General features: G+C 57.8%; 59 protein-coding genes (2 of these 59 only partly in view). 34 read left to right on the top strand and 25 right to left on the bottom strand.

Translation table 11 applies throughout. From position 1 onward, the window contains the following. The 6 genes from CU100_RS01390 to CU100_RS01365 form a co-directional block, all read right to left on the bottom strand. Positions 1–50, bottom strand: the 5' portion of a protein-coding gene (locus CU100_RS01390; protein ID WP_106714773.1) for a hypothetical protein. Its footprint begins 379 nt before the window's first position; 50 of the gene's 429 nt are visible here — the first part of the coding sequence; the start codon lies at positions 48–50; its stop codon lies off the left edge, out of view. After that, a complete protein-coding gene (gene rlmN / locus CU100_RS01385) occupies positions 47–1285 on the bottom strand; it encodes a 23S rRNA (adenine(2503)-C(2))-methyltransferase RlmN (protein WP_106714772.1) in 1239 nt (412 codons plus the stop codon). The genes CU100_RS01390 and rlmN overlap by 4 nt, the downstream gene beginning before the upstream one ends. Before the next feature lie 121 nt (positions 1286–1406). Next, the gene (locus CU100_RS01380; RefSeq protein ID WP_106714771.1) at positions 1407–1910 is read right to left on the bottom strand and encodes an invasion associated locus B family protein; all 504 of its coding nucleotides are present in this window, start codon (positions 1908–1910) and stop codon (positions 1407–1409) included. A gap of 255 nt (positions 1911–2165) precedes the next feature. Beyond that, a complete protein-coding gene (locus tag CU100_RS01375) occupies positions 2166–2558 on the bottom strand; it encodes a YkvA family protein (RefSeq protein ID WP_106714770.1) in 393 nt (130 codons plus the stop codon). Positions 2559–2764: 206 nt separating this feature from the next. Further along, positions 2765–3361 (bottom strand): RNA 2',3'-cyclic phosphodiesterase, encoded by a 597-nt coding sequence (thpR, locus tag CU100_RS01370; RefSeq protein ID WP_106714769.1) that lies wholly within the window; start codon positions 3359–3361, stop codon positions 2765–2767. 162 nt (positions 3362–3523) lie between these two features. Next, complete coding sequence (locus tag CU100_RS01365) at positions 3524–4183, bottom strand: arylesterase (RefSeq protein WP_106714768.1); 660 nt, start codon at positions 4181–4183, stop codon at positions 3524–3526. 66 nt (positions 4184–4249) lie between these two features. On the opposite strand from CU100_RS01365, the gene CU100_RS01360 reads away from it, so the two are divergent. From CU100_RS01360 to CU100_RS01345, 4 genes are all read left to right on the top strand, one after another. Continuing rightward, the gene (locus CU100_RS01360; protein WP_106714767.1) at positions 4250–4954 is read left to right on the top strand and encodes an ABC transporter ATP-binding protein; all 705 of its coding nucleotides are present in this window, start codon (positions 4250–4252) and stop codon (positions 4952–4954) included. After that, a complete protein-coding gene (locus CU100_RS01355; RefSeq protein ID WP_106714766.1) occupies positions 4951–7518 on the top strand; it encodes an ABC transporter permease in 2568 nt (855 codons plus the stop codon). The genes CU100_RS01360 and CU100_RS01355 overlap by 4 nt, the downstream gene beginning before the upstream one ends. Positions 7519–7709: 191 nt before the next feature. Then, the gene (locus CU100_RS01350) at positions 7710–8486 is read left to right on the top strand and encodes a Bax inhibitor-1/YccA family protein (protein ID WP_106714765.1); all 777 of its coding nucleotides are present in this window, start codon (positions 7710–7712) and stop codon (positions 8484–8486) included. Between the two features lie 160 nt (positions 8487–8646). Then, positions 8647–9195: a GNAT family N-acetyltransferase gene (locus CU100_RS01345; protein WP_106714764.1), complete on the top strand. Its 549-nt coding sequence runs from the start codon at positions 8647–8649 to the stop codon at positions 9193–9195. 6 nt (positions 9196–9201) lie between these two features. On the opposite strand, the gene CU100_RS01340 is transcribed toward CU100_RS01345, so the two are convergent. The 3 genes from CU100_RS01340 to acnA form a co-directional block, all read right to left on the bottom strand. Further along, positions 9202–9573 carry a DUF2794 domain-containing protein gene (locus CU100_RS01340; RefSeq protein WP_106714763.1) on the bottom strand — a complete coding sequence of 124 codons (372 nt, stop codon included), beginning with the start codon at positions 9571–9573 and terminating at the stop codon, positions 9202–9204. A gap of 379 nt (positions 9574–9952) precedes the next feature. Further along, the gene (locus CU100_RS01335; RefSeq protein ID WP_245418897.1) at positions 9953–10726 is read right to left on the bottom strand and encodes a DUF1223 domain-containing protein; all 774 of its coding nucleotides are present in this window, start codon (positions 10724–10726) and stop codon (positions 9953–9955) included. 172 nt (positions 10727–10898) lie between these two features. After that, positions 10899–13586, bottom strand: a complete 2688-nt coding sequence (gene acnA, locus CU100_RS01330; RefSeq protein WP_106714762.1) for an aconitate hydratase AcnA — start codon at positions 13584–13586, stop codon at positions 10899–10901. A 293-nt stretch (positions 13587–13879) separates the two neighbouring features. Here acnA and ccmA point away from each other — a divergent pair, with 293 nt between their 5' ends. The 5 genes from ccmA to CU100_RS01305 are packed head-to-tail and all read left to right on the top strand — an operon-like array spanning position 13880 to position 16749. Beyond that, on the top strand, positions 13880–14488 hold the full coding sequence (ccmA, locus tag CU100_RS01325) for a heme ABC exporter ATP-binding protein CcmA (protein WP_106714761.1): 609 nt from the start codon (positions 13880–13882) through the stop codon (positions 14486–14488). Beyond that, a complete protein-coding gene (gene ccmB, locus CU100_RS01320; protein ID WP_106714760.1) occupies positions 14488–15153 on the top strand; it encodes a heme exporter protein CcmB in 666 nt (221 codons plus the stop codon). Before ccmA ends, ccmB begins: the two co-directional genes overlap by 1 nt. Positions 15154–15200: 47 nt before the next feature. Then, on the top strand, positions 15201–15983 hold the full coding sequence (locus tag CU100_RS01315; RefSeq protein WP_106714759.1) for a heme ABC transporter permease: 783 nt from the start codon (positions 15201–15203) through the stop codon (positions 15981–15983). Further along, positions 15980–16153 carry a heme exporter protein CcmD gene (gene ccmD, locus CU100_RS01310; RefSeq protein WP_106714758.1) on the top strand — a complete coding sequence of 58 codons (174 nt, stop codon included), beginning with the start codon at positions 15980–15982 and terminating at the stop codon, positions 16151–16153. Before CU100_RS01315 ends, ccmD begins: the two co-directional genes overlap by 4 nt. Beyond that, entirely contained in the window at positions 16150–16749 is a 600-nt protein-coding gene (locus CU100_RS01305) for a DsbE family thiol:disulfide interchange protein (protein ID WP_106714757.1), read from the top strand. The genes ccmD and CU100_RS01305 overlap by 4 nt, the downstream gene beginning before the upstream one ends. Positions 16750–16756: 7 nt before the next feature. Here the strand turns inward: CU100_RS01305 and CU100_RS01300 are convergent, their stop codons facing one another. From CU100_RS01300 to CU100_RS01275, 6 genes are all read right to left on the bottom strand, one after another. Next, entirely contained in the window at positions 16757–17182 is a 426-nt protein-coding gene (locus CU100_RS01300) for a hypothetical protein (protein ID WP_146141785.1), read from the bottom strand. Between the two features lie 116 nt (positions 17183–17298). Then, entirely contained in the window at positions 17299–17961 is a 663-nt protein-coding gene (locus tag CU100_RS01295; RefSeq protein WP_106714755.1) for a septation protein A, read from the bottom strand. Further along, on the bottom strand, positions 17961–19373 hold the full coding sequence (gene ftsY, locus CU100_RS01290) for a signal recognition particle-docking protein FtsY (RefSeq protein ID WP_106714754.1): 1413 nt from the start codon (positions 19371–19373) through the stop codon (positions 17961–17963). The genes CU100_RS01295 and ftsY overlap by 1 nt, the downstream gene beginning before the upstream one ends. Positions 19374–19396: 23 nt before the next feature. After that, the gene (gene mtaB, locus CU100_RS01285; RefSeq protein WP_106714753.1) at positions 19397–20680 is read right to left on the bottom strand and encodes a tRNA (N(6)-L-threonylcarbamoyladenosine(37)-C(2))-methylthiotransferase MtaB; all 1284 of its coding nucleotides are present in this window, start codon (positions 20678–20680) and stop codon (positions 19397–19399) included. Continuing rightward, complete coding sequence (gene dapF / locus CU100_RS01280; RefSeq protein ID WP_106714752.1) at positions 20680–21573, bottom strand: diaminopimelate epimerase; 894 nt, start codon at positions 21571–21573, stop codon at positions 20680–20682. Before dapF ends, mtaB begins: the two co-directional genes overlap by 1 nt. A gap of 132 nt (positions 21574–21705) precedes the next feature. Beyond that, entirely contained in the window at positions 21706–22503 is a 798-nt protein-coding gene (locus CU100_RS01275) for a siderophore-interacting protein (protein ID WP_245418896.1), read from the bottom strand. A gap of 345 nt (positions 22504–22848) precedes the next feature. On the opposite strand from CU100_RS01275, the gene CU100_RS01270 reads away from it, so the two are divergent. The 9 genes from CU100_RS01270 to lpdA all read left to right on the top strand — a co-directional run bounded on the left by CU100_RS01270 (position 22849) and on the right by lpdA (position 34816). Beyond that, complete coding sequence (locus CU100_RS01270) at positions 22849–23385, top strand: protease inhibitor Inh/omp19 family protein (RefSeq protein ID WP_106714750.1); 537 nt, start codon at positions 22849–22851, stop codon at positions 23383–23385. Positions 23386–23430: 45 nt separating this feature from the next. Next, positions 23431–24618 (top strand): cell division protein ZapE, encoded by a 1188-nt coding sequence (gene zapE, locus CU100_RS01265; RefSeq protein ID WP_106714749.1) that lies wholly within the window; start codon positions 23431–23433, stop codon positions 24616–24618. 357 nt (positions 24619–24975) lie between these two features. Then, positions 24976–25938, top strand: coding sequence for a malate dehydrogenase (gene mdh / locus CU100_RS01260; protein ID WP_106714748.1), 963 nt, complete (start codon positions 24976–24978; stop codon positions 25936–25938). 70 nt (positions 25939–26008) lie between these two features. Continuing rightward, positions 26009–27205 carry an ADP-forming succinate--CoA ligase subunit beta gene (sucC, locus tag CU100_RS01255; protein WP_106714747.1) on the top strand — a complete coding sequence of 399 codons (1197 nt, stop codon included), beginning with the start codon at positions 26009–26011 and terminating at the stop codon, positions 27203–27205. Between the two features lie 3 nt (positions 27206–27208). Continuing rightward, on the top strand, positions 27209–28123 hold the full coding sequence (sucD, locus tag CU100_RS01250; RefSeq protein WP_106714746.1) for a succinate--CoA ligase subunit alpha: 915 nt from the start codon (positions 27209–27211) through the stop codon (positions 28121–28123). 181 nt (positions 28124–28304) lie between these two features. Continuing rightward, complete coding sequence (locus CU100_RS01245; protein WP_106714745.1) at positions 28305–31325, top strand: 2-oxoglutarate dehydrogenase E1 component; 3021 nt, start codon at positions 28305–28307, stop codon at positions 31323–31325. A gap of 106 nt (positions 31326–31431) precedes the next feature. After that, the gene (gene odhB / locus CU100_RS01240; RefSeq protein WP_106714744.1) at positions 31432–32721 is read left to right on the top strand and encodes a 2-oxoglutarate dehydrogenase complex dihydrolipoyllysine-residue succinyltransferase; all 1290 of its coding nucleotides are present in this window, start codon (positions 31432–31434) and stop codon (positions 32719–32721) included. A 73-nt stretch (positions 32722–32794) separates the two neighbouring features. Continuing rightward, positions 32795–33376 (top strand): hypothetical protein, encoded by a 582-nt coding sequence (locus CU100_RS01235; protein ID WP_245418895.1) that lies wholly within the window; start codon positions 32795–32797, stop codon positions 33374–33376. Positions 33377–33406: 30 nt separating this feature from the next. Further along, positions 33407–34816: a dihydrolipoyl dehydrogenase gene (gene lpdA, locus CU100_RS01230; RefSeq protein WP_280951589.1), complete on the top strand. Its 1410-nt coding sequence runs from the start codon at positions 33407–33409 to the stop codon at positions 34814–34816. Positions 34817–34875: 59 nt separating this feature from the next. Here the strand turns inward: lpdA and CU100_RS01225 are convergent, their stop codons facing one another. The 3 genes from CU100_RS01225 to CU100_RS01215 form a co-directional block, all read right to left on the bottom strand. Then, positions 34876–35238: a hypothetical protein gene (locus CU100_RS01225; protein ID WP_183635494.1), complete on the bottom strand. Its 363-nt coding sequence runs from the start codon at positions 35236–35238 to the stop codon at positions 34876–34878. A 147-nt stretch (positions 35239–35385) separates the two neighbouring features. Beyond that, positions 35386–36444, bottom strand: coding sequence for a TraB/GumN family protein (locus CU100_RS01220; protein ID WP_106714742.1), 1059 nt, complete (start codon positions 36442–36444; stop codon positions 35386–35388). A gap of 62 nt (positions 36445–36506) precedes the next feature. Beyond that, complete coding sequence (locus CU100_RS01215) at positions 36507–37463, bottom strand: tyrosine recombinase XerC (protein ID WP_106714741.1); 957 nt, start codon at positions 37461–37463, stop codon at positions 36507–36509. A 136-nt stretch (positions 37464–37599) separates the two neighbouring features. Between CU100_RS01215 and rimM the strand changes: the two genes are divergently transcribed. From rimM to leuC, 6 genes are all read left to right on the top strand, one after another. After that, on the top strand, positions 37600–38181 hold the full coding sequence (rimM, locus tag CU100_RS01210) for a ribosome maturation factor RimM (protein ID WP_106714740.1): 582 nt from the start codon (positions 37600–37602) through the stop codon (positions 38179–38181). Further along, positions 38178–38906 carry a tRNA (guanosine(37)-N1)-methyltransferase TrmD gene (trmD, locus tag CU100_RS01205; protein ID WP_106714739.1) on the top strand — a complete coding sequence of 243 codons (729 nt, stop codon included), beginning with the start codon at positions 38178–38180 and terminating at the stop codon, positions 38904–38906. Before rimM ends, trmD begins: the two co-directional genes overlap by 4 nt. A gap of 213 nt (positions 38907–39119) precedes the next feature. Beyond that, positions 39120–39572: a 50S ribosomal protein L19 gene (rplS, locus tag CU100_RS01200; RefSeq protein ID WP_106715922.1), complete on the top strand. Its 453-nt coding sequence runs from the start codon at positions 39120–39122 to the stop codon at positions 39570–39572. A gap of 313 nt (positions 39573–39885) precedes the next feature. Next, entirely contained in the window at positions 39886–40680 is a 795-nt protein-coding gene (locus tag CU100_RS01195; RefSeq protein WP_106714738.1) for a basic amino acid ABC transporter substrate-binding protein, read from the top strand. An 8-nt stretch (positions 40681–40688) separates the two neighbouring features. Beyond that, complete coding sequence (locus CU100_RS01190; RefSeq protein ID WP_245418894.1) at positions 40689–41501, top strand: amino acid ABC transporter permease; 813 nt, start codon at positions 40689–40691, stop codon at positions 41499–41501. Positions 41502–41620: 119 nt separating this feature from the next. Continuing rightward, positions 41621–43030 (top strand): 3-isopropylmalate dehydratase large subunit, encoded by a 1410-nt coding sequence (gene leuC / locus CU100_RS01185; RefSeq protein WP_106714736.1) that lies wholly within the window; start codon positions 41621–41623, stop codon positions 43028–43030. A gap of 58 nt (positions 43031–43088) precedes the next feature. On the opposite strand, the gene queF is transcribed toward leuC, so the two are convergent. From queF to CU100_RS01160, 5 genes are all read right to left on the bottom strand, one after another. Further along, complete coding sequence (queF, locus tag CU100_RS01180; RefSeq protein ID WP_407070303.1) at positions 43089–43520, bottom strand: preQ(1) synthase; 432 nt, start codon at positions 43518–43520, stop codon at positions 43089–43091. A 23-nt stretch (positions 43521–43543) separates the two neighbouring features. Further along, complete coding sequence (locus CU100_RS01175) at positions 43544–43930, bottom strand: 6-pyruvoyl trahydropterin synthase family protein (protein WP_106714734.1); 387 nt, start codon at positions 43928–43930, stop codon at positions 43544–43546. 107 nt (positions 43931–44037) lie between these two features. Continuing rightward, positions 44038–44691 carry a 7-carboxy-7-deazaguanine synthase gene (gene queE / locus CU100_RS01170; protein ID WP_106714733.1) on the bottom strand — a complete coding sequence of 218 codons (654 nt, stop codon included), beginning with the start codon at positions 44689–44691 and terminating at the stop codon, positions 44038–44040. After that, entirely contained in the window at positions 44688–45398 is a 711-nt protein-coding gene (queC, locus tag CU100_RS01165) for a 7-cyano-7-deazaguanine synthase QueC (RefSeq protein ID WP_106714732.1), read from the bottom strand. The genes queE and queC overlap by 4 nt, the downstream gene beginning before the upstream one ends. An 80-nt stretch (positions 45399–45478) precedes the next feature. Further along, positions 45479–45892: a hypothetical protein gene (locus CU100_RS01160; protein ID WP_106714731.1), complete on the bottom strand. Its 414-nt coding sequence runs from the start codon at positions 45890–45892 to the stop codon at positions 45479–45481. A 193-nt stretch (positions 45893–46085) separates the two neighbouring features. On the opposite strand from CU100_RS01160, the gene CU100_RS01155 reads away from it, so the two are divergent. The 5 genes from CU100_RS01155 to CU100_RS01135 all read left to right on the top strand — a co-directional run bounded on the left by CU100_RS01155 (position 46086) and on the right by CU100_RS01135 (position 50348). Further along, on the top strand, positions 46086–46559 hold the full coding sequence (locus tag CU100_RS01155; RefSeq protein ID WP_106714730.1) for a GNAT family N-acetyltransferase: 474 nt from the start codon (positions 46086–46088) through the stop codon (positions 46557–46559). Positions 46560–46921: 362 nt separating this feature from the next. Continuing rightward, positions 46922–47320, top strand: a complete 399-nt coding sequence (gene sdhC / locus CU100_RS01150; protein ID WP_106714729.1) for a succinate dehydrogenase, cytochrome b556 subunit — start codon at positions 46922–46924, stop codon at positions 47318–47320. Between the two features lie 17 nt (positions 47321–47337). After that, complete coding sequence (gene sdhD, locus CU100_RS01145; protein ID WP_106714728.1) at positions 47338–47721, top strand: succinate dehydrogenase, hydrophobic membrane anchor protein; 384 nt, start codon at positions 47338–47340, stop codon at positions 47719–47721. An 8-nt stretch (positions 47722–47729) separates the two neighbouring features. Continuing rightward, positions 47730–49550 (top strand): succinate dehydrogenase flavoprotein subunit, encoded by a 1821-nt coding sequence (gene sdhA, locus CU100_RS01140; RefSeq protein ID WP_106714727.1) that lies wholly within the window; start codon positions 47730–47732, stop codon positions 49548–49550. Between the two features lie 18 nt (positions 49551–49568). Continuing rightward, the gene (locus CU100_RS01135) at positions 49569–50348 is read left to right on the top strand and encodes a succinate dehydrogenase iron-sulfur subunit (protein WP_106714726.1); all 780 of its coding nucleotides are present in this window, start codon (positions 49569–49571) and stop codon (positions 50346–50348) included. Between the two features lie 78 nt (positions 50349–50426). On the opposite strand, the gene CU100_RS01130 is transcribed toward CU100_RS01135, so the two are convergent. Beyond that, entirely contained in the window at positions 50427–50855 is a 429-nt protein-coding gene (locus CU100_RS01130) for an OsmC family protein (RefSeq protein ID WP_106714725.1), read from the bottom strand. 174 nt (positions 50856–51029) lie between these two features. Here CU100_RS01130 and CU100_RS01125 point away from each other — a divergent pair, with 174 nt between their 5' ends. The 4 genes from CU100_RS01125 (at position 51030) to CU100_RS01110 (ending at position 53837) form a co-directional block, all read left to right on the top strand. Then, positions 51030–51554: a hypothetical protein gene (locus CU100_RS01125; RefSeq protein WP_106714724.1), complete on the top strand. Its 525-nt coding sequence runs from the start codon at positions 51030–51032 to the stop codon at positions 51552–51554. Between the two features lie 27 nt (positions 51555–51581). Further along, positions 51582–52622 (top strand): aldo/keto reductase, encoded by a 1041-nt coding sequence (locus CU100_RS01120; protein WP_183635495.1) that lies wholly within the window; start codon positions 51582–51584, stop codon positions 52620–52622. A 106-nt stretch (positions 52623–52728) separates the two neighbouring features. Beyond that, a complete protein-coding gene (locus CU100_RS01115; RefSeq protein WP_245418893.1) occupies positions 52729–53421 on the top strand; it encodes a hypothetical protein in 693 nt (230 codons plus the stop codon). Continuing rightward, the gene (locus CU100_RS01110) at positions 53418–53837 is read left to right on the top strand and encodes a PIN-like domain-containing protein (RefSeq protein WP_106714722.1); all 420 of its coding nucleotides are present in this window, start codon (positions 53418–53420) and stop codon (positions 53835–53837) included. Before CU100_RS01115 ends, CU100_RS01110 begins: the two co-directional genes overlap by 4 nt. A gap of 21 nt (positions 53838–53858) precedes the next feature. On the opposite strand, the gene CU100_RS01105 is transcribed toward CU100_RS01110, so the two are convergent. Next, complete coding sequence (locus tag CU100_RS01105; RefSeq protein ID WP_210280631.1) at positions 53859–55100, bottom strand: ubiquinone biosynthesis hydroxylase; 1242 nt, start codon at positions 55098–55100, stop codon at positions 53859–53861. Positions 55101–55191: 91 nt separating this feature from the next. Between CU100_RS01105 and tesB the strand changes: the two genes are divergently transcribed. Next, positions 55192–55777 carry the 5' portion of an acyl-CoA thioesterase II gene (gene tesB / locus CU100_RS01100; RefSeq protein WP_106714721.1) on the top strand. The gene runs 284 nt beyond the window's last position, so only the first 586 of its 870 coding nucleotides appear in the window; its start codon is at positions 55192–55194; its stop codon lies off the right edge, out of view.

The following is a 55777-nucleotide window of genomic DNA, read 5'->3' as shown; positions in this document are numbered from 1 at the left end:
CCCAGTGTTATCAGGGTAAAACGCAGCAGGTAATACAGGACCTGGCTCAATCTTCGCCGTGCCCGGCGATCATGGCCGCTTCAAATGCCAGGCGGTCCGTCTTCTTCATACGCTCCGATTCCGATTTCAGCTGACCGCAAGCTGCAAGGATGTCGCGCCCGCGCGGCGTCCTTATTGGCGAGGCATAGCCGGCATTGTTGACGTAATCGGCGAATTTCTCAATTTGCTCCCAATCGGAACACTGGTAGTTCACACCGGGCCAGGGATTGAAGGGGATCAGATTGATCTTCGCAGGGATGCCTCGGAGCAGCTTTACGAGCTGCTTGGCATCGTCCAGCGAGTCATTGACACCTTTGAGCATTACATACTCAAAGGTAATGCGCTTCGAATTGGACAGGCTCGGATATGCCCGGCAAGCGTCGAGCAACTCCTTCAGGGGATATTTCTTGTTTATGGGCACGAGCATGTCGCGCAGATCATCGTTCACTGCATGGAGAGATATTGCCAGCATGACGCCGATCTCTTCGCCAGCACGGTAGATCTCCGGCACGACACCAGAAGTCGACAATGTGATCCGGCGCTTGGACAACGACAATCCGTCGCCGTCGGAGGCGATCAGCAGGGCTTTTTTGACGTTCTCGAAATTATAGAGCGGTTCGCCCATTCCCATCATGACGATGTTGGAAACCTTGCGGCCCTCAGCCGGCACAATAGCGCCATCCGGCGTATTTCGATCTGGAAAATCGCCGAGGCGGTCCCGGGCGATAAGCAACTGGGCCAGGATCTCTTCTGCAGTCAGATTGCGAACGAGCTTTTGGGTGCCGGTATGGCAGAACGAGCAGGTAAGCGTACAGCCGACCTGGCTCGAAATACACAACGTGCCACGGCCTTCTTCCGGAATATAGACGGTCTCGATCTCCACAGGGCGTCCTGCGCCGCGCGGCGGAAACCGAAAAAGCCATTTTCGGGTCCCGTCATTGGATATTTGTTCTTCCACAATCTCTGGACGCGCAATATTGAAGTGCTGGCCGAGCAGATCGCGCATATCGCGCGAAATGTTGAGCATATCGGCGAAATCGGATACGCCACGCACATAGAGCCAGTGCCAGAGCTGTGCGACGCGCATCTTTACCTGACGCTCCGGAACGCCGATGGTAATGAGCGCCTCTCCCATTTCCGCACGCGACAACCCGATCAGCGACGGCTTCTCAGCCATCGCCGCGCGAAAGTCGCCCTGGGATTTTTCCCGGGCAACAGGATGGGTCGTCTCAAGAGATACGGACATGGATTTTTCTAACGTTCTTATCGGAAGCGGGGCTCATACCACGTTCCGGGCTGCGCGTCACCTCATCATGCAAAAAGGGCCGAAACGCAGTCGGCCCTGCGATACGACTTCCTCGGATTTGTTACTTGCAGGTCGCGATCGCTTTCAGAGCAGCGGAGACGCCTTTCAGGGAATAGGCGTAACTCGTCTTGGTTCCGCGCTTCGAAACTGCGTTGATCGACATCTGCTGTCCAGCGCGCAAGGCGGCCACGAGCTGGGGCTCTTCAGCGGCGTTCTCCATCCAGCCATGGCTGCCACTGGTGAACATGGAGAAGGAACGTTCGTCGATCTTCACAACCACTTTGGAATTTGCCTGCAAATCATAGCCGGCCTTGAATTGCGGCTCGAAACTCACGTTTTGACCAGGCTTCTGGCTCACCATGAAGAAGTTGTCGCCGTGATCGATTTTGGCAGGTTGCTTGTCGATCGGCACAGAAAGCACATAGCAGACTTTGCCGTTGCCCTGCTGGTAGCTGTAAGCACCCCACGCATTGAACTGGCTGATCTGACTCGGGGTCTGGGCAAGAGCTGTTCCTGTCAGCCCAAACATGAGCACAGAGATCGCTACGATTGATTTTCCAAACATTTTACCTACCAGTTTTTCTCGCGCACTTCATAACTCGTGAACCGGCAATGGCCCGGATGTTTATCCGGATGCCGCATTGTCAGCTCGCTTCTCTTAATTTGACTTAATCAGGGTTACCAAAGGGTGAAGACAGAGCAAATTTTCAGAGCCAGGAATACCGCGACCTCGTTAAAGTCCCACGAGTGGACTCCAGCCAAACAAAAGCGGCGAGACTTTGACGTTTGAGCACTTCACACCCTTGTGATGGACGTTGAATCAACCCGCCGGCGAGGGGTCGCGATCAAGGTTCTGGATCGCCTTCTGTGCGGCTGCCCGATGCGCCGGTGTGATGTGAGTGCGAATGGCGGTCAGTGCGGCCATCAGAACCGCGACGTCATCGGAGAAACCGAGCCCTAACAGGATGTCGGGTATGAAGTCGAGCGGCAATACGAAATAGGCCAGCGACCCGAGGAGAATGCCGCGCACCCTGGTCGGTGTCGCAGGGTCCAGCGCACAGAAATAACCCGCTGTCACCTCATCGAGAAATGGAATGGATTTGGCGGCTTTGCGTGCCGTTTTCCAGAAGCGCGCGCGAACACGCTCCTCGCGGGACCGTTGCTGATCCTCGCTACCTGGCTCCAGAATCTCGCCGATCTTTGCGTCGTTCATCCCTGTTCCTTTAAAACTGTTCGGGGACAACATGGGAAGAACTCCAACGCACTGCAAGAGTTTCCCTGAAATTGTTGCGGAAGTCCGCGTTTTGCCGTTCGAGATGGAGCGGTTAAGGGAATCTTGTTTTTCAGCCCGTGCCGACGCCCGAACAGGTTCAGAGCTGTCCTGATACGCTCATGTACGAGCGTCGATTTTCGAAGTGCTTACCGAATGATTCTGGCAGCCTCCACAGGTGTTTGTACACGGCTATGGTAGGAGGCGCGTGCCGCCTCGAGCGGCCAGGCTTCCTCGACTATATAGGGTCCCCCGCCGACGGAATCGCGCGAGGACATCAACACGAAACGTCCTATCGTGAATGGTGCTGTCGAGAAATTTCCGCGGGAAGACAAATAGTGGGCAACTTCCTCGTTTCGGACATTCCGCAGCCGCGCGAGCGTCACATGCGGGGTGAACTTGCGTTGATCAGGCGGCAACATGAGCCGCTGGCATATGCGCTCGATTTCAGCATGCAGCGCTTGAATATCCGGAGACGGAGAAACACTGGCAATGAGGCTATGCGGTTTTTTGGAGCCGAAGGCGTTCACGCCAGAGAGTTGTAGCGTAAATTCCGGCCGCCTGATGCGGTCTAGTGCATTGGCGATCTCGTCGGCGACATGGCCTTCGATATCTCCGATAAAGCGCAACGTGATGTGATAGTTTTCAACATCAATCCAGCGGGCACCCGGCAAGCCACCACGCAAGAGCGATAGTGAGAGAGCGGCGTCCCTCGGGATTTCGAGGGCAGTAAAGAGACGCGGCATAAGGCATCCTCCCCGAATCGAGTTGTGACTTTAGAGAATCATCGAATGAACTCGCGAGCAAGGCATAAGTTCAGATTATCCTCCGGCGCGACAAATTGGACACGGCTCATCCAAAAGGCGGCAGTACCGCCCGCCGGCTGCATCACGGGACCTATTGAACGTCTATTTTGATGCCGTGTGCTGGCTTATGGTCTCTTCCATGATCGGCAAAAAGCCTTCGACCATCTTCGCAACACCCTCGGTGTTCGGATGTTCGCCATCTTCGAGCTGAAGCGATTTCACCGTCGCCACACCATCCAGGAAGAAGGGATAGAGGGGCACGTCGTACTTGTTCGCCAGCCGCGGAAAGATCGCGTTGAACTTGTCTGCAAAATCATTGCCCATATTTGGGGGAGCCAGCATACCGGCCAGTATGACGCGAACATTGCGTTGCTTCAGCTTCTCGATCATGTCTGAAAGGTTCTTTTCGCTGATCTCGGGCGCAATACCGCGAAGTGCATCATTGGCGCCGAATTCCAGGATCACGATGTCCGTCCCCTCCGGGATGGACCAGTCCAACCTCGACACCCCGTCCGCAGTCGTTTCGCCCGCGACACCTGCATTGGTGATTGTTACATTGATGCCCTTGTCCCTTAGCGCCTTTTCCAGCTGGGCTGTGAAGGAATCCTGAACTGGCAATTGAAAGCCGGACATGAGGCTGTCGCCAAAGCCGACGACTGTCAGCGGACGATCGGACACGGCATTTTGATTGGCCAATGCCTGGGATGGCAAGGCAACAAGACTAGATAAAACGAAGAATTGTATCAGTGATTTGAATCTCATTCTTGGGTACCCATATCAGAGCTGCAGATCAATCTGGTAGTGACCATACCGCAAAGGAAGTGCCTCGTGACTGAATCCGTTATCGCGCTTGATCACATTGAGTTGACACTTGGCAGCGGCGCTTCTTCGGTGCACGTTCTGAAAGGCGTCTCCCTGAATATCCAGTCGGGGCAATCAGTTGGCATAGTAGGCCCCTCCGGCTCGGGTAAATCGACCCTGTTGATGGTGCTTGCGGGACTCGAGCGAGTGGATTCCGGATCGGTTCGCATTGCGGGCAAGAAACTCGAGACCATGAGCGAAGACCAGGTCGCGGCATTCCGCGGCCGGAATATCGGCATCGTCTTCCAGTCGTTTCACCTGATCCCCAACATGACGGCACTGGAAAACGTTGCGGTACCGCTCGAGCTTGCGGGAAACCCGAATGCCTTTGCCATTGCCGCCAATGTGCTGGCCGCGGTCGGTCTTGCTGATCGCGTTACCCATTATCCGGGAGAACTCTCGGGCGGCGAGCAGCAGCGCGTTGCGATTGCCCGCGCGCTCGCTCCTTCGCCAAAGATACTTATCGCTGACGAACCCACAGGCAATCTTGATACCCAGACAGGCCGCCAGATAGCCGATCTCCTGTTCGAGAAACAGAAAGAATTCGGCGTGACGCTCGTGCTCGTCACGCACGATGCAACGCTTGCCGGGCGCTGCGACAGGGAGATACGCGTCCGGTCCGGCCTCGTCGAGGCGGATGAGGATGCGCCGGAGCTGGCGAAGAGCGCATGAGCGACGTGTCCCTGGTCCGCTCCTCACCGTCATTGAAACTGGCGTTGCGCTTCGCTTTGCGTGAAATGCGAAGCGGCTTGTCAGGGTTCTATATTTTTCTTGCCTGCATTGCGCTTGGAGTTGCCGCTATTGGCGGCGTCAACTCGGTCGCTAACTCGGTTACGGCTGGAATTTCCACGCAAGGTCAAAGCATCCTTGGCGGCGATATACGATTCCAGCTCAACCAACGCGAGGTCAATCCGGACGAGCACAAATTTCTGGAAAGCAAAGGGCGCGTAGCCGTCAGCGCAAACATGCGGTCCATGGCGAGGCTCGCTGACGGTTCCGACCAATCACTGGTCGAAGTCAAGGCCGTGGACAAAGCCTATCCGCTCTATGGAAGCCTCGAAACCGCGCCGGCACTTGATCATGCGAGCCTGTTTGATGAGGAAAGTGGCGTTTACGGCGCGGCCGTTGCCCAGATATTCCTTGACCGGCTCAATCTGAAAATCGGAGACCGTGTTCTTCTTGGGTCCGCCACGTTCGAGTTGCGCTCCGTCATCGTCAACGAGCCGGATCTTCTCTCCGACGGTTTCGGCTTCGCACCCCGGTTCATGGTGTCGCTGGACGGACTGGAGGCCGCAGGCCTTGTACAGCCCGGAAGCCTGGTCGATCACACTTACAAGATCGCCTTGCCTGCAGGAACGAATGAGACCGACATCGTTGCACTTCGCGACGAAGCGCAGAAACAATTTCCGCAAGCCGGGTGGACCATACGCAGCCGCTCCAACGCGGCGCCCTCCCTCAGCGCCAACATAGAGCGATTCTCACAATTCTTGACCCTGGTCGGACTGACTTCCCTGATTGTTGGTGGCGTAGGAGTCGCCAATGCCGTCAGGGCGTATCTCGATGGAAAGCGTGGTGTCATCGCAACGTTCAAATCGCTTGGCGCTCCAGGCTGGTTCGTCATAGCAGTCTATCTGATGCAGATCGTGATCATAGCACTGCTTGGCATTTTCATCGGGCTGGTGCTTGCGGCTATAATTCCATACGTCGCCGGGTACGCGTTGCAAGGTGTTTTGCCGATTGCCTCCAAGGGAGGATTCTTTCCCGGCGCATTGCTGGCAGCGGCGGTTTTTGGGCTTCTCACGACGCTTGCATTCGCCATTTTACCGCTCGGACGTGCAAGGGATGTCCCGGCAACAGCGCTCTTCCGCGAGCAGGGGTTCGAGCAGAAAGGCTGGCCTAAACCGGTCTATATCGTCGCGGCAGTCATTCCTATTGCGGTCCTTTGTCTGCTTGCGGTGGTCTTTGCCTATGACCGGCGAATTGCCATGATTTTTGTCGCTGCCGTTGCATTCTCATTCGTCGTCCTGCGCGCGGTTTCCGTGCTGGTCCAGTGGCTTGCCCGCCGCTCGCCGCGCGTGCGTTCGACGGCGCTGCGTCTCGCCATCGGGAACATTCACAGGCCGGGCGCTCTCACCCCCTCGGTCGTTCTCTCGCTGGGGCTTGGATTGACTCTGCTCGTCACGCTTGCACTCATCGACGGCAGCCTGCGTCAGCAATTGGCCGGCAACCTGCCCGAACGCGCTCCAAATTTCTTCTTTGTCGACATACAGAACAGAGACGTCGACCAATTCACCGCCCTTTTGCAAGGCACGTCGCCAAACGGCAAGATCGTCAGCGCGCCGATGCTGCGCGGCCGCATCGTCGCGTTCAACGGCACGGATATCACGAAGCTCGTCATCCCACCGGAGGGCGCCTGGGTGCTGCGCGGCGACCGGGGAATAACCTATGCCAGGAATGTACCGGAGAACTCCACTCTCACAAAAGGCACGTGGTGGCCAGCGGACTATTCCGGCGAACCGCTTGTGTCCTTCTCGGCGGAAGAGGCGGAAAATCTTGGCTTGAAGATCGGCGACACCGTGACAGTCAACGTGCTTGGGCGCAACGTCACCGCGCGGATCGCGAATTTCCGCCAGCTGCAATGGGAATCGCTCGCCATCAATTTCGTCATGGTTTTTTCGCCCAATACTTTCGCCGGTGCGCCGCATGCCTGGCTAGCCACCCTCACGGATCCTACAGCCAGTTCGCAGCAGGAAGCTCTCGTCATGCGCGAGGTCACGCGGAGCTTTCCGGCGGTGACCACGGTGCGGGTAAAGGATGCAATCACCATCGCCAACGAGCTGGTTGGACAATTGGCCGTGGCAATCCGCGCGGCGGCGTCAGTGGCACTTATCGCGTCGATCCTGGTGCTCGGTGGTGCGTTGGCCGCTGGAAACCGCGCGCGCATCCATGATGCGGTCGTGTTGAAGACGCTCGGAGCCACAAGGCGCACTCTGATCAAGGCTTTCACGCTGGAATATATGTTGCTCGGGCTCTCCACAGCCATTTTCGCGCTTCTCGCGGGGAGTGCGGCCGCATGGTACGTCGTTGTTCGGGTCATGACGCTTTCCGCATCGTTTCAGCCCCAAGTCGCCGTCATGACGTTGATAGTTGCGCTGGTACTAACCGTTGGGTTCGGCCTTGCAGGCACGTGGCGAATACTCGGCCAGAAGTCGGCACCGATTTTGCGAAACCTTTGAAATCATTAAATATGCGTAATCTTGGTAGATTCTGGCCTGCTACCGTCTTCCAGACGGGGTCTTGAGCGAATCAGGTCTTGTTATCGGGGCCATAAATCACCATAATTCTTGCAAGGCATGCCGGGGTCCCGCCAGCGGCGCCTGGGGATAGTCCCCGACACAGGGGCGGGACGAAGCAAATGAGGAAAACCATGGCTGACTATCGCAACATCCAGGCCCGTACATCGGCCGGAGTGCGTGTGGACGCGGGGATCGATCAAGGTCTGCGCAGCTACATGCTGAAGGTGTACAACCTGATGGGTATCGGTCTTGCAGTGACCGGTTTGGCCGCTCTTGCAATCGTTTACATGACAACGACCAACGATCCTTCGCTGGCCGCCGCGACATTGCCGAACGGCAAGATGCTGACCAGCTTCGGCGTAACCTTCTATGTGTCGCCGTTGAAGTGGATCGTCATGCTCGCGCCGCTCGCGGCAGTATTCTTCTTGAGCTTCCGCATCAATTCGATGTCGGTGGCCGCCGCGCAGACCACGTTCTGGGTCTATGCCGCGTTGGTCGGAGCGTCGCTTTCATCGATCTTCCTCGTCTATACGTCCGGGAGCATCGTCCAGACCTTCTTCATCACGGCTGCGTCCTTCGGCGCTCTGTCACTGTATGGTTACACGACCAAGCGTGATTTGTCCGGGATGGGCTCGTTCCTGTTCATGGGGCTGATCGGTATCATCCTTGCTTCGCTGGTCAACATCTTCCTGCAGTCCAGCGCTTTGCAGTTCGCAATCTCAGCTATCGGCGTTCTCGTCTTCGCGGGCCTGACTGCCTATGACACGCAGAGTATCAAGGAGATGTACTACGAAGGCGACAGTTCGGACACGTATGGCCGCAAGGCGATCATGGGTGCGTTGAGACTGTACCTCGACTTCATCAACATGTTCGTGTTCCTGTTGCAGTTTCTCGGTAACCGCAACTGATCGATCGAAGCTCGGTTCGTCTAGAAGGGCAGCGGAAACGCTGCCCTTTTTCGCAAGGTGATTGCATTCAGACCGGCAAGAGCTTAGAGCCAAATTTGCCTTAATGAACAAAACGCGTCGTGGCCATGGCGCACCCATATTTGCAGATCGAATGTGAACCATGTCTGAGATCCAGATCCGCTCGGCTCGTCCCGCCGATCTCCCCGCCATAACCGAGATTTATCGCGACGCTGTCCTGCACGGAACGGCGACCTACGAGATAGATCCGCCTGACAGGGACGAGATGACGCGGCGTTTCCACTCAATCACCGGTGATGGATTTCCGTACGTTGTTGCCGAACTCGACGATGTGGTCATCGGCTATGCCTATGCCAGCTATTTCCGCACCCGTCCGGCCTATTGGTGGTCAGTCGAAGATTCGATCTACATCGCACCTGAGGCAAAGGGCAAAGGTTTAGGCAAAATCCTGCTGCAGCAGCTGATCGAGGATTGCACCGCGCTTGGGTTCCGGCAGTTCATTGCCGTCATTGGGGATGGTCACGAGGGGTCGGCGTCGGTTCGTCTGCACCTGAGCGCCGGCTTCAAGCATTCCGGTACGATCAAGGGCTCCGGCTTCAAGCACGGCCGTTGGCTAGACACCGTGCTGATGCAGCTGGAGATGAATGGCGGCGCGGAAACCTTGCCGGGTAGCCCTCCGCTGAGAACCTAGAATTGCCTAACCTCGCACTACACTGAGTGTTTTGTCGAACACCCGAAGCACTCGGTCGAGTTCATGCCCACGTTTAAGAACGAGTCCGCTTGCGGCAATGACGCTGTAGGCGCCCTGTTTGCGTGCAAGTCGCGGCGTTTTTTCGACACGGAACATCGGTACTTCACTGGTTCGCCGAAAGATCGAGAACACCGCACGATCCGTCAAATGGTCGATAGCGTAGTCTCGCCACTCGCCCGCAGACACCATGAAACCATAGACGCGCAGAATCTGGTCAAGCTCACGCCGGTTGAAAGTAACCGGTAAATCATGGGTTCGGACAAGGGAGATAAGTTTAGCCTGCTGTTGCGAGTCGTCGCCACCTGCATTGCCGTCCATCAATCAACCGCCTTTGAAAACTGTCGTGTGACACCTGGATGACATAAAGGTGGCCTGATCCGCGTCATTTTACAAGTCCGGATCGGCAAGAGGAGGCGAGTTTGATGCCTGCTTTGAAATCCAGCCTTCTCACGAACAAATACGCCGTGACTTCAATGGTGATAATCGGACACGTTCTCGCCATATTCTGTTCGCATTGCCGCCCGATTCCGCACCCACCATTCAGCGCATGTTTGCCTGAGACCCGGGTCGGCCTCGACCAGTCCGATACCCCAAGCCCCCCGCCCAACGGATTGTTCGGGTGGACCCGACAAGTCTCGTTAGGTAACATGCCCCAATATTTCAGGCCGGATTCATCCGGCCTGTTTTTCTTGGCGGTTCAGGGTTTCGCCGCCATGATCGAGGCGCCAATAATAGGGCCTGGTTTGCCTTCACCAAGCATCTCCTGCAGTAGCACGGCGCAACCGGTGGCCTTCTTGCTCGCGATTTCACTGAGCGGTATTTCAATCTTCTGTGCGGTGCCGTCCCACATGCCCACGGTGTCCATGGCCCGTACGCTGTTGGCGTAGCTCACCTTCCGGCCGACATTCTCGCCGTCAGGAATCGCGACCACGCTTTCCCTGTTGAAATAGGCCAGCAGAACTCGAACGGGGTTGCTTGCAGCCGGACCAGCGCCGATGTCGATCACAAGCCTGTCCTTGGCGGTTTTCTCTATGGTCACAGGGATCGTGAGCCCGGTCGGCGTGTTACGCATTTCCGCGATGCGCCTGCGGATCTTCTGTCCGTCCTGACCGTTCATATGCTCACGGCCGTTGAGGATTACCTGGGGCGTATAGATGCCGTTCATGCCCAGAGCTACCTTGTAGGCATTCTGGCGATCGGTATTTTCCGGGACTGCCAGGCTGTCTGTCCAACCGCGATAGTCCCAATAGTCGACATGAAAGGCCAGAGCGACCACCTTGCCCTCGGCCGCAAGGGCCTTCAGCACGGCGTCCGCAGGCGGGCATGATCCGCATCCTTGGGAAGTGTAAAGCTCGACGACACCCTCCGGCTTTTCGCCCAAGTCCTTGGCGCAGACCGGCAGCCCATAGACAATCGCAACCATGAGCGGCGTGGCGATCAGAATACGTCTGGATAGGTTGCGCGGAGACAAGGTGTCTGATTTCTTCCCGATTATTCTTGATTGTTATCGTGCAAGATTGATAGGAGCCCGTCGTTTCAACAGGAAGTCACTTTGAGGTGAATTCGATCACGTTTCCAGCCTGCACGGGCGGAAGGCCGCCGGATTCCCGGCGGCTCATCTATTTCGGATGCTTTTGCTGCGATCAGGCGGCAAGATCGCGCAGAACGTACTGCAGGATGCCGCCGTTCTTGAGATATTCCAGCTCGTCGATCGTATCGATGCGGCAAATCAGCGGCACCTGTCTTACCCCGCCATCGGCGTAGGTGACCGTAGCGAACGTCTTCTGGCGTGGCTGGATCGTGGCAAGGCCTTCGATGGAGATGATTTCGTCTCCCTTGAGCGCCAGCGACTGCCAGCTTGTGCCATCTTCGAGAACGAATGGCACAATGCCCATGCCAACCAGGTTCGAACGGTGAATTCGCTCGAAGGACTGGGCAATCACGGCACGAACTCCGAGCAGGCTTGTGCCCTTGGCTGCCCAGTCCCGCGACGAGCCATTGCCGTATTCAACGCCAGCGAAGATCACCAGAGGGACGTTCTCGCTGCGATACTGCATGGCGGCATCGTAGATTGGCATCTCTTCCTTGGTAGGATAGTGGATCGTGTAACCGCCTTCGCGGCCATTTTCGCCAAGCATATAGTTGCGGATGCGGATGTTGGCGAACGTGCCACGCATCATGACTTCATGGTTGCCGCGGCGCGTGCCGTACTGGTTGAAGTCCAACGGCGCCACGCCATGGTCGGTCAAATATTGTCCCGCCGGTGAAGCGGCCTTGATAGAACCGGCCGGAGAAATGTGGTCCGTGGTGATCTTGTCTCCGAACAGCCCAAGGATTCGAGCACCCTTGATATCGTTTACCTTGCCCGGCGTCTTGCCCATGCCAACGAAGTATGGCGGATTCTGCACATAGGTGGATTGATCGTCCCAGGCATAGGTCTGGCCGGCCGGAACCTTCACCGCCTGCCAGTTCTCATCGCCCTTGAACACGTCCGCATATTTGGCTGAGAACAGCTTCCGCGTAACGTTCCTGGTGATGAACTCCTGAATCTCATGCGACGAGGGCCAGATATCCTTGAGGAACACCGGATTGCCGTTCTGATCCTCGCCCAGAGGTTCGGTGGTCAGATCCCGGGTCACGGTACCCGCGAGGGCATAAGCGACGACGAGGGGTGGCGAGGCAAGGTAGTTTGCCTGCACATCCGGCGAAACCCGTCCCTCGAAGTTGCGATTGCCCGACAGGACGGCTGCCGCGATCAGGCCCTTGTCATTGATTGTCCTCGAGATCGGCGCCGGTAGTGGACCGGAATTGCCGATACAGGTCGTGCATCCGAAGCCGACCAGGTTGAAGCCCAGTGCGTCGAGCGAATCCTGCAGCCCGGCGCTTTCGAGATAGGCCGCGACGACCTGTGAACCCGGTGCAAGCGATGTCTTGACCCAAGGCTTGGACTTCAAGCCTCTGGCAACGGCGTTGCGGGCGAGAAGGCCTGCCGCAATCAGCACGCTCGGGTTCGATGTATTGGTGCAGGACGTAATCGCCGCGATGGCAACATCGCCATGACCGAGATCGTAATCCTCACCTTCCACCTGATAGCGGGCATCAAGCTGCGTGGTCTTCTTGTATTCCTTCTGCAGGGACTCGTGGAAGCCCGACGCAATTCCTTCAAGTGCGATGCGGCCTTCGGGGCGCTTTGGCCCGGCCATCGAGGGTACGACGGTGCCGAGATCAAGCTCCAGCGTATCCGTGAATACAGGATCGGCGGAACCGGGTTCGCGCCACATGCCCTGGGCTCTGGAATAAGCCTCGACGAGAGCAAGGCGTTCTTCGTCGCGTCCCGACATGTGCATGTAGTTGATGGTTTCGCCGTCTATCGGGAAGAAGCCACAGGTCGCGCCATATTCCGGACCCATATTGCCAATCGTAGCGCGGTCCGCCAGCGTCATGCTCTCGAGGCCAGGCCCGTAGAACTCGACGAATTTCCCGACAACGCCCTTCTTGCGCAGCATCTGCACGACCGTGAGAACCAGATCGGTCGCTGTGACACCTTCCTTGACCTTGCCGGTCAGCCGGAAGCCGATGACTTCGGGCAGAAGCATCGAAACGGGCTGGCCGAGCATGGAGGCCTCGGCCTCGATACCGCCTACGCCCCAGCCGAGAACGCCGAGGCCGTTGACCATGGTCGTGTGCGAGTCGGTCCCGACGCAAGTATCCGGATAAGCGACGGTCACGCCATCCTCTTCCTTTGTCCACACGCCCTGCGCCAGATATTCGAGGTTGACCTGATGGCAGATGCCCGTGCCGGGCGGAACCACGCGGAAGTTCTTGAATGCCTGCTGGCCCCATTTCAGGAAGCGGTAACGCTCGCCATTACGTTCGTACTCCAGATCGACATTGCGCTTGAAAGCCTGGGGATTGCCGAACTCGTCCACGATAACGGAGTGATCGATGACGAGATCGACAGGAACGAGCGGATTGATCTTCTCAGGATCACCACCGAGATTGACCATTGCGTCGCGCATTGCTGCAAGATCCACGACTGCTGGAACACCGGTAAAGTCCTGCATCAGGACGCGCGCTGGACGATAGGCAATTTCTGCGCCGGCGCTGCCGCGGTCGACGAGCCATGCGGCCACAGCCTCGATATCCTTCTTGAAGACCGAGCGGTTGTCTTCAAAGCGAAGCAGATTTTCGAGGAGAACCTTCATGGAAAATGGAAGAGCTGAAATACCTTCCAGACCGTTCTTTTCGGCCTCGGTCAAACTATAATAAACGTATTCCTTGTCCCCCACAGTGAGGGTTTTACGACATTTGAAACTGTCAATCTGAGACATTTTTGCGTTCGTCCTTATGCTGAGGCCTAAACCCGGGACGAACGCCTTTGCCGCGTTTCAAGGACGCGCTAAGGTGCGGGTGCAGTCATTTCCGCTGTCCGTCCCGCTACAGTTCCGAAAACCGGCGCCTGCATTTCGAGATCGGCCAAAATGGTTTCCACACCGACCGCTGGTATGGTTGACAGCTATATAGAGTTTTTCACCGATCTGTGCCAGACCGGAATTGTTCAAAAGTACATGCTGCGTCGAAATGATCGCGCGGTGTTTCACAAGTGTCAAAAAGCGGATCTTTCATGCGGTTGGTTGCTGAAAAGCTGGGTGGGGAGAGGGGTGGCGAGCTGCTGTTTCACGGGCTCGATTTCATGGTCTCCGCCGGTGAAGCGCTGCTGGTAACCGGCCGCAACGGTTCGGGTAAGTCGACGCTGTTGCGAATCATCGCGGGGCTGCTTGCCCAGGCGGAAGGGACGCTTCGGCTCGAAGGTGAACCAGCCGCGTTTGAGGGGCTCGCAGCCGCAGCCCATTACCTCGGGCACCTCAACGCCATGAAACAGGTTCTGAGCGTCCATGAAAACCTGCATTTCTGGCAATCGTTCAACGGGAGAGGGAAGTACTCGATAGCCGAAGCACTTGAACGCGTCGGTCTTGGTGAAATCGGTCACCTTCCCTTCGGCTATCTTTCGACCGGGCAGAAGCGCCGTGCGAGCATCGCCCGGCTCCTGACCAGCGAACGTCCGGTCTGGCTGCTCGATGAACCAACAGCAGGATTGGACAAAGCGTCGGAGACCCAGTTTGCCGCGCTTATGCAAGAGCATCTGGCACGGGGCGGATTGATCGTTGCGGCGACCCACCTGCCGCTGGGACTTGCCGGATCAAAGGAACTGGCGCTGGGAGCCCCCTTATAATGGGCGCATTGTTCCTGCGCGACGTCCGGCTGGGATTACGCGCCGGCGGCGGAGCCCTGGTTGGCATATTGTTCTTTCTGGCGGTGATTGCGGTAGTTCCCTTCGGGGTTGGTCCGGATCTGAAGCTGCTTGCGCGTATTGGCGCGGCCATGCTCTGGGTCGGTGCGCTGCTTGCTACCCTGCTTGGTCTCGACCGCCTCTTCCAGGCGGATCGCGACGATGGTTCGCTTGATCTATTGATCATGGCCTCGGAGCGCCACATGCTGCCACTGACGATCCTCGTCAAATGTCTCGCGCACTGGTCCGTAAGCGTTTTGCCGCTTGTCATCGCTTCACCGTTGCTTGGCCTGTTCATGAACATGGAGCCCGCAGCCATTGGCGCGACGGCCTTGACGCTTCTGGTTGGTACGCCTGCGATCACGCTGATCGGTGCCGTTGGCGCTGCGGTTGCAGTTTCGCTGCCTCGCGGCGGGCTTCTGGTTTCCGTCATCATTCTGCCGCTGGCGATCCCGGTGCTCATATTTGGTGTGTCTGCGTCCTATGGCGCAGTTGAAGATCCCGCGCCATTTCTGGCACCCTTCCTTATTCTCGGCGCGATTACGCTGTTCTTTGCGGTGCTGGGACCAGTGGCAGCCGCCATAGCATTGAGGTCTTCGGCTGATTGACTCAGTGACGATTTGCGAAAAGGGCATCAGAAAGCTAAGAGATTACCATGAGCGATGCGATATCCAAGACCGGGCGATGGATTGATCTGGCTAACCCCACGCGGTTTTTAAGCTTCGCCGGGGCCGTTCTGCCATGGCTCGGCGGGCTGACCCTACTCGTTCTTGCGGTCGGATTCTGGATGTCGATCAACGTACCCGACGACTACCAGCAGGGCTCGACCGTTCAGATCATGTTCATCCATGTGCCATTCGCCTGGCTGTCGATGATGTGCTATACGATCATGAGTATCGCGGCGCTCGGAACCCTCGTATGGCGTCACCCTCTGGCTGACGTTTCCGCCAAGGCCGCCGCCCCTATCGGTGCGGTGTTCACGGCGCTCGCACTCATCACGGGATCGCTCTGGGGAAAGCCGATGTGGGGCACGTGGTGGGTCTGGGATGCGCGGCTCACCTCAGTGTTTGTCCTGTTTCTGATGTATCTCGGGATCATTGCCCTTACCCGCGCCATGGATGACCCGGCGAAGTCGGCGAAAACCACTTCTATTCTCACCCTCGTCGGTTTCATCAATATCCCGATAATAAAGTTCTCGGTCGATTGGTGGAACACGCTGCATCAGCCCGCATCGGTCTTGCGGATGGGCGGATCGACGCTCGATCCATCCTATCTGAGGCCATTGCTGGTGATGGCGATCGGATTTACGCTTCTCTTTTTTACCCTGCATATGATGGCCATGCGCAATGAAATCTGGCGCCGCCGCGTCGTGGCAATGCGCCGTGTCGCAGCGCGCAATGCCGAACGGGGCCCGGCAAAGCAGCAGGAGGTGCGATGATGGGCCATGCGGGTTTCGTGCTCGCCTCCTACGGCGCAGCAATCATCGTCCTTGCTGCCCTGATCGGCTGGATTCTAATCGATCAACGGATCCAGCGGCAAGCGCTCCAGGAGCTTGAATCACGCGGCATACGTCGCCGGTCCGAGACAAAGATGGATAATCCGTCGTGACCAGTCAGGAACAAGTCGAAAAGCCGACGCGAAAACGCAGCCTGCTCTTTGTCTTTCTGCCGCTTATCCTGTTCATGGCCCTGGCCGCCGTTTTCGCGTTTCAGCTCGCGTCGGGCCGCGACGAATCGGTCATTCCTTCGGCGCTGATCGGCAAACCCGCTCCCAATGTGTCTCTTCCGCCAGTCAGCGGCCTGAACAAAGACGGCGCGTCCGTCCCCGGGCTCGATCCGGCATTGTTCAAGGGGCAAGTCACTCTGGTCAATGTCTTTGGCTCCTGGTGTGTGCCCTGCCGTGTCGAACACCCGCTGCTCATGCAATTGTCTCGGGATAAGCGATTTCGGCTCACCGGATTGAACTACAAGGATAAAACCGAGAATGTACTTGGCTTTCTGGCCGACCTCGGCAATCCCTATGAGGCAGTCGGAGCCGATCTGAACGGCCGCTCCGCAATCGAATGGGGCGTATATGGCGTTCCCGAAACCTTCGTGGTGGGAAAGGACGGCATCGTCGTCCACAAGCATGTCGGACCACTCACAGAGGCAGCCATCCGCGACGAGCTCATGCCTGTAATCGAGGCGGCGCTGAAGTATAAGTGACCCAGCTCTAGTTTGTCAGCATGGCATAGCGCCGGACCCAACCGGCCGCGCGGGTCGCAGCTTTCGCCGTGCTGTCATATGCGTGCGTAAGGGGGACAGTGATCATCCGATAGCCGGAGGGAGTCTTCTTTGCCACCATGACAGGCGTAATTACAGGTGTGCCGAGAGCAATCGTTTCGATTGGCCGGTCTCCAGCGGGCTGTGGAACGATGAAGGAATGGCTGGCAACCAGCGGCCCGGCATGGGCTTTCACGGTGCAGCTCGCTGTGATCAACGGGTAGTCGCCCTTGGTATTCTGGCGGATTTGGCTTTCCTGATCCGCTCTGCACCGCTCGATACTGGTCCATCCAGCATCTGCGGTCTTTATGAATTCGCAAATTTTCGCATCGCAGTCGCAACCCATCAAGGTCATCACGATGAGAGCCGTTTTCATGGAATGCGTCCTGTAGGATCCGTTGCCGTTAAAACGTTCATGAGCGCGGATCACGGCGGGATTTCGTCGCGATCAGGCGGAAATCATGACCATCTCAACCGGATTGTGGCAGGTGGTCAGTCCTTGGTCGTCGCCTTCTGGACTGCAGGCTCGACGGAATATTTCATGATAAGCGGCATCTGCGCGAAGGTGAAAAGCAGGGTGATAGGCATCGTGCCCCAAACCTTGAACGCTACCCAGAAATCCGTGGAGAAACTGCGCCAGACGACTTCGTTCAATACGGCGAGAAACAGAAAAAAGATGCCCCAGCGCATCGTCAGCTTGCGCCAGCCCTCGGCATTCAGCTTGAAGGCGCTGTCGAAGACATAGCCGAGCAGGGATTTGCCGAAATACAGCCCGCCAAGCAGAATGATTCCGAACAATGAGTTTACGATTGTCGGCTTCATCTTGATGAAAGTTTCATTGTGCAACCACAGCGTCAGCGCTCCGAAGATCAGCACAACTATGCCGGAAACCAGCGGCATGATGGGCAGGCTGCGGACAAGAATCCAGGAGGCAGCGAGCGCAATCGCCGTTGCCGCCATGAAAAGCGCTGTCGCGATGAATATCGGCTCCCCTATATTGGCAAGCACGGGAAAGCGCTCCATCAGCCAGGCGCCGCGGGCGTTGGCGAAGAAGAAGACCATCAGCGGGCCGAGTTCCAAAGCCAGCTTGAGCAGTGGGTTGATTTCCTTGCGGGCAGGATCAGATGGATCGGTTTCAAATATTGGCTGTTCCATCAGGCAACTCCTGCGATGGCTTTGGCAAAATCACTCGCGGCAAAGGGTTCGAGGTCTTCGACCTGCTCACCCACGCCGATGAAATAGACCGGCAATTTGTGTTTTGCCGAGATTGCGACAAGAATGCCGCCGCGCGCCGTGCCGTCAAGCTTGGTCATCACGAGACCATTGACGCCGGCGATGTTCTTGAAAATTTCGACCTGGTTGAGCGCATTTTGCCCTGTCGTTGCATCAAGCGTCTGCAGGACGGTATGCGGCGCTTCCGGATCGTTCTTGCCCAGCACACGAACGATTTTAGCGAGTTCGTCCATGAGCTCGGCCCGGTTTTGCAAGCGACCCGCCGTGTCGATGATCAGTACGTCGCTTCCTGCTTCCTTCGCTTGCTTCCAGGCATCGAAAGCCAGGCCGGCAGCGTCCGCGCCGAGTTTTGAGGATATAACAGGTGCTCCGGTGCGCTTGCCCCATATGTGCAATTGTTCGATGGCCGCCGCGCGAAACGTGTCGCCGGCTGCGAGCATGACGTTGAGGCCGCCGGCTGTAAGCTTCGCGGCAAGCTTGCCGATTGTCGTGGTCTTGCCGGTACCATTGACGCCGACAACGAGAATGACATGCGGCTTGTGCGAAAGGTCGAGCTCGAGTGGTTTGGCCACCGGGCCCAGCACCTTCTCGATTTCCGACGCCATGATGGTGCGGACTTCCTCGGTGCTGATATCCTTGCCGTATCGGGTCGCACTCAGGGCGCCGGTGATGCGGATGGCCGTTTCCATACCAAGATCAGCCTGAATCAGCACGTCTTCCAGATCCTGCAGCGTGTCCTCGTCGAGCTTGGCCTTGGTAAAGATGCTGCCGATTGAATCACCCAGTTGCTGGGATGACCGGAATAGCCCTTTGCGCAAGCGCTCGAACCAGGACAGCCGTCGTTCCGGTTCCGCAATGGACGGCTGTTCAGCCAGCTTCTCTTCGACCGTCTTGCGAACAGTTACTTTCGAAGGTTTGGGTGCAGCGCCGGGTACTGGTGCTTGCGCTTCTTCGGCAACGGGAGTCTCTGGTGCATTACCCTGCACGGGCTCGATTGCCGCCTCGCCCGTGGGGGGTACGATCTCATCGCTTGCCTCGGATAATTGCTCAACCACCGATTCGATTTCGGCCGGTTCGACGATGACGGGCTCAATTTCTGGCAGAATTTCGGGTTGGTCGGCCAACTCTTCCGTGTGCGGCTCCGGAACAAGCGGCTCCGCGTCAGCGGCAGAAGTTTCAACGGGCTCAGCTGGCCTTTCCTGGACGGCCATATCTTCGTAAAGCTCTTCGGTAGTCGGTAGCTGATCGAGCTCGGCTGGAGACTTCTCCGCCGGAACTTGTTCGACCTCTTTGTTGCCGAAGGAGAAAATCTTCTTGATGAAACCCAGAGCCATGAAAACTGCTTTGCTGATTAAGGTTATGCTGCGGGCTGGCTGCTATCATTGGCCAACAGCTTCTCGCCGTCATGGCCATTGATCGAGCGCCGGATGATTTGGCCGGGCATTCCGTCATCGACCGCAACGAGCGTAAAGCCTTCAGTACGGCCCAGACCTTCACGTTCGACGAGGATGTTCTGTGTGGTGCCAACGAGACATTGCAAATGACGGCGATAGGCGGCCTCGCCCGCAGCCCGCAGTCTTGCTGCGCGTGTCTTGACTGTCTGGCGGTCTAGCTGCGGCATGCGCGCCGCCGGTGTTCCCTCGCGCGGGCTGAACGGGAAGACGTGCAGATGCGTCAGTCCGCATTCTTCGACAATGCGGATGGAGTTCTGAAACATCTCGTCCGTCTCGGTCGGGAAACCTGCGATAATATCCGCTCCGAAGACGGTATCAGGTCTGATTTTGCGCACGTCCTCGCAGAACCTGATCGAATCTTCGCGCAAATGGCGACGCTTCATACGTTTGAGGATCATATTATCGCCGGACTGCAATGAAAGATGCAGATGCGGCATCATGCGTTTGTCACTCGCCAGTGCTTCCATCAATTCGTCGTCGGCTTCAATGGAGTCGATGGATGAAAGGCGCAGCCGCTGAAGATCGGGGACCTCCTTCAGAACCGTCTTGACCAGCTTGCCGAGGCGAAGATTACCCGGCAGGTCGGGTCCATAGCTGGTCATGTCCACGCCGGTCAGCACGACTTCGTTGTAACCATTGCCGACGAGGCGCTTTACCTGTTCGACCACGCCGCCCATCGGAACGGAGCGGGAGTTACCCCGCCCATAGGGTATGATACAGAAGGTGCAGCGGTGATCGCAGCCATTCTGCACCTGAACGAACGCGCGCGCACGACCTTCTATCGCATCCACCATATGCGAGGCGGTTTCCCGCACCTCCATGATGTCGTTGACGCGCACCTTCTCGAACTGATTGACGCCGAAATCCGGCAGCATCCGATAGGAATTGGATTTCAACTTCTCCTCGTTGCCTAGCACGAGATCGACTTCGTCCATCGCGGCAAACTCATCCGCACCTGTTTGAGCGGCGCAACCGGTAACGATGATCCGCGCTTGCGGGTTGTCCCGGCGTGCCTTGCGTATGGCTTGTCGCGCCTGGCGAACAGCTTCGCTGGTTACGGCGCAGGTATTGAAGATGATCGCGCCATCGGCCAGCGTACCGAGGCCAGCTGCGTCGGCCTCTCTTTTCATGACTTCCGACTCGTAGGTGTTGAGACGGCAGCCGAAAGTGACGACATCGACAGCCATCAGGCAACTCCCTGCGAAGTCGCAGCCTCATCGCGCTGCCAGGCTCCGGTTGCGGGGTCCAGGCTTCCCGAAAATTCCCATTCTGCCGGTCCGGTCATGATCACATGGTCGTTCTCACGCCATTCGATCGAAAGCGGTCCGCCCGGGACAGTAACGGTTACGGCTCGATCCGTGCGTCCGGTACGAGCAGCCGAAACGGCAGCCGCGCAGGCAGCAGAACCGCAGGCCTTGGTCAGACCGGCACCGCGTTCCCAGGTACGAAGGGTGATTGCGTTGCCGCTCGTCACATGAGCGATCGAGATATTTGCGCGTTCCGGAAAGATCGGATGGTTCTCGAGGAGCGGCCCAAAGCGCTCAAGATCATAGGTCCATACATCCTGGTCCACCCAGAAGATCGCGTGCGGATTGCCCATGCTGACAACCGAGGGCGAATGCAGGACCGGTGCATCGATCGGTCCGATCTGAAGCTCTATCCTGCGCGTGTCGTGAAAGGGTTCGGCGAGCGGAATGTCCTGCCAGTCGAAGCGCGGCGTGCCCATGTCGACGGAGATTTGCCCGTCTGCATGCTCGTGCGCGGTCAGGATTCCGGCAATGGTCTCAAAGGTGAATTCGCGCCGGCCCGTTTCGGAGCTCAAGGCCTGCACTACGCACCGCATGCCATTGCCGCAGGCCTGTGCTTGCGTTCCGTCGGAGTTGATGATCTCGATATAAGCTTCCGTGCCATCAGTCCTGGGCGCGTGAATGGCCATGATCTGGTCAAATTTTGTCGCTTGATCCCGGTCGAGCGCAATCGCCGCTTCAGGCGTAATCCGGTCCGTACGCAAGCGCATGTCGGCAACGATGATTTCGTTGCCAAGTCCGTTCATCTTTGCAAATTGCGCGTATACTGCCATGCCTTCGCTAGCCTGTAATAACCGTCTTCTGTCGATAGAAGGCTTATATGGCGGAAAAGGGGAGGAAATGCCAGTGCCGGCGCGCAGCAATGCTTCGCGGCAATCGCGCGGGCACTCCCATTTTGCGGATGGTCAGTGGGGCTCGTGTGCGTCGGCTACGCCGCGCAGCCAGTAACCGGCCGCTTTGACCCACTCGGCATCAAAGCTCCGTTGTTCAACGAGATGATTCCGCACCGCCTTCGAGACATTGCTTTCGGCGGCAATGAAGGCGTAGCAGTCCCCGCCCGGCAGCTCGATCTCTGTAATTTTTTGCAACAGCAGATCGTTGTTGCCAGCCTCCGCGCCGTCGCGATGTACCCAAGTGATCTCTGCACTGGCATCGGTTTTGAGGGATTGCTCCTCCTGCCTGCTGGCGACCTCGATCACCGCGACGGCACGCGCGGAAGATGGCAGCTCTTCCAGGCGGCGGCTGATCGCTGGCAAGGCCGTCTCATCGCCTGCAAGCAGATACCAGTCGAAAGCATCGGGAATGATCATCGACCCGCGTGGACCGCCAATCACGATCTTCTGTCCGGTCTTTGCCTGCGCGGCCCAGGTCGAGGCGGGTCCATCACCGTGCAGGACAAAATCGATATCGAGCGTATTGGTGGCAGCGTCGAATGCTCGCGGCGTATAATCGCGCATTTCAGGCCGCGGTCTGTCCGGTGGGAAAGCGAGACCTTCAGGACCCATTACTGGCATGACGGGATCGCTGCCGGCTGGCGGGAAGAAGATTTTGATATGATCCGCATAGCCAGGGCTAATGAAGCCCGCAAGCTGGTCGCCAGCAAGTGTCACACGCAGCATCATCGGAGTGATACGCTTTACTGCTTGCACCTCGAGAAGGCGCAGGCGGGTTTCGTGGCGAATTCGTTGGGGAGCTTTATTCATGAGTTGCATCCTCATGAATTATCGCACGGGTTCGGCTCGCGCAATGGATGCTGGTACACATTTCCGTCATAGCCTCCAGCAAATGGATAAGACTTTATTCACTTTGAAATGATTGAATTGGTTAATGTCGCGGGTCGGGGTTGATCTGCGGCAAGCTCTGGAGGGTGTGGCGATATTGTCAGCTCCGCCATTTTTTGGTGGTCTGACGTGAAAACTCGGCCGAAAAAACATCGGTTTTTGCGGAGAGCGGGTTGAAATTTCGCCGGGTTCGCCATTGTATCATGGTCACGCGCGCCAAATGGAATCCCGTTCTGAGTTCAAATGCGCAGATGGAGAATTGAAGTTATGGGGACTTTGAAAGTCAATTTGCTGGCCGTAGCCGCCGTTGGCATGGTGCTGGCGGGATGCCAGAGTTCGCGAATGGACCCTGTATCCTCGGGGCCGGCGCCGCTTCAGCCCGCGCCTTCCGGCTCCGTCAGTCAAAGCCAGTTGCCGCCGCCCGGCGGAGCCAATCAGTTTCCGACTGCTCCTTCTACCAACACCAATACACCGACCACGCCTGGAAACACGCAGGTCGCCGCCCTTCCCCCGGAAAACGCGCCTGACCTGACCGCCGGCAGCGTAGCCGGTGTCTGGAATGCCTCCATGGGCGGCCAGAGCTGCAAGATTGCGACGCCGCAGACGAAGTTCGGCCAAGGCTACCGCGCCGGTCCTCTCCGCTGCCCCGGCGAACTTGCCAACCTCTCGTCGTGGGCCGTGAGCGGCAAGCAACTCACGCTCTATGATGCAGCTGGTGGCACGGTGGCCAAGCTCTATTCGTCCGGTCAGTCGAGATTCGATGGCCAGACTTCCGGCGGGCAGAACGTCAGCCTGTCACGTTAGCAAACTAGGAGCGCGCCTCAGGCGCGCCCGGAGACTGCACCTCGCATGTCGCACGACAATCTGAAAGTCTTTCCATCGGTGCGCGAGCGCTACGAGTCGCTTGTGCAGGCCGGGGATCTCGACGCTGATCCTTCGCAGCAGCGGCTTGCAAGCCGCTTCGACCGTCTCATCCATGACCTCGCGACCAAGCGCCTTGCGACAAAGTCCAGCGCGCTTGGTTGGCTGTTCAGCCGAAGGGCGCCAAGGCACGACATCGTCAAGGGCCTTTATATTCATGGGGATGTCGGGCGCGGCAAGACGATGCTGATGGACATGTTTCACCAGCTCGCGCCTGTCAAACGCAAGCGGCGCGCCCACTTCATCGATTTCATGGCGGATGTCCATGATCGTATCAATGCGCATCGCCAGGCTTTGAAGAACGGCGAGACGAAACAGGAAGATCCCGTCCCCCCGGTTGCCGATGCCTTGGCGGAACAAGCCTGGGTTTTGTGCTTCGATGAATTCACGGTGACGGATATCGCCGACGCGATGATCCTTTCCCGTCTGTTTCGCGCGCTGTTCGAGCGAGGCGTGGTTCTTGTCGCGACGTCGAACGTCGCGCCGGACAATCTCTATCGCGATGGGCTCAATCGCCAGCTGTTCCTGCCATTTGTGGATCTTCTGAAAGTTCACGTCGACGTCGTCAACCTCGATGCCCGCACGGATTACCGTCTGGAGAAGCTGAACCGCATGCCGGTTTTTCTTTCGCCGCTGAACGATGAAACGAGCCGGCTGATGGACGAAGCGTGGCACGCCGCAACCGGCGGCGCCACCATCACGGAGGATAGCGTCAAGGTCAAAGGCCGCACGGTCATCATTCCGCAAGCGGCGCGGAACGTCGCGCGCTTCACTTTTGCCGATCTGTGTTCGAAGCCGCTCGGAGCGGCAGACTATACCGCCATCATCAAGCGCTATCAGACCATCTTCATCGATTCGGTGCCGGTGCTCGACCAGCCGAGACGCAATGAAGCCAAGCGCTTCATCATCCTGATTGATATCCTTTATGACCACCATGTTCACGTGGTGATCTCTGCGGCCGCCACCCCCGACAAACTCTACATCGCAAAGTCAGGTACCGAGGCCTTTGAATTTGATCGGACGGCGTCGCGGTTGTTCGAAATGCAGAGCCAAGATTATCTGGCGCTAGCAGGCAAACTCGAGCCTGCCACGGAGGCGCGGTCCGCGGGTATTTGAAAGCCAGCGGACGGCATTTGCGGCCTCGCCGATCGTATCGAGCACTGACAAGCACCTGCCGGCATCTGCGCAGGAAAATCGACTTCGGCGCGAATTAAAGCGGTAACGAAAAAAGTTCATGATTATAGCCTATACATAGTAATGCAAGCTGACGATGTTGACGTTTACGTAAATCCCATCAATTCTAACCGATTGAATTCATTGAGGGGAAAATTTTATGTTGAGTTATTTTTGAAAGAGGAATATTCGAACGTCCCAGCGCGAAGACATGTGGTGAGGCTTGCCAGTGGGCTGCCGGAACATTGCGATGTGTCTTTTGGCGTCCCGTCAAGACTTCAGATCAGGGAAGTATCCAGCATGGCTCGTAACAAAATCGCCCTCATCGGTTCAGGCATGATCGGTGGAACGCTTGCACATTTGATCGGCCTCAAGGAGCTCGGCGATATTGTGCTCTTCGACATCGCAGAAGGTATTCCGCAGGGCAAGGGACTGGACATTGCCCAGTCGTCTCCCGTTGACGATTTCGACGCCAACCTTGTCGGCGCCAATGATTATTCGGCAATTGAAGGCGCGGATGTGGTAATTGTCACCGCCGGCGTGCCGCGCAAGCCAGGCATGAGCCGCGACGATCTTCTTGGCATCAACCTCAAGGTCATGGAACAGGTTGGAGCGGGCATCAAGAAATATGCCCCAGGCGCTTTCGTGATCTGCATCACCAACCCGCTGGATGCCATGGTCTGGGCGTTGCAGAAGTTCTCCGGCCTTCCGAAAAACATGGTCGTCGGCATGGCGGGCATCCTCGACAGTGCGCGCTTCCGTTATTTCCTTGCTGATGAGTTCAAGGTTTCGGTCGAGGACGTTACAGCGTTCGTCCTCGGTGGTCACGGCGACAGCATGGTTCCACTTGCACGCTACTCGACCGTTGCCGGTATTCCTCTGCCCGATCTCGTCAAGATGGGCTGGACCAGCCAGGAAAAGCTGGATCAGATCATTCAGCGTACGCGTGATGGCGGTGCCGAAATCGTCGGCCTGCTGAAGACGGGTTCTGCCTTCTACGCGCCTGCGTCGTCAGCGGTTCAGATGGCAGAGGCGTTCCTGAAGGACAAGAAGCGCGTTCTTCCCGTCGCGGCTCACCTGTCCGGCCAATATGGTGTCAAGGACATGTATGTCGGCGTTCCCGTGGTGATTGGCGCCGGCGGTGTCGAGCGCGTAATCGAAATCGACCTCAACAAGAGCGAACAGAAACAGTTCGAAGCTTCGGTTGCTTCCGTCGCCGGTCTCTGTGAAGCTTGCATGAACATCGCACCCAACCTGAAGTAGCCCCGCCTCGAACCCATCCTGAAACGATCCTGCGCCTGCGCGTCCGGATTATTCGTAGAGGAAATACCACATGAACATTCACGAATATCAGGCCAAGCGGCTGTTGCACTCGTTCGGTGCACCGATTGCCAATGGCGTCGCCGTGTACTCGGTCGAACAGGCGGAAGAATGGGCAAAGACGCTTCCCGGACCGCTTTATGTGGTCAAGAGCCAGATCCATGCGGGAGGGCGCGGCAAGGGCAAGTTCAAGGAACTCGGCCCTGACGCGAAGGGCGGCGTACGTCTGGCGCGATCGGTCGAGGAAGTCGTCGCCAATGCCAGAGAAATGCTCGGCAACACGCTCGTGACCAAACAGACCGGCCCGGCCGGCAAGCAGGTCAATCGTCTTTATATCGAGGATGGTGCCGACATCGAGCGCGAGCTTTATCTGTCGATCCTGATTGATCGTGCCAAGGGACGTCCGGCTTTCGTCGTTTCCACCGAAGGCGGCATGGACATCGAAGGTGTTGCACATGACACGCCCGAAAAGATCATCACTGTCTCGATAGATCCGGAAAAGGGCGTGACGGCGGAAGATACTGCCAGGATCAACGATGTATATGGTCTGTCCGGTGAAGCCAGAGCGGACGGCGAGACGCTTTTTCCGATCCTCTACAAGGCCTTCATCGAAAAGGACATGAGCCTGCTCGAGGTCAATCCGCTGATCGTCATGAAGGACGGACGCCTGCGGGTTCTCGATGCCAAGGTGTCGTTCGACGGCAACGCGCTGTTCCGTCATCCTGACGTCGTCGAACTGCGTGACACGACGGAAGAGGACGCCAAGGAAATCGAGGCATCAAAATACGACCTCGCCTATGTGGCACTTGATGGCAATATCGGCTGCATGGTCAATGGCGCCGGGCTCGCCATGGCGACGATGGATATCATCAAGCTCTATGGCGCCGAGCCGGCGAACTTCCTTGATGTTGGCGGCGGCGCCAGCAAGGAGAAGGTCACGGCTGCGTTCAAGATCATCACGGCCGATCCTGCAGTGAAGGGCATTCTGATCAACATATTCGGCGGCATCATGAAGTGCGATATCATTGCCGAAGGCGTGATCGCTGCGGTCAAGGAAGTTGGCCTCAAGGTCCCGCTCGTCGTGCGTCTTGAGGGCACCAATGCCGAACTCGGCAAGAAAATAATCAATGAAAGCGGCCTCAATGTCGTTTCCGCGGACGATCTCGATGATGCGGCGCAGAAGATCGTCGCAGCTGTGAAGGGGAACTAAGGCATGTCTATTCTGGTCAACAAGGACACCAAGGTTCTCGTTCAGGGCCTTACCGGCAAGACCGGTACTTTCCATACCGAGCAGGCTTTGGCCTATTACGGTACGCAGATGGTCGGCGGCATCCATCCCAAAAAGGGCGGCGAGACCTGGGAAAGCAACCTGCCGACCGGTTCGAGCGCGCAGCTGCCGATTTTCAGCTCTGTTGCAGAAGGTAAAGACCGTACCGGCGCGAACGCGTCGGTCATCTACGTTCCGCCTGCAGGCGCAGCCGAAGCCATCCTCGAAGCCATCGAGGCGGAGATCCCTTTGATCATCTGCATCACCGAAGGTATTCCTGTCATGGACATGGTTCGGGTCAAGGCGCGCCTCGACCGTTCCGCCTCGCGCCTGATCGGCCCGAACTGTCCGGGCGTCCTGACGCCGGAAGAATGCAAGATCGGCATCATGCCGGGTAACATCTTCAAGAAGGGCTCCGTGGGTGTTGTATCGCGTTCCGGAACACTTACCTATGAGGCAGTGTTTCAGACAACAAACGAGGGCCTCGGCCAGACGACGGCAGTCGGTATCGGCGGCGATCCTGTAAAGGGCACGGAGTTCATCGACATACTGGAAATGTTCCTTGCCGACGAAGCGACCAAATCGATCATCATGATTGGCGAAATCGGTGGCTCGGCTGAAGAAGATGCAGCGCAGTTCATAGCGGACGAAGCCAAGCGTGGCCGCAAGAAGCCCATGGCCGGGTTCATCGCAGGCCGCACGGCTCCTCCCGGTCGCACGATGGGCCATGCTGGCGCCGTGATCTCTGGTGGCAAGGGTGGCGCGGAAGACAAGATCGCAGCAATGGAGGCCGCAGGCATCCGCGTTTCGCCATCACCGGCGCAACTTGGCAAGACTTTGGTCGAAGTCCTCAAGGGCTGAGACTTCAGAGCAATTTCAGGAAAAGTGGGGACCGGTTTTCCCGGAATTGCGTAAAGACAAACTGTGAGAGCAATTCCGGCTACGAAGAAACGGAAATGCTCGATAGCGAGAATGAGCCGGGACGATTGTCGCCCCGGCCAAACACCACCAAAGGAGACGGAGCACGGCTCCGGTCACGAACATGGCACGTCAAGAACAGGCCAACGATCTTTTCGCTCTCACCTCATTTCTCTACGGCGGCAACGCTCATTATATTGAGGAACTGCACGCGAGTTACGAAAAGGATCCGGCGTCGGTGGATGCCGAATGGCAGGAATTCTTTGCAAACCTCAATGACAGCAAGGCCGACGTCATCGCCAACGCCAAGGGCGCTTCTTGGGAGAAGCCGAACTGGCCGATTGCTGGCAATGGCGAACTCGTTTCCGCTCTGGACGGTAACTGGGGCGAAGTCGAAAAGCATATTACAGACAAGCTGAAGTCCAGAAGCGGCAACGGCGCCGCCGCAACGAACGGCGCTGCAGCGCCGGCGGCCGTGCCTTCCTCGGACTCCGACATCATACACGCCGCTCGGGATTCGGTGCGTGCGATCATGATGATCCGGGCCTATCGCATGCGCGGTCACCTGCATGCCAAGCTCGATCCACTCGGCCTTGCCGAGGTCAAGGAAGATTACAACGAGCTCTCGCCCGAGAGCTACGGGTTCTCGCCTGCCGATTACGACCGCAAGATCTTCATCGATAATGTTCTTGGTCTCGAATACGCCACGATCCCGCAGATGCTCGACATCCTGCAGCGTACCTATTGCTCGACCATCGGCGTAGAGTTCATGCATATCTCGGACCCGGTAGAAAAAGCCTGGATTCAGGAGCGCATCGAGGGGCCAGACAAGGGAGTCGCCTTCACGGCGGAAGGCAAGAAGGCCATTCTGTCGAAGTTGATCGAGGCTGAAGGCTTCGAGCAGTTCATCGATGTCAAATACAAAGGTACCAAGCGCTTTGGTCTTGACGGTGCCGAGTCGCTGATTCCGGCGCTCGAGCAGATCGTCAAGCGCGGCGGCTCGATGGGACTGAAGGAAATCGTTCTGGGCATGGCCCATCGCGGCCGCCTCAATGTTCTCAGCCAGTTCATGCGCAAGCCGCACCGGGCGATATTCCACGAGTTCAAGGGCGGGTCGTACGCGCCTGATGATGTCGAAGGCTCCGGCGATGTGAAATATCACCTCGGTGCCTCGTCCGATCGCGAGTTCGACGGCAACAAGGTTCATCTGTCGCTGACAGCCAACCCGTCCCACCTCGAGATTGTCAATCCGGTCGTGATGGGCAAGGCGCGTGCCAAGCAGGATCTGCTGGCGGGCCGCGACCGCGACGAAGTTGTGCCACTGTCGGAGCGCTCCAAGATCATGCCGCTGCTCTTGCACGGCGATGCGGCATTTGCCGGGCAGGGCGTGGTGGCTGAATGTCTTGGCCTCTCGGGTCTGCGCGGCCACCGCGTGGCCGGCACGGTGCATTTCATTATCAACAACCAGATCGGTTTCACGACCAATCCGCGTTTCTCGCGGTCCTCGCCCTATCCGTCCGACGTGGCAAAGATGATTGAAGCGCCCATCTTCCACGTCAATGGCGACGATCCGGAAGCGGTGGTCTATGTTGCGAAAATCGCCACCGAATACCGCATGACCTTCCACAAGCCTGTCGTCATAGACATGTTCTGCTATCGTCGGTTCGGCCACAACGAGGGCGACGAGCCTGCGTTCACGCAGCCGCTGATGTACAAGACCATTCGCGGCCAGAAGACGACCGTGCAACTCTATTCGACCAAGCTCATTCAGGAAGGTCTCCTGACGGACGGCGATGTCGACAAGATGCGCGCCGGCTGGCGCGAGAATCTCGAGCAGGAGTTCGAGGCAGGTCAGCATTACAAGCCGAACAAGGCCGATTGGCTGGACGGTGCCTGGAGTGGCCTGCGCACTGCGGACAACGCCGATGAACAGCGGCGCGGCAAGACCGGCCTGCCCGTGAAGACGCTCAAGGAAATGGGCCGGAAACTCGCCGAAGTTCCGGCGGGGCTCAATGTGCACAGGACCATTCAGCGCTTCCAGGACAACCGCGCCAAGATGATCGAGACCGGAGAGGGCTTCGACTGGGCAACGGCGGAAGCATTGGCATTTGGCTCGCTTGTCACCGAAGGTCATCCGGTCCGTCTGTCGGGTCAGGATGTCGAGCGTGGCACGTTCAGCCAGCGTCACTCTGTGCTGTACGATCAGGATACCGAACAGCGCTATATTCCGCTCAACAACCTGCAAAAAGGCCAGGCGATCTACGAAGTCATCAATTCGATGCTTTCGGAAGAGGCAGTTCTTGGCTTCGAGTACGGTTATTCACTGTCCGATCCGCGCGCCCTGACCTTGTGGGAGGCGCAGTTCGGCGATTTTGCCAACGGTGCCCAGGTCATTTTCGATCAGTTCATTTCGTCAGGTGAGCGTAAATGGCTGCGCATGTCGGGTCTCGTCTGCCTCCTGCCTCATGGCTATGAAGGTCAGGGACCGGAGCATTCGTCTGCGCGGCTCGAACGTTATCTGCAGCTGTGTGCGGAAGATAACATGCAGGTTGCGAATTGCACTACGCCGGCTAACTACTTCCACATACTGCGGCGCCAGATGAAGCGCGACTTCCGCAAGCCCTTGATCCTGATGACGCCGAAATCGCTGCTGCGCCACAAGCGTGCCGTCTCTTCGATAGGAGACTTCACCGGCGATTCATCATTCCACCGCCTGTTGTGGGACGATGCGCAGCTCCTCAAGGATCAGCCGATAAAGCTGCAGAAGGATTCCAAGATCCGCCGCGTCGTGTTGTGCTCCGGCAAGGTCTACTACGATCTTTACGAGGAGCGCGAAAAGCGCGGCATTGACGATGTCTATCTGCTGCGTGTCGAGCAGCTCTATCCATTCCCGGCGAAGGCCCTGATCACCGAACTTTCGCGTTTCCGCAATGCGGAGATGGTCTGGTGTCAGGAAGAACCCAAGAACATGGGCGCGTGGGCCTTTATCGATCCGTACCTGGAATGGGTCCTTGCGCATATCGATGCCAAGCACCAGCGCGTCCGTTATACCGGGCGTCCTGCTGCCGCTTCGACCGCAACGGGCCTGATGTCCAAACACGTTGCACAGCTTGAAGCATTGCTCGAAGATGCTTTGGGTTCGTAATGACCAGTCCATATTGAGAGGTCGCTGCAGTAGGCCAAATCCTCCGTCGCAGCAGACCTTGAAGAACGAACGCTAAGACAGATCACGATCAACGAGAGCTAAAAACATGGCAACCGAAATCCGCGTCCCAACGCTGGGCGAATCCGTTTCCGAGGCAACAATTGGCAAATGGTTCAAGAACGTCGGCGATGCGATTGCCGTTGATGAGCCGCTGGTCGAACTTGAAACCGACAAGGTGACCATCGAAGTTCCGGCGTCCTCTGCCGGATCGCTCGCCGAAATCACTGCGAAGGAAGGCGATACGGTCGAGGTGGGCGCATTGCTCGGCATGATCGGATCAGCCGATGGTAACGCTGCGGCCACGAAAGCGGAAGCAAAGCCGGAAGCTGCTGCCCAGGCAGCGGGTCCGGCCGCCGCCGCCACGACCAAGGAAGCCGAGGCGAAGACGGCCGAGGTTTCCGGCGAGCCCGAGATTGCCGAGCGCAAGCCGAGCGAGATGCCGGCTTCGCCCGCTGCATCGAAAATTCTTGCCGAGAAGGGCGTTGCTTCCTCCCAGGTCGAAGGTTCCGGCAAGCGTGGCCAGGTGCTGAAGGGCGACGTTCTGGATGCAGTTGCCAAGGGCATCAAGTCCCAGCCGGCCGCGCCGGAAGCACCGAAGCCGGCTGCTGCCCGCCCCGCATCGTCCGCCGACGACGCATCGCGCGAAGAGCGCGTGAAGATGACCCGCCTACGTCAGACGATTGCTCGCCGTCTGAAGGACGCGCAGAACACAGCCGCCATGCTGACCACCTACAATGAGGTGGACATGTCGGCTGTCATGGACCTGCGCAATCGCTACAAGGAAATCTTCGAGAAGAAGCACGGCGTGAAACTCGGCTTCATGGGGTTTTTCACCAAGGCAGTGACCCACGCTCTGAAGGAGATTCCGTCCGTCAACGCGGAGATCGACGGCAACGACATCATCTACAAGAACTTCGCCCATGTCGGCGTGGCTGTCGGCACCGACAGGGGCTTGGTCGTTCCTGTCGTTCGCAACGCGGACCAGATGTCGATAGCCGAGATCGAAAAGGAAATCGGCCGACTGGGCAAGGCTGCGCGAGATGGCGCTCTTTCCATGGCTGACATGCAGGGCGGTACGTTCACCATTTCCAATGGAGGCGTCTACGGTTCGCTGATGTCTTCGCCGATCCTCAATGCGCCGCAGTCCGGCATTCTTGGCATGCACAAGATCCAGGAGCGTCCCGTTGTCGTCGGCGGTCAGATCGTCATTCGCCCAATGATGTACCTTGCACTCAGCTACGATCATCGCATCGTCGACGGCAAGGAGGCGGTCACCTTCCTCGTTCGCGTCAAGGAAAGCCTGGAGGATCCGGAACGTCTCGTGCTTGATCTATAGGGGCAGCACTCCGTGGCGCGTCGTCCACAATGCGTGGGCACGCTTCATGGGGCAAGATTGCAGGTGTCCGGAGATGGTTAAACATTGGCGATTGATGCAGCCCGTTGCTCTCCCTCAGGGTGAGCTAGCGAAACCATGCACCAAGTCGAGGCTGCCGCGCATTCTCGCTGGATTCATGGGCTGTGTCCTATCCTCAGCCAATGCCTTTGCCGCCTGTACGCAGGACCGTGCCATCTATACCGACCGGGATGACAGCTACACGCTGACCTTCAGACAAGTGCCGGAAGACCAACCGGTCGCGACATCGAATGAATTTTCAATCGAAAAGAATGACAGCGATCTGAAACTCGATGGCGTGGTCATGTGGAACGAGGGCGTTGCACGACCCAACGGCATCATAATGTACAAGTGCCCGACCGGCGATGTGACCGGCGACGAGCTCCAGGCATGTACGGTCTGGCGCGGCGTCATCTATGCCCTCAAGGAAGGGGCCGACGCTGACCTCCTGCCACAGGCAAAGGAACCGGCTGCGCAGGCTTTGCTGCTGCCCGACTTTTCGAGCTCTATGAGCAGCTTCGATTTCAAATCCCAAAAAACCATCGAGACCTTCCCTTGGGAAGTCTTTCGCTTCAAAGAATGCGTGCCGGAACAGTAGTTCATCGGTGCCGCGCAAGAAAAGGAATCAATCATGGCATATGATGTCGTCGTCATCGGAACCGGTCCGGGTGGCTATGTGTGTGCAATCAAGGCCGCGCAGCTTGGACTGAAGACGGCGGTGATCGAGAAGCGCGCTACTTTTGGCGGCACCTGCCTCAATATCGGGTGCATTCCGTCGAAGGCACTGCTGCATGCCTCGGAAGTCTTCCATGAGGCAGGTCATTCCCATGCCACTCTCGGTGTGGACGTAGGCACGCCAAAGCTCAACCTTCCCGCAATGCTTGCTCACAAGGATGCAACGGTCGAAGCCAACGTGAACGGCGTCGCTTTTCTGTTCAAGAAAAACAAGATCGATACGTTCATGGGGATAGGCCGGGTTCTGGGCGCCGGCAAAGTTTCTGTAACCGCCGAAGATGGCACGGTGCAGGAGATCGAGACGAAGAACATCGTCATCGCAACCGGTTCGGATGTAGCAGGCATCCCGGGCGTGAACGTCGAGTTCGACGAGAAGGTCATCATATCGTCGACCGGCGCGCTGGAGCTTGAAAGAGTACCAGAGCACCTTGTCGTCGTTGGCGGCGGGGTCATCGGCCTGGAATTGGGGTCGGTCTGGGCCCGGCTCGGCTCGAAGGTGACCGTCGTCGAATATCTCGACAAGATTCTCGGACCGATGGATGGTGAAGTCTCCCGCCAGTTCCAGCGCATGTTGGAGAAACAGGGTATTGAATTCAAGATGGGCGCCAAGGTTACCGGCGTTGAAAAGTCCGGCAAGGGCGCGAAGATCACGTTTGAACCAGTCAAGGGTGGCGAGGCTCAGATTGTCGAGGCCGACGTGGTTCTCGTCTCGACGGGGCGCAGGCCCTTTACGGATGGCGCCGGTCTCAAGGAAGCGGGCATCGAGATCGATGATCGCGGCCGCGTTGCCATCAACGATCATTGGCAGACCAATATACCTGGGATTTACGCCATCGGCGATGTGGTCAAAGGCGCGATGCTGGCGCACAAGGCGGAAGACGAGGGCATTGCAGTTGCCGAAATACTCGCCGGACAGGTCGGTCACGTGAACTACGATGCAATTCCGAGCGTCGTCTACACCCAGCCGGAGGTGGCGTCGGTCGGCAAGACCGAGGAAGAGTTGAAGGCCGCGGGCATCGAATACAAAGCCGGCAAATTTCCTTTCACCGCTAATGGAAGGGCGCGTGCCATGCTGCATACCGACGGTTTCGTCAAAATACTGGCCGACAAAACCACGGACCGTGTGCTCGGCGTTCATATCCTTGGCTACGGCGCGGGCGAAATGATCCACGAAGCGACAGTGCTGATGGAATTTGGCGGTTCCTCGGAAGATCTTGCGCGCACCACGCATGCACATCCGACCATGTCCGAGGCAGTCAGGGAAGCGGCTCTCGCCACATTCTTCAAGCCAATCCATATGTAAGATTTCGGCCAACGATAAAAAGGCCCGGACGTCCGGGCCTTTTTGATTCGGCATCCTGATTACTGTGCAGGTGCCGGTGCTGGAGCAGGCGCCGGTGTAGCAGGCGCCGGAGCTGTATCCGTCGGTGCTGTCTCGGTCGGAGCCGGAGTAGTCGGTGCCGGAGTTGTTGCTGCAGGCGGCGTCGCGGGTGCAGGCGTCGGTGCCGTATCGGTTGCCGGAGGCGTCGTCGTCGTGGTGTCCATCGCCGTATCGCTGCGGTTAAGGAAAAAATAGCCGCCGATCACCAGAGCGGCGATGATGAGGCCGGCAATGAGAAAGCCGCTTCCACCGCTCCTGTTGGTGACAACTGTGGAATTCGGGTGCACCGGGTCCGTCGGATCATTGCCCAATGGCCGCTGTTGCAGGTTCGGATCGTATGTCATTTCGTGTCCTCCATGACCTTTTCAGTACATTCCGATGAGAACAACGGCTTTGTATTCATAAGGTTCCGGATTCGCCAGAACAGCGCATTGGCAATTTGGACCTACAATTCGGCCTATACGTCGGCGTGGCCGCCGAATACTTGAAAACTATTGCCCGGCGCTAATCGAATAGCCGCGCTCCCGCAGAAGTGAAACCAGCCCCTGATTGCCCGGCAGATGCAAGGCACCCACTGCTATGAAGGCGTTTCCCCGATCGATGAGGGGAACGGCGCGTTCAGCCATTGTGCGGTTCCTGGCATTCACCATTTTCTCCTCGAATTCCGCGTAATTGGCACCGCTCGAACTGTCGGGTGCGACCGAGCGCATCAACGGAAAGATCATACCTATGTCGCCCCGCGTATAGAGTATCGTCATGGTCTCGAATATGTCGGGCAGTTCCGGACCCAAGGCCAGTGTCTCGATCAGTCCATCGATGTGAAACTGCGCCGGCAGTGATGCCATCGCTCCGAGCTGGTCCCTGATCGTCTCGAGCCCGGCGATCTGCTTGCCTTGGGCTTTGGCATCCTCGGCAAGTTTTATATCGAGAAATGCCGTTCCCTCTTTCGTTCGTGCAAGCTCGCAAGCCGGTACCGCAAGCATGCTGGTCAGCATCCAAGGTTGCATTCGATTGACGGCAGCGAGCGAGATGCCGCGCTCTGAAAGTGCAGTGCGGACAGTTTCAAGCTGATCCCCGGGAATAATCTTGTCCAGCGTCGTACCGTCCATGAACATCATCAGCTCAGGAGTTTCGGCCATGACCTTCACCGACGCCTTGGGATCAAGCACTTCGACCGTTTCGATTACGACCGTGTCGGCATTCCTATAGGCGAGGACCGCTGCATCGGAAAGCTTGAGGACGCGCGGGTCGGTAAGATGCATCGTTCCGTAAAGGAACGAAGGCTTCACGCCGGGCTTTTCGATCTTCCACAGAAGCCCCTTGCCGTTCACCGTGTTGGCGGCCTCCTTGCGCAAGGCCTCGAGCTTTACCGGATTCATCCCGGCGATGAGGTCGCGGCCACCGCAAGCGTTCTCTTCGGAGCGTGCACGCGTTGTGCCCGAAGCTACAATGAAGAAGCTCGCCAGCAGCAGCCAGCTCGAGATGAGGCAAAGCCGCAGAAGCCCCTCGGCGACAGTATCGAAAGTGGTAAATTTGTCGGTGTCGTTCATACCGGGTATCTATCCATAGCCTGCGGAGAAAGCGTTAATCTCCGCCTGTAAATTGTCGGTATTCAGGCGCGAGGATGCGCTTTTTCGTAGATTTCCATCAAACGTTCCGTATCGACTCCGGTGTACACCTGCGTCGTAGACAGGCTGGCGTGACCAAGCAGTTCCTGGATTGTGCGCAGATCCCCGCCACGTCCCAGCAAATGCGTGGCGAATGAATGGCGCAAGGCATGCGGCGTCGCCGTATCCGGCAGCCCCAGTGCGCCGCGCATCTTCTGCATGTCGCGCTGGATGATTGCCGGGTGCAGCTCGCCGCCGCGTGCGCCGCGAAACAATGGTTTGCCCTCCTCAAGATCGTAGGGGCAGAGCGCACGATATTCGGAAACGGCTCGGTGCACGACAGGCAGCAGCGGCACCATGCGCGTCTTTCCGCCCTTGCCCGTCACCAGGATCGAGCGCACGCCGTGATCTGTCAGCGCGCCGCCATCGAGGCCCAACGCCTCGGAAATACGCAGCCCGCAACCGTAAAGCAGGGTGAGAACCGCCGCATTGCGCGCCGCGATCCATGGCTCTTCATTCAGCTGCTCACCCATCTCGACCACACGGCGCGCGTCCACCATCGTCAATGGCTTGGGCAGGGATTTCGGCTGGCGCGGCGCCCGCATGGCGATGGACGCTGCGGCGTTGGCCATGCCCTGCTTTTCCAGAAAGCGCAGGAACGAACGGATTCCCGCGAGGCCGCGACCGAGCGTGCGCGCACCGGCACCGTCATTGCGGCGTCGTGCCAGGAATGAACGAAGATCTGCTATCCGCAGGCTCGCCACATCCTTGAGCGCCGGAGGTTCGCCGAGATGTCCGGTGAGAAACTGGAAGAATTGACGCGTGTCGCGCTCGTAGGCTTCCAACGTATTTGCCGCGAGCCGCCGCGTATTCTTCAGGGATTTCAGCCATGTTTCGCGGGCGTCGATCAGGTCTGGTCGAGCAGAAACGAGAAACTCTTCAGTTTGCGGCTGCACGCCCATGGCATCGTTCCCTAAATTTTTTCGCCTCCGACAATGGCACAAGACTTCTTACGAGAACGTTTCATAAGGCTTTTGGCGCTTGGTTTCGGTCGCCGTTTGCTCTAATTCGAAAGAATATGAGAACTGGAAGAAACCGATGGCGAAGTTGAATGACCCGATACAGTTGGCAGTGATTGGAGCGGCGCATGGAACGCGGGGCGAAGTCAGGGTCAAGACCTTCACGGGCGATCCGAACGCGCTGGCAGATTACGGTCCGCTCTACGATGTGACCGGCAGGGCGTTCGAAGTGCTTGATATCCGTCCGGCGAAGAATGTGGTTGTCGTGCGCTTTCGCGGCGTCAATGATCGCAATATGGCCGAGGCGCTGAACGGCACAACCCTGTTTATCGACAGGTCGCAGCTCCCGCAGGATCTGGACGAGGATGAATACTATCATTCGGATCTGATCGGTCTTGAAGCGATCGATGCCGAAGGCAACAGGCACGGCAAAGTATCGGCAATGTTCGATTTTGGCGGTGGCGATTTGCTCGAGCTGACTATCCCGGGCAAACGCCCCATGCTGATCCCGTTTACGATGCGGGCAGTTCCCCATGTCGACCTGAAGGCGGGGCACATTATTATCGATCCAGCGGCAGCCGGGCTTGTCCCCGATGAGAATGAGGATGAGGAAAGGCGCCGGCAACTCGGTGGTGAAGATGGCGGGAAAAAGCAATCATGACCGGGGCCAAGGGTGGTTTTCGCGCCACTGTGCTGACGCTCTATCCTGAAATGTTTCCGGGGCCCCTGGGCGTGTCGCTTGCCGGAAAGGCTTTGCAGGACGGCGCCTGGTCACTTGAACCGGTTCAGATCCGCGACTTCACCGCCGACAAGCACCGCATGGTGGACGACACGCCAGCTGGCGGCGGCGCTGGCATGGTCATGAAAGCAGACGTTCTGGCGCGGGCGGTCGATCACGTGACAGGCGGCGGGCGCGCGGCGGATGGCAGGCCGAAATTGTTCATGAGCCCGCGAGGCAAGGCCTTGACCCAGGCGCGCGTGCGGGAGCTTGCGTCTGGCCCCGGCGCAATCATTCTTTGCGGTCGTTTCGAAGGGGTGGATGAACGGCTGATCGAGGCCCGGGATTTCGAAGAAATCTCGATTGGCGATTACATATTGTCCGGCGGAGAGACGGCCGCGATCGTCGTTCTCGATGCGGTCGTGCGGCTTCTCCCCGGTGTCATGGGCAATGCCTTGTCCGGGGAAACGGAGAGCTTCGAGACAGGACTTCTAGAACACCCGCACTATACCAAGCCGCAGGAATGGGAAGGGCGGCGCATTCCCGATGTTCTTCTCTCCGGCAATCACGGCGCTATCGATAAATGGCGGCGCGCTGAAGCTGAAAGGTTGACCAGGGAGCGCAGGCCCGATCTTTGGCAGGACCATCGTGCTTCATCGAAGAAGTGAGCAGGCAAAAAGAATCGTCTCTGTAGGTGACAAACCGGCTTTTATGGTGTATCAGCCCGCCAACTCGGGAAATACCCAAGTCCATTAACAATGGCCATTAATCAATGAATGGTGAATTCGCTCCTGCTTCGTCGGAAGCATAGAAATGCGGCCATGCTGCTGTGTTTCAAGTGTCGAGCGCTCTGACTGTTTGAAAAACAAAGGATGAAGACGATGACCGTCGATATTATTCGTCAGCTCGATCTCGAGCAGAGAGCAAAAGTCGAAGCCAAGCGCGTGCTCCCGGATTTTCGCCCAGGCGACACCGTTCGTGTAAACGTCCGCGTGACGGAAGGTACCCGCACCCGCGTTCAGGCCTATGAAGGCGTTTGCATTGCTCGTAACGGCGCCGGCATTAACGAAAATTTCACTGTCCGCAAGATTTCCTACGGCGAAGGCGTCGAGCGCGTATTCCCGGTTATTTCTCCGCTCGTCGAAGGCGTTGATATCGTTCGCCGCGGCAAGGTACGTCGCGCCAAGCTTTATTATCTGCGTGGCCTGACCGGTAAGGCAGCCCGTATCGTCGAAAAGAAAGACAACCGCAAGAACAAGCCAGCTGTTCCAGTGACTGGTGCAGCCGAGACAGTCTCGGAAGCAACCGTTGCCAAGGCACCCGCCGCTGAGTAAGCGCGGTCACTGTCATTTTGAAAGAGGCGGTCTTCGGGCCGCCTTTTTTTGTTTCGTGGCACAATCCCGATGCGTGGTTCGACAAGCTCACCATGAGGGAAGTTGTTGGCTGCACGATAGTCGCCGATGTTGCAATGTTCTGGACTCACTGCAATCCGCCCACCTCCCTCATGGTGAGCTTGTCGAACCACGCGCAAAGCAAGTGCAATGTTCCAAATCGAATACCCTCAGATAGGCGAAGGCAGCAAGGGATTGACGCGCCAATGACAAGGTGAAATCTGTTGCCGACGCAAACAGGTGACAGGGGTTTGAGATGAACTTGCGATCCGTACTTTTGGCAGGGCTTATACTCGCCTTGACGCCGTTTTCTGCATGGGCTGCTGATCTGCCCGACCTTGGCGGCCGGAAAATTGCGGTCGTGACGGAGAATGCATATCCGCCGCTGCAATTCGTCGACCCGAAGACCGGCAGGGCTGTCGGGTGGGAATATGACGCGATGAACGAGATCGCCAGACGGCTCAATTTCAAGGTCGAATATCTCAACACCAGCTGGGACGCGATGATCCAGGCGGTCTCGGACAATCAGTACCAGATCGGCATGACCGGCATCACCATCAATGACGAACGCAAGCAGAAAGTGGATTTCTCAGAACCTTATATGCGCTCGGAGCAGTTCATGCTGGTGCGCGGCGACGAGAACCGCTTTACCGATCCGAAGAGCTTTGCCGACGCCAAAGATACGCTTGTGGGTGCACAGCCGGGTACCAGCAATTTCTACGTCGCCGTCTACAACGTGCTTGATGGCAACGAGCAGAACCCGCGCATCAAACTTTTCGAAACGTTCGGCGCGACCATCCAGGCGTTGAAAACGGGCGATGTCGATCTTGTTCTTACTGACAGCACGGCCGGCAAGGGCTATGTCGATGCGTCCGGCGGCGCCTTGAAGCTCATTGGCGGGCCGCTCGGCGCCGAGGATTTCGGTTTCATCTTTCCGAAGGGTTCTGATCTCGTCGCTCCTGTCAATGCAGCCATTGCTGCGCTGAAAGCGGATGGCACATTCGATGCGCTCAACAAGAAATGGTTCCTCGACTACAAGCTCGGGCAGTAATCCCGACTGTGCCGGATAACACGAAGAGCAGGGGACCTTCCGAGAAGGAATTCCCCTGGTGGCTGCTTGTTGCAGGGACGATTGCCATTGCACTTGGCATCGCCATTCTCGTCACTCCGATCTACGGACAGGTTTTTGCTACGGTCTCGCAGGGCATCTGGATTACTGTCTGGGTCTCGCTGCTGGCCTTCTTCCTCGCGTCGGCCCTCGGTCTTCTCCTCGCTGTAATGAGCCTTTCAGATCATATCGCAATAAGGCAGACGGCGCGATTTTATGTCGAGATTGTTCGCGGCATCCCCTTGCTTGTGCTGCTGTTCTACATCGCCTTTGTCGGTGCGCCGGCTGCAATCTGGCTGTGGAATTTCGTGACGCCGCCGCTGCATTCGGCAGGGCTTCTCGATCCGTTGCAAGTTCGCGATTTCTCGCTGCTCTGGCGCGCGATCATCGCATTGATGCTGGCCTATGCCGCTTTTCTCGCCGAGATTTTCCGGGCGGGCATTCAAGCGGTCGACAAGGGTCAGATCGAAGCTGCGAAAGCGTTGGGCCTCAAGCGTTTTGAGCGGTTCCGGCTGATCATCATGCCGCAAGCGATCCGCACCATCCTGCCGCCCTACGGCAATGATTTCATCTCGATGGTGAAGGATAGTTCGCTTGTCTCGGTCCTTGGCGTCGTCGACGTAACCCAGATGGGCAAGGTCTATGCCTCGGGCTCGTTCCGCTTCTTTGAAACCTATTCGGTCGTTGCCTATATATACCTCGTTCTGACCATCAGCCTGTCACTGGGGCTGCGCTGGCTGGAACGTCGTCTCAATCGCCGCTAAATCGAAAAGAGCGGCGCTTTGTCGCCGAATTATTACTTTTATCGCTTGTTTCTTGACGTATGTGGACCTCAAGTGCATATGTCCACGAACTAATCAGAAAGTCTCAAGGAAGTATCGCAATGTCTGCGCCACGCACTCTTTATGACAAGATATGGGATGACCATCTGGTCGATAGTCAGGAGGACGGCACATGCCTGCTCTATATCGATCGACATCTTGTGCATGAAGTGACCAGCCCGCAGGCTTTCGAAGGCCTGCGCCTCACCGGCCGCAAGGTTCGTCATCCGGAAAAGACGCTCGCCGTCGTGGATCATAACATCCCGACGTCGCCCGACCGGACCAAGCGTATCGAGAACAATGAAAGCCGTATCCAGGTTGAGGCTCTCGCCAGGAATGCGCTGGATTTCGGCGTCGAATATTATTCGGAGAAGGATATCCGCCAGGGTATCGTCCACATCATCGGGCCTGAACAGGGTTTTACCCTGCCAGGAATGACCATCGTCTGTGGTGATAGCCACACGTCCACGCATGGAGCTTTCGGAGCGCTCGCGCACGGCATCGGCACGTCCGAAGTCGAGCATGTTCTCGCGACGCAGACGCTGATCCAGTCTAAAGCCAAGAACATGCTGGTGCGGGTCGACGGCGTATTGCCGGCTGGCGTGACGGCCAAGGACATCATCCTCGCCATCATAGGCGAAATCGGCACCGCAGGGGGCACCGGTTATGTCATCGAATATGCCGGCGAGGCCATTCGCGCGCTGTCGATGGAAGGTCGCATGACCATCTGCAACATGTCGATCGAAGGCGGTGCCCGTGCCGGACTGATTGCGCCCGACGAGACGACATTCGCCTATGTGAAGGATAAGCCCCGCGCACCCAAGGGCGAGGCGTGGGACATGGCGCTTGAATATTGGAAGACGCTGCAGAGCGACGAGGGCGCGCATTTCGACAAGGTCGTGGTCCTCAACGCTGCGGACCTGCCGCCGATCGTATCGTGGGGTTCCTCGCCGGAAGACGTCATCTCCGTTACCGGCGCCGTGCCGAATCCGGACGAGATTCCGGATGAAACCAAGCGCTCATCGAAGTGGCGTGCTCTTGACTACATGGGGTTGAAGCCCGGCACGCCGATCACCGACATCAAGCTGGACCGCGTGTTCATCGGCTCCTGCACCAATGGTCGCATCGAGGATCTGCGCGAGGTCGCCAAGGTGGTCGAGGGCCATACGGTCGCGCCAACCGTGGATGCGATGATCGTACCGGGCTCCGGCCTCGTCAAGCAACAGGCGGAAGCCGAGGGTCTGGACAAGATTTTCAAGGCTGCCGGTTTCGACTGGCGCGAGCCGGGCTGTTCCATGTGCCTCGCGATGAACGATGATCGTCTGAAGCCCGGCGAACGCTGCGCTTCCACCTCGAACCGTAATTTCGAGGGCCGTCAGGGCTTCAAGGGGCGCACGCATCTCGTCTCGCCAGCCATGGCAGCGGCGGCGGCAATTGCCGGACATTTCGTCGATATCAGAGAGTGGAAGTAAGCTCTTTATCTCCCCCTTGTGGGGGAGATCATCGGCATCACCCGCCGGCACTAATCCATCACCGCCCCCGATAAGCCGGCACACCCTGGTCCGGCAGCCATAGACCTTCCGGTACCGGGCCCGTCTGCCAGAACACGTCTATCGGAATCCCGCCGCGCGGATACCAGTAACCGCCAATGCGCAGCCATAGCGGTTTGACTGCCTCGACGATGCGCTTGCCGATGCCGACCGTGCAATCCTCGTGAAAAGCGCCATGGTTGCGGAAACTGCCCAAAAACAGCTTCAGCGATTTCGACTCCACCAGCGTCTGGTCCGGGGCATAGTCGATGACCAGGTGACCGAAATCGGGCTGGCCGGTTACCGGACATAGAGAGGTGAATTCCGGACAGGCGAAGCGGGCGAGGAAAAGTGTTCCCGCCTGCGGGTTGGGCACTGCATCGAGGACGGCCTCGTCCGGATGCTGGGGAATTTTGACATCCTTGCCGAGCATCGTTGCTGTTTGCGCAAAATGACTCATGCTGCTTTCCTTTCGATCTCATATTCGCCCGCGTATTCGCAGCCTTCGCCGCAAGTGTCCCTGTATACCCCCACTTGCGCCAGGCCAGAAAGCGACCGGGCAAAGTGCCGCCACAACCACATGGAAATGTTTTCGAGTGTCGGCGTCTCCAGCCCATCGACCTCATTGAGGTAACGATGATCCAGTTTCTCATGGGCACTGTCGAAGGCGGCTTTAACCGTGCCTAGATCGGAGATCAGTCCGGTCTTGCCATCGGGTTTTCCTTCCAGCGTCACGCGAACGCGGAAACTGTGCCCGTGCAGGCGCGTGTTGATGTGCCCGTCGGGGAAGATGTGCGGCAGATGATGCGCCGCTTCGAACGTGAATTCGTTGAAGATTCTCATGGTTTTCCTTGTTCGCATTGGCGCAGTACAGGCGCCCGCTAAAGCAATTCCAGCAAAACTGTGTAACGGTTTTGGCAATCGAAATTGCGGTAAACAAAGGGCTTACCTCAAGGCAAACCCAGTATCTTGTGTGTCTGCGTGCTCAGCCGCCAAAGCGGATGGGCGAGGCAATAGGCCGCTGCAGATGCCACATGAGCGGCGGTTTGCGCCGGATCACCGATGACGTCAAGAGGCTGCAAATAGAAATGCTGGAACGAAAGCTGCTCGAACCGCGACGGGTGCGCCTCGCTTTCCTTCTGCGGATAGACCAGTTTCAGTTCGTTGCCGCTGGTCTGGACGAGCGGCGCTGATGCCTTGGGCGAAACGCAGATCCAGTCGATATCCGCCGGTGCCGCGATGGTGCCGTTGGTCTCGATACCGACCTCGAAGCCGCGTGCGTGAAAAGCGTCTAACAGGGGCAGGTCGAGCTGGAGCAGGGGCTCGCCGCCGGTGCAGATGACGTAGGGTTGTCCTCCACCGCCAGCAGGCCAAGCGGAAGCAACGCTGTCGGCCAGAGCGTCTGCCGTCTTGAACTTGCCGCCGCCCGGACCATTGACGCCGACGAAATCCGTATCGCAGAACTTGCAGATCGCTTCTTCGCGGTCGCGCTCGAGCCCGGACCACAGGTTACAGCCGGTAAAACGCATGAACACGGCAGCCCGGCCTGTGTGGTTGCCTTCACCCTGCAGCGTCAGGTAGATTTCCTTGACGGCATAGGTCATGCGGCTTCGGCCTTGAACTTCCGCCATCCGTTCGCGCGCAATTCGCAGGCGGGGCAGGTGCCACAGCCATACCCCCAGTTGTGACGTTGCGTGCGATCGCCAAGATAGCAGGTGTGGGTGTGTTCCATGATCAGGTTGAGCAGGGATTGCCCGCCAAGATCCCGCGCAAGAGCGAAGGTCTCCGCCTTGTCGAGCCACATCAATGGCGTTTCAATCGTCATGCGGCGGTCCAGTCCAAGCGACAGCGCTACCTGCTGGGCTTTCAACGTGTCATCGCGGCAATCGGGATAACCGGAATAATCCGTCTCGCACATGCCGCCGACGATCACGCGAAGGCCGCGCCGGTACGCCAGTGCACCGGCGAGGGTGAAGAACAGCAGATTGCGGCCCGGAACAAAGGTATTGGACAAGCCATTATCCGCCATTTCGATTGCAATATCCTGCGTCATGGCAGTGGATCCGAGCTGGCCGATAATACCTGCATCCAGCAGATGATCATCGCCGAGCCGCTCTGCCCATTCGGAAAACGTTCGCCTGAGCGCGCCACGAAATTGGCTGCGCACTTCAAGCTCGATACGGTGCCGCTGGCCATAATCGAAGCCGACGGTTTCGACGCGGTCGAAGCGCGAAAGCGCCCAGGCAAGACAGGTGGCCGAATCCTGCCCGCCGGAAAACAGGACGAGTGCGCCGTCGGTACTACGAGCCATGCATTCTTACCTCTTGAAAGCGGCCCCATTACAGGGCGCCGGTCACAGAGGCAAATCAAATCTCGGGACGCAAGTTTCGGTCAGCAGCCCGGATGACCAAGAATGATGGTCGAGTTGCGGTCGATGCCGTACTGGTAGCCGAGGCCCTTGACCATTATCGGGCTGTCGCAGCTTGTATTGGGCGGCGGGACCACGCCGATCACCATCGGATCGGCTGGTGGAGAAATAATCGCCGGTTGCTTGCTGCCACGGCGGTAAACCGGAACTTCACTGCGGATACGGCGTCCCACCACGTCGGATTGAGCTGCCGCGCCGCCTACGAAGATTATCTTGGACCCGCCTGCCTCGTAATAGACGATGTTTCCATACTCATCGCCGAATGAGTTGCCGGCATTTATTTTATTGTCCGCAACCGCCGGGGCAGCCAATCCGATCGACAGTACTGTCGTGGCGACCAGCCGCCACATGACAAAGGCATTTTTTCTGGCCAGCATTGATGCATTCCTTCGCGACCCGAACCGTTCTTCAGACAGATTAACCCTTTATTAACAATTGTCATCTGCACCGGCGGTAATCAAATCGATTTTCATGCTCCGCGCAGGTTGACGGGCGTGCCGCAATCACCCAATCCTCGCAATAGATGAGAACACTGCTGCTGCGGCAGTCACGAAGGGACGGAATGCGACCATGACCAAGAAAAGCGCGGACGACCATGCCATCGACATTTCCCTGCTGCATCTCAGTCATGCCCATGAGTTCGCGCCGCTTCTTGCCAGCTATGCCCAAGCCTTGAAAAGGGGCGCCCCGCGCCGTCCGGACGATTATTATGCGGAGAACCTGCTGCGCGACCGCACGGCCGAAATTGCAGGTGCGCGTCTCGATGGCGTGCTCGTCGGCTTTGTCATCTTCTATGATCTTCCGGAGCCGGTGTCGGGCATGCGTGCGGGACAGGTGGATCATATCTACGTTCATCACGACCATCGCGGCAAAGGTATTGCCAAGGCTTTGATCGACGTGCTCGCCGACAAGGCGGAGGAGCGGGGCTGGACCAAGCTGTCGCTCAATGCGCCGCGGGTTCCTGAAGATGGCCGCAAGCTCTATGAACAGGTGGCCGCTTCCGCGGACTGGACCAGCTTCATCATCCGCTTCGGCAACCAATGATCGCGATCACCGCCGGAACGGTGCGAACAGGAGAATATCCTGCGCGCGACCTGTCCTGCCGCATAAGACGATAGTATAAATCTGATGATTCTAACCTCGCGGCCGGGAGCCCGGAAGATTTATTTTCGCAGGGCACACGTGCTTTGCTTTCCCACTCTAGCCCACGTTTTTACCGCTTTAAACGATTGAATTCTAAGCACAAACCTTATTGACTTGCTATTGAAGCCGATTCGCCGCATGAGGTGGCGGAATGGGGCTTTGACGCAGTGCAAAAACCGGATTAAAACCCCTCTAAATTGCCTCTATCCAGCCTTTTCGGCCCTGCCCGCCAGTCCAGGCGAGCGCTTATCATTGGGGACGCTATGAGCAAGACAAGTTTGCACTCGAACCGGCCATTGTCGCCGCATTTGCAGATCTACAAGCCGATTCCCACCATGGTCATGTCGATCGTCCACCGTATTACCGGATCGGCGCTTTATGTGGGCACACTCCTGGTCGCATGGTGGCTTATAGCAACTGCGACAAGCGAGCGGCAGTTCGACATCGTCAACATGGTCTACGGGTCATGGGTCGGTCTGCTGATCCTGCTTGGTTACACCTGGGCCCTTATTCACCACATGATAGGCGGTATACGCCATCTGGTCTGGGATACGGGACGCGGCCTGGAAAAGCGCAGCACGACGAGAATGGCGTGGGCAAATCTTGTCCTGTCCATTGTCCTGACGATCCTGGTCTGGATCGCCGCATTCACCATAGCCTAGTTAAAGGAGGCGGAACGATGAGCGACATGCGCACGCCGCTTAAGAAGGTTCGCGGGCTTGGCTCCGCGAAAGAAGGTACGGAACATTTCTGGCGTCAACGGCTTACCGCGATGTCGAATATTCCGCTGATCCTGTTTTTCATCGGGCTTATCCTCTCGCTCCACGGGGCAAGCTATGCCGAGACGAAAGCGGCCCTCTCGCACCCGCTGACTGCGCTCGTGATGCTGATGGTAATTGTCTCGCCGCTATACCATATGCGTCTTGGAATGCAGGTCATCATCGAAGACTACGTACACGGCGAAGGCACAAAGGTCGTGCTCCTGATGCTCAATACCTTCTTTGCACTTGGTGTTGGTATTGTCTGCATCTTCGCGATCCTCAAGCTGAGCTTCGGAGTTTAACCTCGATCATGGCACCCACAGACAAAGCCTACACATTCGTCGACCACAAGTTCGACGTGGTCGTAGTCGGCGCCGGGGGCGCGGGATTGCGCGCCACTCTTGGCATGGCCGAACAGGGCCTGAAGACAGCCTGCATCACCAAGGTTTTCCCGACCCGTTCCCACACGGTCGCCGCGCAAGGCGGCATTGCGGCCTCGCTCAGCAACATGGGTCCGGATTCCTGGCAATGGCACATGTATGACACGGTCAAGGGGTCGGACTGGCTTGGCGATACCGACGCCATGGAATATCTGGCGCGCGAGGCGCCTGCCGCGGTCTACGAGCTGGAGCATTACGGTGTGCCGTTCTCCCGCACCGAGGAGGGCAAGATCTACCAGCGGCCCTTCGGCGGCCACATGATGAATTACGGCGATGGCCCGCCCGTGCAGCGTACCTGCGCAGCCGCCGACCGGACCGGTCATGCGATCCTGCACACGCTCTACGGCCAGAGCCTTCGCCACAATGCGCAGTTCTTCATAGAATATTTCGCGCTAGATCTCATCCAGGATGAAGACGGCACGATCGCCGGTGTTGTGGCTTGGAACCTCGACGACGGTACGATCCATCGCTTTGCTGCCAAGATGGTGGTCATGGCGACGGGCGGCTACGGCCGTTCCTATTTCTCCGCGACCTCGGCTCATACCTGCACAGGCGATGGCGGGGGCATGGTCGCGCGGGCCGGCCTGCCCTTGCAGGACATGGAGTTCGTGCAATTCCATCCGACCGGCATATATGGCGCCGGCTGTCTGATCACCGAAGGCGCACGCGGCGAGGGGGGCTATCTGGTCAATGCCGAGGGCGAGCGCTTCATGGAGCGCTATGCGCCCTCGGCCAAGGATCTTGCGTCGCGGGACGTGGTTTCGCGCTGCATGACGCTGGAAATCCGCGAAGGCCGCGGCGTCGGCAAGAACAAGGATCACATCTTCCTGCATCTGGATCATCTCGATCCGGCAGTCTTGCACGAGCGCCTGCCGGGCATTTCGGAATCGGCGAAGATTTTTGCCGGCGTCGACCTTACAAAGGAGCCTATCCCGGTTCTGCCGACGGTTCACTACAACATGGGCGGGATTCCTACCAATTACTGGGGCGAGGCGCTCAATCCGACGGTCGAGGATCCTGATCGCATCCAGCCGGGCCTGATGGCCGTCGGCGAGGCAGGCTGTGCCTCGGTGCACGGCGCCAACCGCCTCGGCTCCAACTCGCTGATCGATCTTGTGGTGTTCGGCCGCGCCGCCGCGATTCGTGCTGGTCAGGTCATAGACCGCAACACGAAGATCCCCGACATCAATGAAGCTTGCGTGACCAGGATCATGGATCGGTTCGATCGTCTGCGTCACGCAAATGGCGGCACTCCGACGGCTGCGCTGCGCGAGAAGATGCAGAGAACCATGCAGGAAGACGCAGCTGTGTTTCGAACCTCGGAATCACTGAAGTCCGGTGTGAGCCGCATCGAGCAGATATGGCGCGAACTGCCGGACGTCAAAGTCACCGACCGCTCCATGATCTGGAATTCCGATCTCGTGGAAACGCTGGAGCTTGAAAATCTCATGGCCAATGCCATCACTACGGTCGTTGCCGCAGAAGCTCGCAAGGAAAGCCGCGGTGCCCATGCGCACGAGGACTTCCCAAACCGCGACGACGTCAACTGGCGCAAGCACAGCCTTGCGTGGCTGGCGCCAGACGGCAAGGTAACCCTAGCATACCGACCCGTTCATCTCGAACCGCTGCTCAAGGAAGAGGATGGCGGTATCAGCCTCGCCAGAATCGCGCCGAAGGCGCGGGTATATTGACCAGGGAACCGGAATATCATGGTTGAACTTGCACTTCCCAAAAATTCGCAGATGCGCCCGGGCAAGACCTGGGATCGTCCGCAGGGCGCCAATAATCTGCGGGAGTACCGGGTCTACCGCTGGTCGCCGGACGACGGCGAAAATCCGCGCATAGACACCTATTATGTGGATCTCGACGATTGCGGCCCGATGGTTCTCGATGGCCTTTTGTGGATCAAGAACAAGATCGACCCGACCCTGACGCTCCGCCGTTCCTGCCGCGAGGGCATTTGCGGCTCCTGCGCCATGAATATCGATGGTACGAACACGCTCGCCTGTACCAAGGGCATGGACGAAATTAAGGGCGCAGTGAAGATTTACCCGCTACCGCATCTTCCGGTGGTGAAGGATCTGGTGCCGGACCTGTCGAACTTCTATGCCCAGCATCGTTCGATCGAGCCATGGCTGAAGACAGTCTCGCCGGAACCGGCAAAGGAATGGCTGCAGAGCCATGAGGACCGCGCCAAGCTGGATGGCCTCTATGAGTGTATCCTTTGCGCGTGCTGCTCGACATCGTGCCCCAGCTACTGGTGGAATGGCGACAGGTATCTCGGACCGGCCGTGCTTCTGCAGGCCTATCGCTGGTTGATCGACAGCCGCGACGAGGCGACCGGCGAGCGTCTCGATAATCTTGAGGATCCGTTCCGGCTCTATCGCTGCCATACGATCATGAACTGCGCGCAGACTTGCCCGAAGGGTTTGAATCCCGCCAAGGCAATTGCCGAAATCAAGAAGATGATGGTGGAGCGGCGCGTCTGATTTTGCACAGCAGCGATGACATCAAAATAAAAATGGGCGCTCCAGGCGCCCGAATTGATTCTGCCGCTACTCAAGCAATCAAGCCAGCCTGGCATCCAGCGTAAGCTCGATCGCGCCGAGGGCCTTTGACACCGGGCAGTTGGCCTTGGCTTTGTTGGCCAGCTCGTTGAAGGTCGCTGCATCTATGCCGGGCACATTGCCGACAAGGGTCAGTGCGCTCTTGGTGATCGCGCCCTTGGCGGGATCGAGCGTCACGACTGCCTTGGCTTCGAGCTTTTCAGCCGGAGTGCCGTTTTCCGCGAGGAAGTGGGAGAGCTGCATGGCAAAGCAGCCCGCATGAGCCGCCCCCAGCAATTCTTCGGGATTGGTGCCGGAGGTGCCGCTTGCGTCCTCGAAGCGTGCCTTGAAGTTGTAGGGGAGACCTTTCAGGGCGCCGCTTTGGGTGTCGAGCGTGCCCTGGCCATCCTTCAGCGCGCCTTTCCAGATTGCTGTTGCTTGTCTGTCCATGTGTATCTCCCTTATTGAGTTGCTTGAAAGACGTGTGGCCGCGCCATTAGGGGCGCTTGGCTGGTGTTAGCATAGTTCCGTATCATATCCATGGCACCCTATTATTCCACTGCCTAATTTACGCCGTCATTTCTGTCCTTTTAATCTAGATATTTTTAAAGAGGTTTTTTGATTATGCATATTGCTCTGGCAGTTTTCGTGCTCGTTGGCGGCGGGCTCTTCTGGTGGCACAGGTTGAAGATATTCAATGAGGCGGCAAGTGATGTCATCGACGGCGCCGGGAGAATGCGCGGGCATTTCCGGCGCAGGAAAATACGCCTGCAGGCCGAGCATTCCCCGCTGGGCGCGATCGACGACCCGGTTCTTGCCGCAGCGACGCTGATATTTGCAATCATAGCGGAGGATACACTGATTACGGAAAATCATATCGATGCCGCGAGGAATGTCATCGTTGAAATAAGCCATCCCAAAAAAGCCGATGCGGCGATGATCTATGCAAAATGGGCTTTCAGCCAGATTGGCGATACCGCACTCGTGATCGAAAAAGTCTCTCCCTTGTTGCGCCAGCAGCTTACTGAAGTGGAAAAGTTCGAATTGATTGCTATGGTAGACGAGGCCGCTACCGCCGTTCCCGTCTCCCACCATTACGGCCAGCGTGTCCAAAAGCTGAAGCAGAGGCTCGGCCTGGAAATCGACTGATCAACCTCAAAGTGAACAGGAAATCCCGTGAAACTGAAGAAACTCGGCAGGACCGATATCGAAGTCACTGAAATCTGTCTCGGCACCATGACCTGGGGCGTTCAGAACACCGAAACCGATGCGCACAATCAGATCGACTATGCGCTCGACGCGGGCATAAATTTCATGGACACGGCGGAAGTCTACGCAATCCCGGCGAGCGCCGATACCTATGGCAAGACCGAGAGCCACATCGGAACATGGTTCAGGAAGTCGGGCAAGCGCGACAAGTTCGTGCTCGCCACCAAGATCTCCGGCGGCGGTACGAGCTGGATTCGGAATGGCGCACCGCCAAGCCGCAATTCGGTGCGCGAAGCGGTGGAAGGCAGCCTGAAGCGTCTTCAGACCGATTATATCGACCTCTACCAGGTCCATTATGCCGCCCGCGGTCATTATCATTTCGGCACCGCCTGGAATTACGCTCCGCACAACCAGGACAGGTCGCAGGTCATCGAACAGATGCAAGATGCACTACAGGGATTGGGCGACATGGTGAAGGAGGGCAAGATTCGTGAGATCGGCCTTTCCAATGAGACGGCCTGGGGCATCGGTCAATGGCTGAAACTCTCCGAGCGGCATGATCTGCCGCGCGTGGCTTCGGTGCAGAACGAATATAGCCTGCTCCAGCGCGTCTTCGATCTCGATCTTGCCGAGCTGAGCCACCACGAGAATGTCGGCCTGCTCGCCTATTCGTCACTGGCTTCCGGTGTGCTTACGGGCAAATACCTGGACGGGAAAATCCCGGCGGGCACGCGCGGCGCTATCCAGCCTGGCGGCCTGTGGCGCAACAGTGAATATTCCGCTCCGGCCGTGCGTGCCTATATCGAGCTTGCACGCAAGCATGATCTCGATATAGCGCAGATGGCGATTGCCTTTGCACTGACTCGGCCCTTCATGACCTCGGTCATTATTGGCGCAACGTCGATTCAGCAGCTGAAGACCGATATCTGGGCCAGCCGGATCGCGCTTTCGCCGGAACTGCTCAAGGAGATCGACGCGATCTATCGCAAGTATCCGCGTCCGCTCTAGGTCGGCTAGATACCGTGCGTTCGGTTACCTCCATTCAACGCCGTAAGCGTCGTATTGACACTGAGCGGACAAACTGAATCTATGTTTGGAAATGGAGTCGTTCCAGATGGATGGTCTGATTGGCATCGGAGCCTACACACCTGCGGAAGCGGGTAGGCTCTTGCGCGTCCATCCCTCAAAAATCTCCCGATGGCTTCGGGGTCACAGCATCCAAGGGAAGCTGTACGAGCCACTATGGATGCCCGAGATCAATCTGGATGATGAACGGGTGTACCTTGGATTTCGCGATCTTATGGAGATAAGAGTCGCTGACGCTTTCATTCGGGCTGGAGTTTCGGCCATTCGCATCCGCGCGACAATTATGGCGGCTCGTGAAATCATTGGACAAGACCATCCCTTATCTACGGATAAATTTCGAACTGACGGACGCGAGATATTTCTTCATACCGTTGAAACCGATGAGTACGGACAAGAACGTGAACGCCTCCTGAATCTTTTCCGTCAGCAATACGAGTTCAAGGGAATTATTGATCCTATCCTGAAAACTGTTGATTTCAGTGCTGACGGAAACCCACTGGTATGGTGGCCAGGTGGCCGCAAGCTGAATGTCGTAGTCGATCCGGCCCGGTCCTTCGGTCAACCCATTGACGCGAGATCAAGTGTTCCAACGGCTGTGTTGGCGGCTGCCGGAATGCAAGAAGGCATCACGGGCGCTGCATTGGCATTTGCAGTCACTGAAGCTTCAATTCGCCGGTCGATTGATTTTGAAAGTCTCATGAAGCATCGGGCTGCGGCGTGAAGGTGCTATTCGACAATTGTACCTCACCTGTAGTGGCGTCCACACTCAATGGCTATATTAAGCACTTTAGAGGTGCCGCTTTCCATATAATGGATGTGCCAGGACTACCGAAGGGCCGACATTCGGCCGACATCGATTGGATAGACCACTTACGCAAAGCATCAGAAAAATGGATATTCGTCTCTGGTGACGGAAGGGTACTGAAAAATCCGGTGGAGCGCGCAGCGTCGCGATCCGCCGGACTGCATGGTTTCATATTGGCTCCGGCCTATCAAAAGACGACCCTCAATAAAGTCGCTGCTACCATCGTCTGGCACTGGCCTGAAATCGTCAAAATCACGGAGCTTCTGGCGGCTCCTTCAATGCACGAGATTCCTATTGGCAGAATGACAAAACTCCGCCAACTGCCCGTTTAGCCAGAATGCTCGTTCAACGCTCTAAATCGGCTGGCCCTGAAGCAGCTTCGGCGCCGTGGTGGATAATCCCGCGGCCTGGCGGATGAAAAATCCCTTGAGCCGCGGCATCCGCTCGACAAGGCCGAGACCCAGATCGCGCAGCGCCCGCACCGGAATATTGTCGTTGGAGAACAGCCGGTTCAGGATGTCGGTCGTGACGCCCATCTGCACCGTGTCGAAGCGGCGCCAGGTCTGGTAGCGCTCGAGCACCGCCAAGGAGCCGATGTCAAGTCCAAGCCGATCGGCATCGACGACAGTTTCGGCTAGCGCCGCAGCATCCTTGAAGCCGAGGTTGAGGCCTTGGCCCGCGATCGGGTGAATGCCGTGCGCCGCGTCGCCGACGAGTGCGAAACGCGGCTTGACGAAGTCGCGAGCCAGCGTAAGGCCGAGTGGAAAGGCCTTGCGCTGTCCCTCGACATGGAGTTCGCCAAGCTTCAGCCCGAATCGCTGTTCGAGTTCGGCCTCAAAGATGAAATCGTCTTCGTTGATCAGCCGCTCCGCGTCGGCGGTTCGTTCGGTCCAGACAAGTGACGAACGGTTGCCCTTCAGCGGCAGCACGGCGAAAGGGCCGGCGGGCAGGAAATGCTCTTCCGCCCGGCCATGGTGAGGGCGCTCATGCGTGACCGTGCAGACAATGCCAGACTGCCCGTATTGCCAATTGACGGTCTTGATTCCCGCCATTTCGCGCAGGCGCGACTTGACCCCATCGGCTGCGATCAACAGCCGGGTGCGCAAGCTTTTGCCATCGGGATAGCGGACCGTCAAAGAGGCGTCGCCTTGCTCGAAACCGTTGACGCCCGCCCCTTCGATGAAGCTCACGCCGAGCTCTTCTGCCTTGTTCCGCAGTGAAGCGTTGAGCACGCGATTCTCCACCATATGCGCGAATGGCTCGCCCGGCTCTACTTCGCCGTTGAAGGTCAGGAACACGGGCCTTACCGGATCGGACGTGCGGGAATCGGTTACGATCATCTCGGTAATGGGTTGTGCTTCGGGGAAAATGGCGTCCCAGCATCCGAGCCGGTCCAGCATGCGGCTTGCAGCTGCGGCGATAGCCGACGCGCGCGTATCGTTGCGCCAGAGACCGGTGGGCGCCGCGTCGATGATGGTGATCGAAAGATGTGGCGCTGAAAATTTCAACGCCACTGCCGTCGCAAGACCCACATAGCCTGCGCCAGCGATGACAATGTCGGTGCTCTGGTTCTGAGTGGAGCTTCGTTCAGCCATGATTGCCTCCGGTTTGCCCTTGCGGTGAGCTTGACTTGCGCCTCTGTTCCTGTTGCAAGCGTATGCCACATGCGAACGGGAGACGCCGGTCATGTCTGACGCCATGAATGAGCTTTTGTCCATACTTGATCTTGAGACGCTAGAACACAACCTTTTTCGAGGTCGCAGTCCGCAATCCGGCTGGCAGCGGGTCTTCGGCGGCCAGGTCATCGGCCAGGCTCTCGTTGCGGCGCAGCGTACCGTCGATCCTTTGCGTCACGTCCATTCCCTGCACGGTTATTTCATGCGCGCAGGTGATCCGGCCGTGCCGATAATCTATGAGGTCGACCGCATCCGGGACGGTTCGAGCTTCACGACGCGCCGCGTGGTTGCAATCCAGCATGGTCACGCCATCTTTTCCCTGGAAGCTTCTTTTCAGATCGAGGAGGCGGGACTTGAGCATCAGAAGCCGAAGCCCCTCGACGTCACCGAGCCGGAACAACTCATCAGCGACCGGGACCTGAAGGAGCAATACCTGCAAAACGCTCCCGGGGCGATCCGCAAATACTGGGAGCAGGATCGCCCGATTGAAATGAAGCCGTTGTCGCTCAGCCATTACTTTTCCCGGGAAAAGCTGCCGCCGGAACAAAATGTCTGGATCAAGACCACAGGGCCGGTACCAGATGATCGGGCCGTGC

The organism is Phyllobacterium endophyticum (genome assembly GCF_003010935.1).
Taxonomy (GTDB): Bacteria; Pseudomonadota; Alphaproteobacteria; order Rhizobiales; family Rhizobiaceae; genus Phyllobacterium; species Phyllobacterium endophyticum.
This window is presented reverse-complemented; position numbering and strand designations above follow the sequence as displayed.

What these genes read in the sequence shown, in the direction of transcription:
- rlmN (WP_106714772.1), bottom strand. Translation starts at nt 1,285, where the DNA reads ATGTCCGTATCTCTTGAGACGACCCATCCTGTTGCCCGGGAAAAATCC.
- CU100_RS01380 (WP_106714771.1), bottom strand. Translation starts at nt 1,910, where the DNA reads ATGTTTGGAAAATCAATCGTAGCGATCTCTGTGCTCATGTTTGGGCTG.
- CU100_RS01375 (WP_106714770.1), bottom strand. Translation starts at nt 2,558, where the DNA reads ATGAACGACGCAAAGATCGGCGAGATTCTGGAGCCAGGTAGCGAGGAT.
- thpR (WP_106714769.1), bottom strand. Translation starts at nt 3,361, where the DNA reads ATGCCGCGTCTCTTTACTGCCCTCGAAATCCCGAGGGACGCCGCTCTC.
- CU100_RS01365 (WP_106714768.1), bottom strand. Translation starts at nt 4,183, where the DNA reads ATGAGATTCAAATCACTGATACAATTCTTCGTTTTATCTAGTCTTGTT.
- CU100_RS01355 (WP_106714766.1), top strand. Translation starts at nt 4,951, where the DNA reads ATGAGCGACGTGTCCCTGGTCCGCTCCTCACCGTCATTGAAACTGGCG.
- CU100_RS01350 (WP_106714765.1), top strand. Translation starts at nt 7,710, where the DNA reads ATGGCTGACTATCGCAACATCCAGGCCCGTACATCGGCCGGAGTGCGT.
- CU100_RS01345 (WP_106714764.1), top strand. Translation starts at nt 8,647, where the DNA reads ATGTCTGAGATCCAGATCCGCTCGGCTCGTCCCGCCGATCTCCCCGCC.
- CU100_RS01340 (WP_106714763.1), bottom strand. Translation starts at nt 9,573, where the DNA reads ATGGACGGCAATGCAGGTGGCGACGACTCGCAACAGCAGGCTAAACTT.
- acnA (WP_106714762.1), bottom strand. Translation starts at nt 13,586, where the DNA reads ATGTCTCAGATTGACAGTTTCAAATGTCGTAAAACCCTCACTGTGGGG.
- ccmA (WP_106714761.1), top strand. Translation starts at nt 13,880, where the DNA reads ATGCGGTTGGTTGCTGAAAAGCTGGGTGGGGAGAGGGGTGGCGAGCTG.
- ccmB (WP_106714760.1), top strand. Translation starts at nt 14,488, where the DNA reads ATGGGCGCATTGTTCCTGCGCGACGTCCGGCTGGGATTACGCGCCGGC.
- CU100_RS01315 (WP_106714759.1), top strand. Translation starts at nt 15,201, where the DNA reads ATGAGCGATGCGATATCCAAGACCGGGCGATGGATTGATCTGGCTAAC.
- ccmD (WP_106714758.1), top strand. Translation starts at nt 15,980, where the DNA reads ATGATGGGCCATGCGGGTTTCGTGCTCGCCTCCTACGGCGCAGCAATC.
- CU100_RS01300 (WP_146141785.1), bottom strand. Translation starts at nt 17,182, where the DNA reads ATGAAAACGGCTCTCATCGTGATGACCTTGATGGGTTGCGACTGCGAT.
- CU100_RS01295 (WP_106714755.1), bottom strand. Translation starts at nt 17,961, where the DNA reads ATGGAACAGCCAATATTTGAAACCGATCCATCTGATCCTGCCCGCAAG.
- ftsY (WP_106714754.1), bottom strand. Translation starts at nt 19,373, where the DNA reads ATGGCTCTGGGTTTCATCAAGAAGATTTTCTCCTTCGGCAACAAAGAG.
- mtaB (WP_106714753.1), bottom strand. Translation starts at nt 20,680, where the DNA reads ATGGCTGTCGATGTCGTCACTTTCGGCTGCCGTCTCAACACCTACGAG.
- dapF (WP_106714752.1), bottom strand. Translation starts at nt 21,573, where the DNA reads ATGGCAGTATACGCGCAATTTGCAAAGATGAACGGACTTGGCAACGAA.
- CU100_RS01275 (WP_245418896.1), bottom strand. Translation starts at nt 22,503, where the DNA reads ATGAATAAAGCTCCCCAACGAATTCGCCACGAAACCCGCCTGCGCCTT.
- CU100_RS01270 (WP_106714750.1), top strand. Translation starts at nt 22,849, where the DNA reads ATGGGGACTTTGAAAGTCAATTTGCTGGCCGTAGCCGCCGTTGGCATG.
- zapE (WP_106714749.1), top strand. Translation starts at nt 23,431, where the DNA reads ATGTCGCACGACAATCTGAAAGTCTTTCCATCGGTGCGCGAGCGCTAC.
- mdh (WP_106714748.1), top strand. Translation starts at nt 24,976, where the DNA reads ATGGCTCGTAACAAAATCGCCCTCATCGGTTCAGGCATGATCGGTGGA.
- sucC (WP_106714747.1), top strand. Translation starts at nt 26,009, where the DNA reads ATGAACATTCACGAATATCAGGCCAAGCGGCTGTTGCACTCGTTCGGT.
- sucD (WP_106714746.1), top strand. Translation starts at nt 27,209, where the DNA reads ATGTCTATTCTGGTCAACAAGGACACCAAGGTTCTCGTTCAGGGCCTT.
- CU100_RS01245 (WP_106714745.1), top strand. Translation starts at nt 28,305, where the DNA reads ATGGCACGTCAAGAACAGGCCAACGATCTTTTCGCTCTCACCTCATTT.
- odhB (WP_106714744.1), top strand. Translation starts at nt 31,432, where the DNA reads ATGGCAACCGAAATCCGCGTCCCAACGCTGGGCGAATCCGTTTCCGAG.
- CU100_RS01235 (WP_245418895.1), top strand. Translation starts at nt 32,795, where the DNA reads ATGGTTAAACATTGGCGATTGATGCAGCCCGTTGCTCTCCCTCAGGGT.
- CU100_RS01225 (WP_183635494.1), bottom strand. Translation starts at nt 35,238, where the DNA reads ATGACATACGATCCGAACCTGCAACAGCGGCCATTGGGCAATGATCCG.
- CU100_RS01220 (WP_106714742.1), bottom strand. Translation starts at nt 36,444, where the DNA reads ATGAACGACACCGACAAATTTACCACTTTCGATACTGTCGCCGAGGGG.
- CU100_RS01215 (WP_106714741.1), bottom strand. Translation starts at nt 37,463, where the DNA reads ATGGGCGTGCAGCCGCAAACTGAAGAGTTTCTCGTTTCTGCTCGACCA.
- rimM (WP_106714740.1), top strand. Translation starts at nt 37,600, where the DNA reads ATGGCGAAGTTGAATGACCCGATACAGTTGGCAGTGATTGGAGCGGCG.
- trmD (WP_106714739.1), top strand. Translation starts at nt 38,178, where the DNA reads ATGACCGGGGCCAAGGGTGGTTTTCGCGCCACTGTGCTGACGCTCTAT.
- rplS (WP_106715922.1), top strand. Translation starts at nt 39,120, where the DNA reads ATGACCGTCGATATTATTCGTCAGCTCGATCTCGAGCAGAGAGCAAAA.
- CU100_RS01195 (WP_106714738.1), top strand. Translation starts at nt 39,886, where the DNA reads ATGAACTTGCGATCCGTACTTTTGGCAGGGCTTATACTCGCCTTGACG.
- leuC (WP_106714736.1), top strand. Translation starts at nt 41,621, where the DNA reads ATGTCTGCGCCACGCACTCTTTATGACAAGATATGGGATGACCATCTG.
- queF (WP_407070303.1), bottom strand. Translation starts at nt 43,520, where the DNA reads ATGCTCGGCAAGGATGTCAAAATTCCCCAGCATCCGGACGAGGCCGTC.
- CU100_RS01175 (WP_106714734.1), bottom strand. Translation starts at nt 43,930, where the DNA reads ATGAGAATCTTCAACGAATTCACGTTCGAAGCGGCGCATCATCTGCCG.
- queE (WP_106714733.1), bottom strand. Translation starts at nt 44,691, where the DNA reads ATGACCTATGCCGTCAAGGAAATCTACCTGACGCTGCAGGGTGAAGGC.
- queC (WP_106714732.1), bottom strand. Translation starts at nt 45,398, where the DNA reads ATGGCTCGTAGTACCGACGGCGCACTCGTCCTGTTTTCCGGCGGGCAG.
- CU100_RS01160 (WP_106714731.1), bottom strand. Translation starts at nt 45,892, where the DNA reads ATGCTGGCCAGAAAAAATGCCTTTGTCATGTGGCGGCTGGTCGCCACG.
- CU100_RS01155 (WP_106714730.1), top strand. Translation starts at nt 46,086, where the DNA reads ATGACCAAGAAAAGCGCGGACGACCATGCCATCGACATTTCCCTGCTG.
- sdhC (WP_106714729.1), top strand. Translation starts at nt 46,922, where the DNA reads ATGAGCAAGACAAGTTTGCACTCGAACCGGCCATTGTCGCCGCATTTG.
- sdhD (WP_106714728.1), top strand. Translation starts at nt 47,338, where the DNA reads ATGAGCGACATGCGCACGCCGCTTAAGAAGGTTCGCGGGCTTGGCTCC.
- sdhA (WP_106714727.1), top strand. Translation starts at nt 47,730, where the DNA reads ATGGCACCCACAGACAAAGCCTACACATTCGTCGACCACAAGTTCGAC.
- CU100_RS01135 (WP_106714726.1), top strand. Translation starts at nt 49,569, where the DNA reads ATGGTTGAACTTGCACTTCCCAAAAATTCGCAGATGCGCCCGGGCAAG.
- CU100_RS01130 (WP_106714725.1), bottom strand. Translation starts at nt 50,855, where the DNA reads ATGGACAGACAAGCAACAGCAATCTGGAAAGGCGCGCTGAAGGATGGC.
- CU100_RS01125 (WP_106714724.1), top strand. Translation starts at nt 51,030, where the DNA reads ATGCATATTGCTCTGGCAGTTTTCGTGCTCGTTGGCGGCGGGCTCTTC.
- CU100_RS01115 (WP_245418893.1), top strand. Translation starts at nt 52,729, where the DNA reads ATGGATGGTCTGATTGGCATCGGAGCCTACACACCTGCGGAAGCGGGT.
- CU100_RS01105 (WP_210280631.1), bottom strand. Translation starts at nt 55,100, where the DNA reads ATGGCTGAACGAAGCTCCACTCAGAACCAGAGCACCGACATTGTCATC.